Raw genomic sequence first — 56,462 nt, forward strand, 5'->3', positions numbered from 1 at the left:
TACAAGTAATTGTCGCGGTTCTTACAACCCTGAAAGGTCGGCATTATACGGATTGAGAGGTGAAAAGCGTGTGGCTTTTGTAGCGGGGAGTGTCGCGAAATTGTGAAGGGGTTGGGCTTCAAGCCAGTCGTCGGATCCAATGTGGGAGCTGGCTTGCCTGCGATAGCGGTGGGTCAGTATGAGAAATGCTCGCTGACACTCCGCCATCGCAGGCAAGCCAGCTCCCACAAGGATATTGCGGTGTCTGGCTGACTGGTTTTCAGTCTTCGTTGATCGGCAGCACGTAGTTTTTGAACTCGGTGTCTTCACGAAAACCTATGGACTCATAGGTCTTCTGCGCCACCTCGTTGTCGCTGCTGGTGGACACCCGCAGTCGTACGGCGTGGGTTTCCTTGGCCATCTTCTTCGCCGTGCGCATCAGGTTGTCGGCCACCAGCTGCCGGCGGGCATCCTCGGCCACGTAGATGTCGTTGAGGATCCACACGCGTTTGAGCGACAACGAAGAAAAGCTCGGATACAACTGGCAAAACCCCAGCAGCCGCTTGTCATCATCGTCGGCCAGGGCCAGGTAAATCACCGATTCCTTGCGTCGCAGGCGCTTTTCCAGGAAGGCCCGGGATGAATCCGGGAATGGCAGGGCCCCGTAGAACTCGCGGTATTTGACGAACAACGGGGTCAACAGGTCCAGGTGTTCCAGGGTCGCTTGAGTAATCCGCATGCCAGGCCTCAACTTCCAAATGGGGTATGACCACGCGAGCGGCCATGACTTGATGCTGCCTAATGCGGCAAAAAAGCGCAATCGTGCCGCTATTGGTCACCCGGTGGGCTGAGCAGGAAATTGCCCTTCATCAGGTCCGGGTCGTCGGATTCAAGGGTCTGAATCTGTGCCTCATCCTTGAGGTTGACTCCCGACAGTTGCCGACGACACGCCTCGCGCATCAAGTACAGCAAGCGATGGGCCGCCATGCCGTAGCTCAAGCCTTCGAGCCGAACATTGGAGATGCAGTTGCGATACGCATCGGTGAGGCCGACCTTGGGGTTGTAGGTGAAATACAGGCCCAGGCTGTCCGGCGAGCTGAGCCCCGGCCGTTCACCGATCAGGATCACCACCATTTTGGCGCCGAGTAATTGCCCGATTTCATCGGCCACCGCCACGCGGCCTTGCTCCACCAGTATGACCGGTGACAAGGACCAGCCTTCGGCGTGGGTTTGTTCTTCCAGGCGCGTCAGAAACGGCGCCGTGTGTTTATGTACCGCCAGCGCCGAAAGGCCATCGGCCACCACGATGGCCAAATCCACGCCGCCCGAATGCGCCAACGCGTAGTCGCGCAGGGTTTGGGCCGACTCATCGCTCAAGCGTCGCCCAAGGTCCGGGCGTTGCAGGTACATATGCCGGTCTGTGGCGGCGCTGCGCAGCAACAGGCTGTCTCGGCCACGTTCGGCCAATTGGCTGCTGAGCCCGGCATGGTCGAAGGGCAGGTGCACCGCATCCCGCGCCTGGGCGTGGGCAAACTGAAAGTCCAGCTGGGCGCTGGTCGGAATACTGGTGCCGGTGCGGCCCAGGGCAATACGTGCCGGGGTCAGGCGGCGCAGTTCCAGCCACGGGTTGTCAGGCAATTCTGGTTGCACGGTCGGCTCCTTCATCCCAATTGCGCCAGAGCGTGGCGAAACGCCGGTGGCAGGCTGTTGCCAAAATGCACCTTGCCGTCTGCCTGCGTGAAGATGCCCATTTTCGCCAGCCACTGTTCAAACTCCGGCGCCGGTTTTAAACCCAATGTTTGCCGGGCGTACAAGGCGTCGTGGAACGAGGTGGTCTGGTAGTTGAGCATGATGTCGTCGGAGCCGGGGATGCCCATGATGAAGTTGATGCCGGCCACGCCGAGCAGGGTCAGCAGGGTGTCCATGTCGTCCTGATCGGCTTCGGCGTGGTTGGTGTAGCAGATATCACAGCCCATGGGCACGCCGAGCAGCTTGCCGCAGAAGTGGTCTTCCAGGCCCGCGCGGATGATCTGCTTGCCGTTGTACAGGTACTCCGGGCCGATAAAACCGACCACGGTATTGACCAGGAACGGCTTGAAGTGCCGAGCCACGGCGTAGGCACGGGTTTCACAGGTTTGCTGGTCGACGCCAAAGTGCGCATTGGCCGACAGGGCACTGCCCTGGCCGGTTTCGAAGTACATCAGGTTCTGGCCCAGGGTGCCGCGATTGAGGCTCAACCCGGCGTCGTAACCTTCCTGCAGCACGTTCAGGTTGATGCCGAAACTGGCGTTGGCGGCCTCGGTGCCGGCGATCGACTGGAACACCAGGTCCAGCGGCACGCCACGGTTGATCGCCTCGATAGAGGTGGTGACGTGGGTGAGCACGCAGGCCTGGGTCGGGATTTCGTAGCGCTGGATGATCGCATCGAGCATCTCCAGCATGGCGCAGATCGAGGCGATGCTGTCGGTGGCCGGGTTGATGCCGATCATGGCGTCGCCGTTGCCGTAGAGCAGGCCGTCGAGAATGCTCGCGGCAATGCCCGCCGGTTCGTCGGTGGGGTGGTTGGGCTGCAAGCGTGTGGACAAGCGCCCGCGCAAGCCCATGGTGCCGCGAAACTGGGTGACCACGCGGATCTTTTGCGCCACCAGCACCAGGTCCTGCACGCGCATGATCTTGGACACGGCCGCCGCCATTTCCGGTGTCAGCCCCGGCGCCAGTGCGCGTAGGGATTGTTCATCCGCCGCGTCACTGAGCAGCCAGTCGCGCAGGCCACCGACGGTGAGGTGGCTCACCGTGGCAAAGGCCTGTTTGTCGTGGGTGTCGATGATCAGCCGGGTGACTTCGTCGCTTTCATAGGGAATCAGCACTTCTTCGAGGAAGTGCTTGAGCGGTGTATTGGCCAGCGCCATTTGGGCGGCGACCCGTTCGCCGTCATTCTGCGCCGCGACGCCAGCCAGGAAGTCGCCGGAGCGCGCCGGGCTGGCTTTGGCCATCAGATCCTTGAGGCTGTCGAAGCGGTAGGTGTGTGCACCCACCGCGTGGGAAAAACTTGCCATACAGTGTCTCCTTGGCGACGCAAGCAGGCGCCCGCGTCGAGGTTTGCGGCACTTAGTGCAGGGCGGCCTCTGCGGCCTGGATCGCCGCGAATTCTTCTTCCGGCGTGCCTGCTACCAAGTGATGCCGGCTGTAGAAAGCAAAGTAAGCAATTAATACTCCATAGATGACCGCCGCGCCAATCACCACCCGCGGGTCGACCAAAAAGCCTGCCACCACGGCCACGCAGGCCAGTATCAGCGCCACGCCCGAGGTGAAGATGCCACCTGGCGTGCGGTATGGGCGCTCCATTTTAGGGCGACGGATGCGCAGGGTGATGTGCGCGGCCATCATCAGCACGTACGAAATTGTCGCGCCAAACACCGCCACCAGAATCAACAAATCACCCTGGCCGGTCAGCGACAGGCCAAAACCGATGATGCCGGGAATGACCAACGCCAGTACCGGCGCCTTGCTCTTGTTGGTCTCGGACAATTTACGCGGCAGGTAGCCGGCGCGAGACAAGGCAAAGATCTGGCGCGAATAGGCGTAGATAATCGAGAAAAAGCTCGCGATCAAGCCAGCCAGGCCGACCAGGTTGACGAAGCTGCCCATCCAGGTCGAGCCGCCGTAAGACAGCGCCAGGGCTTCCACCAAGGGGTTACCGGATTTGATCAGCGCATACGTGCCCGCACCGCCCGGCGCGATCACCAGGATCAACAGGGCAAAACTGGTCAGCACCACAATCGCGCCGATCAGCCCGCGGGGCAGGTCGCGCTTGGGGTTCTTGGTTTCTTCAGCGGCCAGGGGCACGCCTTCGACCGCGAGGAAAAACCAGATCGCATAGGGGATAGCCGCCCACACACCGACGTAGCCGAACGGCAGGAAGCTGCTGGCGCCCTTGGCCTCGGTCACCGGAATATCCAGCAGGTTGGCAATGTTGAAGTGCGGCACCATCGACACCAGGAACACGCCCAGGGCGATTGCGGCGACGGCGGTGATCACGAACATCAGCTTCAGCGCTTCGCCGACACCAAAGATGTGGATGCCGATAAAGATGATGTAGAACGCCAGGTAAATCATCCAGCCGCCAATGCCGAACAGCGACTCGCAATAAGCGCCGATAAACACCGCAATAGCGGCGGGAGCGATGGCGTACTCGATCAGGATCGCGGTGCCGGTGAGGAAGCCGCCCCAGGGGCCAAAGGCGCTGCGGGCAAAACCGTAGCCACCGCCAGCGGTGGGGATCATGGACGACAACTCGGCCAGGGAAAAGCACATGCACAGGTACATGGTGGCCATCAGCAAGGTGGCGAGGAACATGCCGCCCCAGCCACCCTGGGCCAGGCCGAAGTTCCAGCCGGCGTAGTCGCCGGAGATCACGTAGGCGACGCCAAGGCCAACCAGCAACACCCAGCCGGCGGCGCCTTTTTTCAATTCGCGTTGTTGAAAGTAATCGGTGCCGACTTTTTCAAAGTCGACAGAAGAACCAGTGGGTTCGCTAGGCATGGGAAGTACCTTCCATTCTTATTGTTTTTGACTCGGCGTCTTTGTGCCGAACGAGGTAGCAATTGCTTGTGATATCAAATGTGGGAACTGGCTTGCCTGCGATAGCAGCCTGTCAGCTACCCGTTATTTGGCTGATACACCGTTATCGCAGGCAAGCCAGCTCCCACACTTGATTGCATTTCAAGTTGGGAGCGGGTTGCTTGCTACAAGGCTAAGTTAGAAAAAGCCCAACGGATTAATGTCGTAGCTCACCAGCAAGTTCTTGGTCTGCTGGTAGTGATCCAACATCATCTTGTGGGTTTCGCGCCCTACGCCGGACTTCTTGTAACCGCCAAACGCGGCATGCGCCGGGTACAGGTGGTAGCAGTTGGTCCACACGCGGCCAGCCTTGATCGCCCGGCCCATGCGGTAGGCGCGGTTGATGTCGCGGGTCCACAGGCCGGCGCCCAGGCCGAACTCGGTGTCGTTGGCAATCGCCAGGGCTTCGGCTTCATCCTTGAAGGTGGTGATGCTCACCACCGGGCCGAAGATTTCTTCCTGGAACACACGCATGTCGTTGGTGCCCTTGAGCAGGGTTGGCTGGATGTAATAGCCGGTCGCCAGATCGCCGGTGAGCTTTTCAACCTTGCCGCCGGTCAGCAGTTGCGCGCCTTCGCCCTTGGCAATTTCCAGGTAAGACAGGATCTTGTCGAACTGCTGCTCGGACGCCTGGGCGCCGACCATGGTGTCGGTGTCCAGCGGGTCGCCACGCTTGATCGACTCGACCTTTTTCATCACCACTTTCATGAAGTCGTCGTAGATCGACTCTTCCACCAGCGCGCGGGATGGGCAGGTGCACACTTCGCCCTGGTTGAAGAACGCCAGCACCAGGCCTTCAGCGGCTTTTTCGATAAATGCAGGTTCGGCTTTCATGATGTCGGCGAAGAAGATGTTCGGCGACTTGCCGCCCAGTTCAACCGTGGACGGAATGATGTTCTCGGCCGCCGCATGCATGATGTGCGAGCCCACCGGGGTGGAACCGGTAAAGGCGATCTTGGCGATGCGCTTGCTGGTCGCCAGGGCTTCGCCGGCTTCCTTGCCGAAACCGTGCACCACGTTCAGCACGCCTGGCGGCAGCAGGTCGCCGATCAGTTCCATCAGCACGCTGATGCCCAGTGGGGTTTGCTCGGCGGGCTTGAGCACCACGCAGTTACCGGCGGCCAGGGCTGGGGCGAGTTTCCAGGCGGCCATCAGCAGCGGGAAGTTCCACGGGATGATCTGGCCGACCACACCCAGCGGTTCATGGAAGTGATAGGCGGCCGTGAGTTCGTTGATTTCGGCGCTGCTGCCTTCCTGGGCGCGGATGCAGCCTGCGAAGTAGCGGAAATGGTCGGCGGCCAGCGGGATATCGGCGTTGAGGGTTTCACGCACGGCCTTGCCGTTGTCCCAGGTTTCGGTGATGGCCAGCAGTTCGAGGTTCTGCTCGATACGGTCGGCGATTTTCAGCAGTACCAGCGAACGGTCCTGGGCGCTGGTTTTGCCCCAGGCGTCTGCGGCTGCGTGGGCGGCGTCCAGTGCTTTGTCGATGTCTTTGGCAGTGGAGCGCGGGAAGTCGGCGATCGGTTTGCCGTTGACCGGCGAGGTGTTGGAGAAGTAGTTGCCATCGACCGGCGCAACGAATTCGCCGCCGATGTAGTTGCCGTATTTGGCCTTGAACGAAACGATGGCGCCTTCGGTACCGGGGTGTGCGTAACGCATGGTGGGCATCTCCTGCTTTTATGTTTATCGGAGTACAGCGCTGCGAGCGCGTTATAAAGCGTAGAGCAAAGGTCGGGCCACTGTGTGCGGGCCCGGTAAATCAAGGGTTTGGTTTTGTTTACAAGGCATGACTGTGACAGGGGAGATACAGGTGGGGTGACAGTTTGTGCCATAAACGGTACAGCCTGTGACCGGTGGGTCGGCCCGGGATTGCAATGGCCGGATGGCTGGTGGATGCTGGGCGTTCTCACGCAGGGAGAATAATAAGAACATGCACAACGATCATTTCAGTCGCCATGCGCAACAGGTGCTCACCGTCACCCGGGGGCAAGAGCCGCTCCAGGGGCCGGGCAGCGACCCTTCCATCGCCCGTTCCTGGCTGCGTTGCGTTGAGGACTACCACCTCGATCCTGCGCTTACCATTGCGCCCACGGTGCTTGAGCATGGTCGCCTGCTGGAAAGCCGCGAACGCCTGCGCCAGGTGCTGCACATCGCCGGCAACGAAATGAACAGCCTGCACCAGCAACTCTCGGGTGCCGGTCACGCGGTGCTGCTTACCGATGCTCGCGGGGTGATTCTCAACTGTGTCACCGCGCCGTCCGAGCGCAAGATTTTCGAACGCGCCGGGCTGTGGCTGGGCGCCGACTGGAGTGAAGCCTGCGAAGGCACCAACGGCATCGGCACCTGCCTGGTGGAGCGTCAATCCCTGACTATTCACCGTGACGAGCATTTTCGCGGTCGCCATACCGGGCTGACCTGTTCGGCCAGCCCGGTGTTCGATCCGCAGGGTGAGCTGCTGGCGGTGCTGGACGTGTCGTCGGCCCGCGAAGCCGTGTCGCGTCAGAGCCAATTCCATACGATGGCGCTGGTGAACCTGTCGGCGAAGATGATCGAGAGCTGCTACTTCCTGCGTCATTTCGAGCACCACTGGTTGCTGCGCTTTCATCTGCAAGCGGAGTCGGTGGGCTTGTTCAGCGAAGGGCTGTTGGCGTTCGATGGCGAAGGGCGCATTTGTGCGGTCAACCAAAGCGCCCTGAACCTGCTCGGGCAGCTTCGCGGCAGTTTGATGGGGCAATCGGTGGACGCGTTTTTCGACTGCTCCCTGGACCAGTTGCTCGGGCGCGCCAGCGCCAATGCCACCGCCAGTTGGCCATTGCTGACCCGCGATGGCCGACGTCTGTTCGCGGCGCTGCGTGGCCAGGCGCGCACTCCCTCGACCCCGGCGCCCAAGCCTGTAGCGCCACGTCCGTGCGACATCTGCCTGGACGACCCGGCGCTGCAAAACGAGATGCGCAAGGCGGTGCGCGTATTCGAGCGCGACGTGCCCCTGCTGATCAATGGTCAAACCGGCTCGGGCAAAGAGGCTTTCGCCAAGGCCGTGCACCAGGCCAGTCAGCGGGCCGATAAGCCTTTTGTGGCACTGAACTGCGCCGCCATTCCAGAAAACCTGATTGAAAGCGAACTGTTTGGTTATCGCGGTGGCAGTTTTACCGGTGCCCTTAAAGAGGGTGTGCGCGGCAAGTTGCAACAGGCGGAGGGCGGTACGCTGTTTTTGGATGAAATCGGCGACATGCCGCTGGCCTTGCAAACCCGCTTGTTAAGGGTGTTGGAAGACCGGCTGGTCGTCCCTATCGGCGGTGAGCCCCAAGCCTTGAATGTGCGCGTGATCAGTGCCACGCACCGTAATCTGCTTGAGTGCGTGCAGAGCGGCAGTTTTCGTGAAGACTTGTATTACCGCCTGAATGGCTTGGAAGTCGCGCTGCCGGCCTTGCGCGAGCGCAGCGACAAGTCGCAGCTGTTGGATTTTCTGTTGGCTCAGGAGGCAGGCAAGGACGTGGTGGTGCTTGATGATGAGGCGCGTCAGGCATTGTTGGCCTTTTCATGGCCGGGCAACGTGCGGCAGTTGCGCACGGTGCTGCGAACCCTGGTGGCGCTGTGTGAGGACGGGCGGGTAGGGCTGGAGGCGTTACCCATGCCCATTCGCCAGGCCATGGCGCAGGGGGGCGGCGTGGACGAGCCCCGCGCCTTGCCCCTTGAAAGTGCTGAACGCCAGGCTTTATTGGAGGCGCTGGCACAACAGTGTTGGCACATGAGCCGCGTGGCTGAACAACTGGGGGTTAGTCGCAATACGCTCTATCGCAAGTTGCGTAAACATGGGATTGCACGAGGTGCCCTGCCATAAGTCGTTCTTTGCTGTGTTGTTTGTCTCACACGCGCTACGGCGTTTTGTTGGGGCAATTGTGGACATCGTCCCGGAACGCAACGAGTTGTTTTTTGCACTGATTAAATAAGGGCGTAGTGCTCTGTCCTTATAAAAACAGTCGCTTAAAACTTATCGAGTCACAACACATGAATATTACAAATCCAACAAGTACTTATGTGCCATCACTCCTTGATCAACCGGCCGCTGCGTCGATGGATCAACCGCAACCGCAACCGTCAACCGTTGTAGATGCGTATGCTCAGCACGAAAATACCTCGCCACCGCAAGAAACTGCCGGGCAACAGCCGCTGGTACGGAACAAACGAGGTATTGCCTTTGGACGGCGGCTCTCGCTACCGACATTTATAAATGTGTCGGGTGCTCGGCTCGCCCCACCCATCCCTACGGCGCCTCCTGGCAGGGGGACGCCTGCCGCGTTCAATCCCACGGCGACCAGGTTTCAGGCTGCAATGGGCGCAGGGAAACCTTCGTTACCTGCGGACAGTGCTGTCCCGGGCACGCCCGTCGGTAGCTCAAACCAATCGCTGGTGGATAGGTTCAAAGCATTGGCGACCAAAAGTCCTCAGTCGTCCCCGGCGGATAAGCCTGTCATTGTAAAACCGTTGGACCCTCCGACAGTCAGCGTGGCGGACGTCACCCAGCGGCTGATGGATGCCGACAAGCTGGTCAAGGCAGGCGTTATTTCCACCTCGCCATCGACAGGCAAGGTGGTCAAGGATGCCTTCATCACCGCAGGCGTCAACGGTGTGGTCAGTGCGCCCATCAATGTGGGCGCTTATGCCGGGTCGGTGGCTGCTGGCGAGGCAATCAAGGGGCAATACGTGCCAGCGGCCTTGCCCCCTGCGCACCTGCCGGGCGCTGCAAAGCCCGAATCGTCGCCCACCACTGACACGGCTGCGCCACAGACGTCGGCCACGCCCCGTCTTGATCGAGTTGAACGCCTGGTGCTCCAGTATGCCGATGTCATGGCCACGCTGTCGTCGGCAAGCGACGAAGAAAGGCGCGCCATGGAAGAGACCGTGCCCAAGGAGCGCGGGGCTCGATTAAGTCATCTTGAGCGGCGCCTGAGCCTGTCCGAGCCGCACATGAAGCAAGTGGCAGAGAACCGCGGCATTATTTTCAAACCTTACGCACAATCCGAAGCGCCCCCTATAAAAGGTGGCCGCCTGGGGTCGATTGAACACCGTTATCACGCGCTGGAGCAGGCTGCCGAGAAAATCATTCTTTTGGATGGTGCTAAAACCAAAGATGCCGGGTCCGCAATTTAATAAAGCAATTCCTTTGCCCGCCGGATCCTACCGGCGGGCGTTTCGCCTTCAGCTAAAGCGTGCGAACTTTCCCACCCTACGCTAACCTGCCTCGATGTTTACGAGGTCAACTATGCACATTCATATTCTGGGTATCTGCGGCACGTTCATGGGTTCGATGGCGGTTCTGGCCAAAGAGCTGGGCCATCACGTTACGGGCTCCGATGCCAATGTCTATCCGCCCATGAGCACGCAGCTGCAGGCGCAAGGTATCGAGCTGACCCAAGGTTACGACCCCTCGCAATTCGACCCGGTGCCGGATCTGGTCGTGATCGGCAACGCTATGTCCCGCGGCAACCCGGCGGTCGAGTACGTGCTCAATAAAGGTTTGCCTTACGTCTCTGGCCCTCAATGGCTGGCTGATCACGTGTTGCAAGGTCGTTGGGTATTGGCGGTCGCCGGCACTCACGGCAAGACCACCACCAGCAGTATGCTCGCCTGGGTACTGGAACACGCGGGCATGAGCCCGGGCTTCCTGATCGGCGGTGTGCCGCAGAATTTCTCCGTTTCCGCGCGCCTGGGCGATACGCCGTTTTTTGTGATCGAGGCCGATGAATACGACAGCGCCTTTTTCGACAAGCGTTCCAAGTTTGTCCACTACCGCCCGCGCACCGCGATCCTGAACAATCTTGAGTTCGATCATGCGGACATCTTCCCGGACCTTCCGGCGATTGAGCGGCAGTTCCACCACTTGGTGCGTACCATCCCGAGTGAAGGTCTGGTCATCCACCCGACCACCGAGCCGGCTTTGCAGCGCGTGATCGACATGGGCTGCTGGACACCGGTGCAGACCACCGGTGTGGGCGGGCAATGGCAGGTCAAGTTGCTCAGCGAAGATGGCTCCCGATTTGAAGTGCTGTTCGATGGCCAGGCCCAAGGCATCGTGGAGTGGGATATGACCGGCCAGCACAATGTGGCTAACGCGCTGGTAACCCTGGCGGCTGCCCGGCATGTCGGTGTGGTGCCGGCCATGGGCATCGCTGCCTTGAGTGCGTTCAAAAGCGTTAAGCGGCGCATGGAAAAAGTCGCCGACGTGAACGGGATTACCATTTACGACGACTTTGCCCACCACCCAACAGCCATTGCCACTACGCTCGATGGCCTGCGCAAGCGCGTGGGTGATGCCCAAATCATTGCGATCGTCGAACCGCGCTCCAACTCCATGAAGCTGGGGGCGCACCGCGATGGCCTGCCGGAAAGCGTCAACGACGCCGACCAGGTGGTTTGGTATGCGCCTGCCAACCTTGGCTGGGACCTGCCGGGGATTGCTGCGTTGTGCACCGTGCCTTCGACTGTGTGTGATTCGCTGGAAGGCATCATTGAGCATGTGAAGCTCTTGGCCAAGCCCGGCACCCACGTGGTGGTGATGAGCAACGGCGGCTTCGGCGGCTTGCACGGCAAGCTGGCCGAGGCGCTGAAATGAGCGGCCCGGAACGTATCACCCTGGCAATGACCGGCGCATCCGGTGCGCCCTATGGATTGCGGCTGCTGGATTGCCTGGTGCGTGAAGACCGTGAAGTGCACTTCCTGATCTCCAAGGCCGCACAGTTGGTGTTGGCGACCGAGACGGACGTGCAGTTGCCGGCCAAGGTGCAGATGATGCAAGCGTTCCTCACCGAATACACCGGTGCGGCGGCGGGGCAGATCAAGGTCTATGGCAAAGAAGACTGGATGTCACCCGTGGCTTCGGGCTCCGGTGCGCCGGCAGCGATGGTGGTGGTGCCATGCTCCACCGGCACCCTGTCGGCGATTGCCACGGGCGCCTGCAACAACCTGATCGAACGGGCGGCGGACGTGACCTTGAAAGAGCGTCGCCAATTGATCCTGGTGCCGCGCGAAGCACCGTATTCGAGTATTCACCTGGAGCACATGCTCAAGTTGTCGAACATGGGCGTGACCATTTTGCCTGCGTCGCCGGGTTTCTATCACCAGCCGCAGACCATCGATGACCTGGTGGATTTTGTGGTGGCGCGCATTCTCAACTTGCTGAACATTCCCCAGGACATGCTGCCGCGTTGGGGCGAGCACCATCTGGGCGGCGATGAATAAAGCACTGCTGCTGTTGATGGCGCTGCAACTCACCGGCTGTGCCACCGCGCGTACTCTGGATGCTGCGCAACCGGGCGCCCCGGTGGTGTATGCCGGCACACGCCTGGATCTGTACGCGATCAATGGCGGCTGCTGCGCCAAGGACCGCTTTGGCGCCGAGGCCCCGAGCTCTCCCCATCTCGACCTGCCGGCCAGCGCGTTGCTCGATACCTTATTGTTGCCACTGTCGGTGTTGACGGTGCTGGGTGTGGGCTTCAACGCCACGGGCGGGCTGTAAGTTAGTGGCTGCCTGGGCCGGCCCCATCGCGGGCAAGCCCGGCTCCCACAGGGGATCGCATTCCAGATAGGAGGGCTGCAGATCATTCTTACTGGGGAATGCATTTCAAGTGTGGGAGCTGGCTTGCCTGCGATGAGGCCAGTACAAGCCCCGCAGCATTACTTGCCGAGCTTGCGCAACTCGTCCGATTCCACCACCCGTACGCCATCCTGCTCTTCCAGCGCCAGGCGCCACATGGCGCGGGCCAGTTCGCAGACTTCGATGCCGTGGTACTTGCCCGGAATCAGACGCGACAACGGCCCGGCCAGTTGTTCGGCCAGACGCGGTTCCAGCCGCTCCCCCAGCAGCAAGGAAGGCCGCACGATGGTCAGTTGCGGCCAGTCCTGGGCTTTCAGCGCCTGCTCCATTTCGCCCTTGACCCGGTTATAGAACACCGAGGATTTCGGGTCGGCGCCGATCGCACTGATCACGATCAAATGGCGCGCACCCAGTTCCCGCGCACGCTTGGCGAAGGCCACCACCATGTCCAGATCGACCGCACGGAACGCCGATTCCGAACCGGCTTTCTTGATTGTGGTGCCCAGGCAGCAGAAGGCAATATCCACTCGGCCGCTCAGTTGCGGCAGGAACACCGCCGGGTCGCCCACCGGGTTTTCCAGGCGTGGGTGTTCAGCCAGTGGCTTGCGGCTCGGCGCCAGTACGCGGGTCACGGTGGGTTCGTTGAGCAGGCGGTCGAGCAGGTGTTCGCCGGTGAGGCCAGAGGCCCCGGCCAACAAGATATGCTGAGGTGTCAGGTACATGATATTTCCCCCTTGTTACACGTTACAGCTTAGTTGCCTTTGGCTTCCTTGCTATTCATTGAGACGCTTTCGAGCGCCTTTCGTGCCTGCTGTTTACGTAATAATTGCCAATGGGCGATCACGCCTTTGGGCGCCCAGATCTGCGGTTCGGAGGCTTCGAAGTTGTCCGCCTGTTCGCGTTCGGCCACATGCCGTTGTGCCAGTTTGAACGCGTTTTGCAAATCGTCCGTCTGGTTGAAAGCTTGTGCGAAAAGGGCATCGCCAAAGTAGGTAAAGTCTGCTTCCTCTGAACAACCGAAGGATACGCGATCCGCACGGGAGGCAGTCATGATCAGCGTGCGCTCATCTTTGAGGGCTGGAATGAAACCGCCGGAGTAGCACGCGGAAATCACGATGATCTTGTCGCGGTTTTTCAAGGGGGCCAGCACGGCGGCCAGCTCATCGGCGGGCAGATCGGCCAGTTCCATACGCGGCTGGTCGAGCACCAGTTCGTGTTCGTGGGTGCCGTGGCTGGTCAGGTAGATGAACACCAGGTCTTCGGGGCCGGTACGCTCGGCCAGGGTTTGTACGGAACGCCGCAGGCTTTCACGGGTGGCCAGCGGACGGTCGGCGACATGGTCACGATGGTTGACCAGGCGGACCTGTCCACGTGCGCCGAAGCGGGTGGTGAGCAGGTTGCTGACGTAATCGGCTTCGCGCAGGAACACGCTTTGTTTGCCGTCGCCGGCCAACGCCAAGGTGTAAAGCTCGACGGCAGGTGTCGAGGGCGGAACAGCGGCGAGGGCTTCGTCCAACAAGCGGCCTTGGGCCAACAGGCCGGTTTCCAGTGGGTCAGGCAACAACTTGCCATCGGCATCGCGCACGCGCAGGCCATTGACCCAGGTGCCGGCCTGCACGGTGCCGTCGGTGAGCACGAGGGTGCCACGCCCCTGATAGTTATCACTGTCGAAGCCCCCGATATAGAAGCTGCCATCGGTGAGGTTCAGGCGCCCCTCACCGGTAAAGCGCCAGTCAGTGAATTGACCGACGTAGTGGCTGCCATCGGCGCCAATCAATTCGCCTTTGCCGCTGAGTGCGCCTTCCTTGAACTGACCGATCCAAACGTCGCCGTCGGCGTTTTCATAGCGGCCTTTGCCGTTGAGTTGGTTCTGCTTGAATTGGCCGACATAGATATCGCCCTCGGCGCTGTTGAAGGTGCCATTGCCTTCCAGTTGGCCGTCGACAAAGTGGCCGCTGAACTGATTGCCGCTGTCGTCATTGCGCTGGCCTTCGCCGTTGGGCTTGCCATGGGCAAATTGGCCCTGGTATTGGCTGCCATCGGCTAATTCCAGGCGACCGAGGCCCGCGTACTGGTCATCCTTGAACTCGCCGCGATAGGTCATCTGCCCCTCTTTGAGGGTGCCTTCGCCATTGCGTCGACCGTTCTTGAAGCTGCCGACATAGCTGCTGCCTGCAGTGGTCAGGCTGCCCTGGCCATCAAACAGGCCCTGCTGGAACTGGCCTTTATAGACTTCGCCATTGCTGCCATGCCATTCGCCCTGGCCGTGCCACTGGCCTTTATCGAACTGGCCGGCGTACCAACTGCCGTTGGGGTAGTCCACGCGGCCCTGGCCTTGCAGCAAACCGTTGACCACATCGCCACGGTAGCGGCCGCCATCGGGCAGGCGCGCATCGGGCGGCAACAGCGATTCGCCGTCTCCGCAAGCGGTGAGCAACAGGGCAAGGGCAAGGGGAGCGAGTGGGCGCATAGCGGGATCCGGATAATTGAGCGCCGAGTATGCCGCAGCCGGGGTGCCGAACCTAGTGGTCTATGCGCAGGATCTACCACCTGTAGGAGCGGGCTTGCCCGCGAAAAACTCACAGGCCCCGCATTTATTCAGCAAGCACGCGTCATCGTTGACGACCTTCGCGGGCAAGCTCGCTCTTACAGTGGGTGTGTGGTGGTTATACGAAACAGAGTGACAGCGACTCGGCAATGTAGGCAGGTTTCTCCTGGCCTTCGATTTCCAGGGTGGCGGTGGCCTTGAACAGCCATTGGCCCGGTTTTTTCTCGGTGACGTCGGTGAGCGTGACGTTCAGGCGCACTTTGGAGTTGACCTTCACCGGTTGGATGAAACGGACACTGTCCAGGCCGTAGTTGACGGCCATTTTCAAGCCTTCGGGCATGATCAGGATGTCTTCCATCAGCTTGGGCATCAGGGACAGCGACAAAAAACCGTGAGCGATGGTGCTGCCGAACGGGGTTTGCGCGGCCTTGACCGGGTCGACGTGGATGAACTGATGATCGCCGGTCGCCTCTGCGAACAGGTTGATGCGCGCCTGGTCGATGGTGAGCCATTCGGAACGTCCCAGTTCCTTGCCGACATAATCTTTGAGCTGCGCTACGGGTACATAGGGCATTGCGTCTCTCCTGGGTTCATCATTTTTATCCCCCCGTTGAGAAGGGGCTTTTTATGGCATACAGAGAACCAATGTAGATCATCATGGGCAAATGGCCCGGTCAACCCAACATGCTTTTGGCGAATGCCGGAGCATAGAGCGGTCATGCTTATAATGCGCACAAGCTTTGAGGGGAGAGAGCGGGATGCTGTTACGTGGCCTGACCTGGCTGGTGCTGTTTCAATTGATCGGCACGGCGATCAATCATTTGCTGTTGCCGGTACTGCCGGGGCCGATCATCGGCCTGCTGCTGATGCTGGGTTTTCTGGTCTGGCGCGGTGAAGTCGGCGAACCGCTGAGCCTGGCGGCCGGCAGCCTGTTGCGTTATCTGCCGTTGCTGTTGGTGCCCCCGGCGGTGGGAGTGATGGTCTACGCCAAGGACATTGTCGCGGACTTCTGGGCCATCGTCGGGGCGCTGGTGTTGTCGCTGGTGATCGCCATGGGCTTTGTCGGTGTGCTGATGCAGCAGATGGTCAGGCGCAAGGAGAAGGACCAATGATGCTTGACTGGCACGGCGCCTGGACGGCGGTCATTCATCATCCGTTGTTCGGCATCGGCATCACCCTGGGCGCCTATCAGTTGGTGCTGGCGGGGTACGAGAAAACCCGCTGGATCTTCCTGCAACCGGTGCTGGTGTCGATGTTACTGGTGATCGGCGTGCTGCTCACCTGCGGCCTGAGTTACGCCGAATACCGCGAGAGCACCCAGATCATGGGCATTCTGCTGGGGCCTGCGACGGTGGCCCTGGCGGTCCCGCTTTACCTCAACCTGCGCCGGATTCGCCAATTGTTCTGGCCGATTTTTACTACGCTGGTGATAGGCGGGGTGTTGGCTACCGGTTTGTGCGTGCTGTTGGGGTGGTGGTTTGGTGCCGAGCACCGGGTGTTGATGACCATGGCGCCCAAGTCGGTGACGTCGCCGATTGCCATGTTGGTCGCCGAACAGATCGGTGGCGTGGCAGCATTGGCGGCAGTGTTTGTATTGATCACCGGGGTGGTCGGCGCGATGATCGGCCCGGCGTTTCTGTCGCGCCTGGGCGTGCACAGCCCTGAAGCGCGCGGTATGGCGCTGGGCATGACGGCCCACGCGGTTGGCACCTCGGTGGCCCTGCAGGAAAGCGAAGAGTGCGGCGCCTTTGCGGCGCTGGCCATGAGCCTGATGGGCGTGGCGACGGCGGTGTTTCTGCCGTTGGCTGTGTCGGTAATTGTTTAACCCGGGTTTTAAGGAAACCGTTATGAGTCTGGCGCTGTTCCCACTCAACACTGTGCTGTTCCCTGGCTGCACCCTCGACCTGCAGATATTCGAGGCGCGCTACCTGGACATGATCAGCCGCTGTATGAAAAAGGGCGAAAGCTTCGGCGTGGTGTGCATCTTCAATGGTCAGGAAGTGGGCACGGCCCCGGACGGCTATGCGCTGATCGGCTGCGAAGCGTTTATTCGCGACTTCAAGCAGCAGGACAACGGCCTGCTGGGGATTCGTGTCGAGGGTGGCCGCCGTTTCCGCGTACTGGACGTGACGGTGCAGAAAGATCAATTGCTGGTGGCCGAGGTGCAATGGCTGGAGGAGATGCCGGACCGGTCTCTGGAAGAAGAGGATGCCGACTTGCTCGCGTTGCTGGAGGCTCTGGCCGAGCACCCCATGGTAGCTTCGCTGGAAATGAACGCCCATGCCGAAGGCCAGCAGGCCCTCGGCAACCAACTGGCGTATCTGCTGCCGTTCACTGACGCCGATAAGGTCGACTTGTTGCGAATTGATGATCCACAGCAGCGGCTCGATGCCATTCAGATGTTGCTGGATGAGTTGCAGGGTGAGTTGTTCACCTGAGAGAGGGAATTATCTGTAGCCACTTTCAGATTTTGCTTCGTCATTTCAGGCGCGGCGCCTGCAATATTTTCCGGTCACACCATAATGATCGGGAAGACCATGATTCGTCTGACACCATCGGAACAAGTCGCCTGGGACGCGTATTTTGTCAGCGTGACCACGCAATTACTCCAGCAGGACGCCACCCGGGGCGCGGAATTCATCGCCGAGCGCGCTGCCGACATTGCCGACGAGATGCTGTTGGAGCGACGCGAACGTTGCGTTGAGCGTCGCTCTGCTTCAGTGGACTGGATTGGCCCGGCCAAGGGTCAGTAGGCGTACCTGAGCAAGGCGTGGGAAGTGCCGGTGAAGGCGATGAAGCCGAGTACCGCCACCACCGCCGGCAATACCAGCCACCAGGCTTTTTGCGTCATTGCCGGTAATGGGCTGCGGTACTGGATCGCGGTCAGGCTGAACGCGCATACCGTCATGGCCAGTAGCGTGCCTGCGAGGATGTCGCTGGGCCAGTGAGCGCCCAGGTATACCCGCGACAGGGCAATAAATGCAGCGGGTATGCAGCCCAGCAGCATCCAGGTCAGGCGCAGCCTTGTGGGTTGGCCGCGACCGGCCAATACCGCGAGCGCCAGGAAGAAGGCAAAGGCACCGGAGGCATGGCCGCTGGGCATGCTGAAGTTGGTCAACGGGTCTGTGAGGATTTCCGGGCGGCCACGGGCGAAAAACAGCTTGGTGCCAGTGTTGATCACTGCCGCGCCAGCCAGGGTTGCCCCCACAAACAGCGCGTGACGCCATTGCCGTGCCACGAACAGCAGGCCGGTGAACACGGCGCTGGCGAAGAACATTTTCTTGAACTCGCCCAGTTGCGTGATACGCACCATCACCTCGTCCAGCCATGGGCTGCGATGCTCCTGTACCAGGGCGCTCAGGCCCTGGTCGAACTCATTGAGATGCGGGTAGCCGATAAACAGCGCGATCAGCAGGGTCAGGCTGGCACAACCGATCCACAACGTTGCGCGACGATGGGCGCGCAGGCTGCTGTTCAAGCTCAACCCCAACAGCGCCGCCAGGCACGCCGCGACAATTGCCGCTTGCGGCCAGAAACCTTCAGGCAAGGGCAGGCGGAACGCGGCTCCGGCTGCCCAGCCAGGCAATAGGTACGCCACCGACCAGCCTGCGGCGGCGATCACGCTGACGATCGCAAAGCGCGGGAACGGCATGTCGCACATACCGGCGACCATCGGCAGCATGGGGCGCAATGGCCCGATGAAGCGCCCGACCAGCAGGCTGGCGATGCCGTACTTGTGGAAGTAGGTTTCTGCGCCATCCATCCATTCCGGATGATGGCGCAGGCCCGGCAGGCGCCGAATGTTTTGATGGAAGTGTCGCCCCAGGTAGTAGGAAACCCCGTCGCCCAACAGGCCGCCAAGCAAGCCCAGCAGCAGGGTTTCGCTCAACGACAGCGCGCCGCTGCCGGCCAGCGCGGCAATCGCAAACAGCAATACGGTGCCCGGCACGATCAGCCCGGCAATCGCCAGGCACTCCACGCACGCGACGATAAACACCGCGGCTGCCAGCCATTGTGGGTTGAGGGTCAACCAGCCGGTGATGCTATCGAGCCATTGGCCCATACAATCCACTCCATAATGAGACGGTGAATTTCCACTGTGGGAGCTGGCTTGCCTGCGATGGCTGCGGCATGGCCAGCATGGAAGTTGCCTGGCCCACCGCTAAATCGCAGGCAAGCCAGCTCCCACATGGGATGTGTCGCCCGTTAGATCAAAAAATAATCCCGGCCTTCGACCTGCCCGCGGCGCAGCGGGTTCCGCGTGCAGTACGGCGCATAGCCAGCATCGACGAAGCGGTACATCAAGTGCTCATCGCGCCCGCTGGGAATGCCCAGGCGCGTGGTCTGGATAATCTGCGTGGGCACCTGGCCCACGTCTTCGACATACAGCAGTTCCTGATCGAAGCGCTTGGCGTCCCACATCGGCACTTTCAGGCCCAGTGCCTTGCACAGCAGCGTCTGGCCCGCACACAGTTTTTGCGAGGGGCGTGGGCTGCCATCGGGGTTGGGGTTGTTCAACAGCATCTGCGCCAGGCTCGCCGCGCCGGAAATGTCATCGACCCAGGGATAGGCCGACTTGATCAAGTCGGACGTATAATACCTGCAAGATCGGATCTTACAGGCGGCAGCAAATGGCACGTTTAATCTCCTACCTTCGTATGTCCACAAGCGAGCAATTGAAGGGCTTTTCGCTTGAACGTCAGCGAAAGCTGATCGCTGATTTTGCCCTAAGATATGGGCTTTCGCTCGATGAAAGTCATTCAATTGAAGACATTGGGCGTTCGTCGTTCTCCGACGATGCGGAGCAAAGGCAGCTTGCTCGGTTTTTCACTGACCTAGACGCCGGGAAGTTTTCGCCCGGTGATGTGTTCGCACTGGAAAACATCGACCGGCTGACCCGTCGCGGCCCCATTGATGCCATCTTGAAGGTCAATGCGATCATTTCAAAAGGGTTGAAGCTGGCGATCATCAGCAACAATGAACAAAAAATAATTGAAGATGTAAATGACGTTTTCACCATCATCAATTTGTCCATTGATGCAGCCCGTTCGCATGGTGAAAGTAAAAACAAAAGCGACAAAGGTCTGTCGAACTGGGAAGAAAAAAGAAAACTAGCCGCCAGTCATGGCGTAGCAATGACCGCACAGGCCCCGGCGTGGCTTGATACGGAAACCTTTTATCTAATGGACGAAACCAAGGGTAAACAGATTAAACGCCGTCGATACGTCCTAAATCCCGAAAAAGCTGAAACCGTCCGCCTAATTTTCGAACTTTTCCAAAATGGTAATGGTTCGCTGAAAATCAAAAACATCTTGAATGAGCGAAATATTCCGACCTTCAAAGGTGCGGAATACTGGGAACCTTCGATCATTTCAAAAATGTTGAGAAACCCGGCAACCTTCGGATTTTACCAACCACAAAAGCAAGGCACCGGGAAACGCGACCTGATCCCAGCGGGTGAACCTATTGAGAACTATTTCCCGGCAATTGTGAGCCGTGAAACATTTGAGCAATGCCAACGCATCACCGCTGCAAATTCGACCCGTAAAGGTCGCAAGGGGAAGCTATTCACAAACCTATTCACCGGCCTTTTGAAATGTGTCGATTGTGGTGGCCCTGTTCATCTACTCAATCCCGGTATTGATAAACGGGCGAAAGTTCCGAAGTCGGTCAATTATATTGTTTGTAAAAAAGGGAAGTTTACACGCGAATGTATTTTGAAGCGTTTGCGTTATGACGATTTCGAAGCTGTCATGTTGAACGCTATTCAAGAAATCAACCTCGCGGACGTTCTAAACGAAAATAACCCGCTTGAACAACTAATCAAGCAAATCCGGGCAATTGAAACCAAGATCGAGAAAAACCAAAAGCTTCTTGAAAATTTTCAAAAGTCATTTGTTGAAACCGGCGATCTTCCGGCTTTCATGATTGAAGCGGCCAAGAACGCAGAAACAGCCAATAAAGCCTTGGAAATTGAACGCACTGAGCTACACGCTCAAATCTCACAATTAAACGTCTATAACACCAACGTAGATAACGCCATTGAAGAACTTAAAGAGAATGGCACTTATGAAACCCGTGCAAAAATCAACCTTTTGCTACATGAAATTATAAAAAGCATCAATATTGATTTCGAGCTAGTAGATTTTGCCATAATCTTTAAAAATGGCGTGAAGCGGTTTATAAATGATGGAATTATTCAAAATGTATACATCGCCAAAAGCTTCAGCGAGCAGTCTTTTAGAGAATTTGAAGAAATCCTAAACTATAAGCCGCCCGAAAAAATCTAACCATCAAACGATTAAAAATAGGCTGTCATTAATTTGATGGCCTTTTTTTATGCAGTCTAAAAATCAAACGGCAAAAGAGTACATAAAAGGTCTAATCATCAAACGTTTTTTGTCGGACACTTTTAAAATTTGTCGGACACTTTTTTGTCATACAGATTTGTCGGACACTATTGAAAACATTAAAATATATGATACAACATTTATAGAAGTCTATTAAAGAACAGGCAAGCAATGGAAACGTCCGACATTTAACTTCGTTAAATTTGTCGGGCACAAAAAAACCTTCGGTCTTTTTTGTTCCGTTTCCTTCTTGATTTTCGCACTTCGTTTGAAAATGGTAAGGCAAAAGCAAGTCCCTGTAATGCCTTCGGACATTACAGAAAAATAAACTTAAACATGAGGAAAATTATGAAAGACAAAAAAGACACTAACGTATTCGACTTTGATGCACACAAATCTAAGAAGCCAAATAGCTCAGCAGGTGAAGATCTAGATCAACTATACAAACTAATTAAAGGACTTAATGAGGGATGCGTATTCAATTTGAAAGAAGGGATAGTAGAAGAAATATTATTAGGTAGTGACGACCATGAAAAAATCAAGTTTATCACTTATCTTCTTGGCGAGGTTTTTACACACGACCTGATAAAAGACGAAATCAAATTACAATGTATGGGTGCCTTCACCTATGGATTAAATGTAATTATTCATGGTGATCTTGAAGGTGATGACGTTTCGGAAAGCTAATGATCCACCAACGAACAACAGGCCCCGGCCTTTGTTCACCAAATTAAAAACACATCGATCAGGAGAAACATGGCACAAGATAAAGTATCAATAAGAATTTCAAAAGAAGACATGCAAAAATTCAACGAACTCGCTTTTAGTCTTTCAATGACTAAAACAGCAGTAATCAAAAAAATCGTTAACGATGGCTTTGCTCAAACTGTCGAAATCACCAACGACGATCTTCTCGCTTCTTTTTCAAAAATCGAAAAAATGCTCGAAAGCATTGGGAACAATGTTAACCAGATGGCGAGGAAGGTGAACGCTGGCGGCAGGTTCACAGAGCAAGACAGTAAAACACTTGAACAAGTATCTGACCGCTTTGAAAAGCTCTATGACTTCGTTGCAACTAAAACAAAAAAAGCAGTAATCAAAAAAAGAGGTTCAAAATGATCAGGGACGTAAAAAGCAAACTCCCTGACAATGCTGCGACCACTCGCACAATGAATTATATTTTAGAAAAAGCTGAGTTGGTTGGCGGTAGTGAAGAAAAATTTAACAACACCAGCATGGAAGAATATGCGGAATTCGGGGCGAAGAAATTCAGGCAGGTTAACAACAAGTATCAATCTAAAACTGGTCGAACTCAGGAAATAGAAGCAGTACATGAAATCATCAGCTTTCACACTGATGATAAAGTTTCGCCTGAAATGGCCCGTTATTTGGCTTTAACCGTTTGGCGTAACGTTCTTGACTTAGATAATCGAAAACACCGTTGGGCAGTTCATACTGACACCGATGAAATTCACGTTCATCTTGTATGGAATAAAAGAGACAACAAAGGAAACCTTTACACTAAGCATAATGATTTTGCTTTATTTGAAAAAGCTTGTCAGGAAATCGAAGAAGAATACGGCTTAAAAGTCGTTGAAAACAGAAAGTCTTTAAATCCCGGAATGCCTACAAGTCCAAAACCATCGAACGAATATAGGCTTGAAAATCGCGGCATTAAATCCGAGAAGAAAAAATTTAAAGAGGCTGTAAACGCTGTGACTGAAATGGCCATGACAGCCGGTGAGTTCCTTGAGTTCCTCCATGCTGACGGCTTCACCTTGATCACCAACGGCAACAATGCGTACTCAATGGAGAAAGACGGCCAGATCTTCAAAGCCTCTGAGGTTGGAGCTTCTTACAAAGCTCTTAAAGCCCGTTTTGGCGACGATCCCCTGTTCTCCGACACGCTTGCACGTCTTGGAGTAAAAACGGCTCCTATACGTGAAATGGGCAGCATTGGCGGCGATTTTCATGATGAGCAATCAAGCATCACCGAAAAAAGGATCAAGAAATCTAATCGCGTCCTAGATACTCGCTTCGATACCCCTGATGGTCATGATTTCTATTATAAAGGGACGAACAAGAAAGCTTTTGAATACAGCGATGGCACGGCCACTTTCAACACCACCAGCCCAATGGCGATTAAAGCGGGCTTGCAGAAGCTCACAGAGAGCGGCAAACCCCAAACCCTGCACTTAACAGGAACGCACGATTTTAAGCGTAATGCGTGGCTACAATTCCAAATGATGGGACTAGACCAAAAAGGGTATTCATTAAGTGGTTTTACACCTAACGCCAACGACAAAGCAGAGCTTGAAAAATTGAAGCTTGAAAATCCAGCGTTTAAGAAGCCGATTGAAGCGATTAGCGTTACATCTTCACCGACTAATAAGCCAGCTAAAAAGCCACATCCTACAACACCTGTTAAAAAAGCGGTGGATCATCTTGAAGATCCTAAATCAAAAAGCTTTATACCTCCTGTAAATGCTGACGATGATACGAAAGCCAAAAGGCTTGGAAAAACCGGGGCCGTTGGTATAGCCGATGGATTTGTTAAGACTGCTGATGTATTCGCAGTGCATGATGCCGCAGGTTCGATGAATGAAAAACTTTCTGAGATGCGTGTTCTTGCTGCACAAGCTAAAAACAGTCAAAGCAGTTCCGAAAACGAAGCTTATCAAAACGAAAAAAGAAGAAGGCAGCAGTTAAGACCAGATTAAAAAAACGCCTTATGGCGTTTGTTTTTTCTTAGATTTCATCATGAACATTCACCAACTGGGATCGTTGCTTATTTCAAATCAATTTCAAGTAAAGCAACTCTAATTTTAACGGCCTAATGCGGTGATAGCGGTCGAACATTGCGGCTTTTCTTTCATCGCTTGGGATAATCTGGTCATTCTTGTAAGCGTCGAATTCTTTTTGTAATGAATATATTCTAATGCTGAAATGTTCAAGCATTGCTCTGCAATATTCTTCGTTCATATTATCCCCCCGTTGATTTATTTTGTTTGTCGAAATCAAAAGCACATACATTGTTTTTTTCGTCGTATGTTTCATATACATTAAATGACTGTTTTGCTTCACCCATAAACGTCGAATTTTTGCATAGTTCCGGCTTTCCAATATTGAGATAACATTGGCCTTTATAGGCCATCATTCCGAAATCTCGACCATACTTAATAGGGACGGTTATAACTCCATCGTTACTCATCATTTCAATTTCATGATTATCCGCAAGTGACTGAACTGCGACCCTCGTTTCATCGCCCGACGAACAAACACAAATTTTGAATTGTTCATCTATCTTTTTAATAGCATCGTGAGATTTAAAACCGTGCAACATTAGCGAAGCGTAATCCTTGTTTCTTTGCTCTCTGCATTTGCTATCGCTCCACCATGCAGGGTCATCAGCTAAAGAAGCGTTGACTGATAATAAAAGCGTTAAAGCGGTGATTAAATTTCTTACATTCATTTACCCTCTGATCGATGTTAAACCGTTGGCGGTTTTGGGTTCATTTTTGGTGCTGGATTGTTAACAACTCCTTTCATCATTTCGATCATATCTTCCATGGCGTAGTGGTAATCAAGCTCACTTATTAACTCACCAGTAAACGGATTGAAAACTAGACCCCCCTTGATCTTATTTTCGATCAGTTCACTATTTTCAATAGATGTTTGTGCTAGCGATAACAATTGATACAAAGCTTTAATGTCCTTTATTTCGCCCAATTTTGCAGATATAGACGATCTAATCACGTCGCTTTTTATTAGGTGAATAAGTGCCTCAATTCTCATTATCAAAGCTTCTACTATTAAGCCGGGCAATTGCGGTTTCTGTTCTTCTTTTTTCATCTCCATTCTTCGTCTCCATCATCTGTTAATTCATTTGGTGCTTTTGGCTCTTCAATTTCTTCGTAAAAATCTTCACTCAACTCACGATCAAAATCGTCTGAATTCGACCCTTTAACGGCTTTCTTTTCGATGCTTGCCGCTTTCTTTTTTTCAGCAATTGCCTTTTTTTCTTTAAAATCTTTGTAGAGCGACTTATAACTGTAGTCGACTAAAAATCTTGTAGTTACTCGATTAGTTTTATCTTCTTTAAAACCTTCAATTAGGCCCATTTCTTGGAGTGCCTCATTGGCCTTTCTTATTTTCATTATGAACGTTTTACAAGGCATTTTATTGCTGATGCGGAAACGTTCTTTTAACATGTCAACGCTGAAATAGTTTGTTTTGTTGCGTCTATTACAAACGTACAATACATAAAGAATTCGCTGATATTCATTAGTTAACAAGCTCAGCATCTTCGTGTCGATCTCGTACAACTCTTTTAGGCTACCAAAAAAATCAATAAAACGTTTTGATACTTCAATCTTTCCGCCTTTTTTAGTCAGCTCGCCGGTAATGAAGTTTAGAAAAACAGTTTTCGTTCCATCTTCTGTTTCTTCTTCATATTCAATATTGATCTTATTGAGCTTTCTAATTGACTGCTTGAAGATCGAAAAATACATTGTTCTATGTGATATTTTAACATCAAAGTCATTCATTATTTCATCAAGAGTAAATTCAAATTCATTGCTTTTGCTGCTGTATACTTTTCGCAAAATAAAAAGAAATACTTCAAAGTCATTGAATATAGTCAGCGACGTTGAAGCAATATGAATGTTTTTAGCATTGTGGTTTTTAGCTATCTCAAAGCCTCTCGGCTCTTTGTGAGCGTTTATTGTGTTGAACAATGGAAGAGCTAGGAAAACGCGTGGAACTGATACATAACCTTTGAGTTTGAACACCTCTTTTTCTTTACCGCTTTCCTTTAAAATGTATTTCATGGTTATTTTTCACCCTTGTTATACCTATAATTAACCACAAAAAAAACTAATTACAAGATTAAGGCAGTAAAAAAATAACAAATGCTGTTAACCGTATTATCATGCTTTGAGATTATCCATATTTTAAAAGATAAACCGCTTTTAAAAATAAGGAGCGTTAACCGAAAGGGGGTGAATAAATAAGGAGCGTTAACCGGGGTTTTTGAGATTTCCTTATCCTTGCGGGCTTATTCGAACGTTTTCACAAAAGAAAAGATATTTACTTCGTAAATCTATATATAAGATGTAGGGCACAACGTCAAAAGCTCATCTGGTGGATCTAAAATCAAAAACCTTTCTCGTAAGAGCTCAGGCCCTTTATTTTGACATTTTCAAGGATTGATTTTAAAATCCATTTTCCATAACCATGTGCAATGGACAATATTTTGAAAATTGGTGAGATTTTTGTAAATACACAACTTATCCATAGTGCTTTAAGTGATGAGTGGTGGAGAGGATCGAAGGCCGACAAGCCATCAGACTGTCTTTATTTTGATCGATATTGCATCGACATATTGGAGATTAAGAAGCCGGTTGATCTTGGCTTATTCGGCGTTGAAGCAGCTTTGAAGGCAGCATTAAAGCCCTATGTCCTTTATGTCATTCTTTACACCCTTCAACTTGAAGCGTCTGAAATTGAAGATCAAGAAAACCTTGAACATGGTCGTAGTTCCATCGCTGAATTGGTTGATGCCAATTGGCAAGAATTTTACGAGCGTATCAATATAGAGTTCAGCCGTTTTCTGGTTTATTTGTCCTCCGATGATCAATCTTATTCTTGAAGGAAAAAAGAAAAATGTCGAAATTGCTTGATCTACTCGCACAGCAAAAACAGCTTGAAGAACAAATCAAGAACCTAAGAGAAAATGAAGAAGAAGCAAAAGTCATCGAATTTGTTGAAGAGCTTGAAACCCTTCGCGACAAATACGGCTATTCAGTGGCTGAATTTGTTGATGTGGTGCATTCCCTTCACCAAATCAAAACCCCCGCTAAAACACCTAAAAGCGTGAGCGAGGACGTACAAAAGGCACCCAAGGAGCCTAGCGATAAGTGGAAAGTGCAGATTGACGGCGTTGAATTTATCTTGAAGAAGGCGAAGCAAGGCATTGCCAGTCAAGCCATGAAAGATAAAGGATTTAAAACCTACGCTTTGTTTTTGGCTGACCTGATGCAGAAAAACGAGGTTGATACGTTCGAAGCTTTGATCGACAAACTCAAAGCCGAAAAGATCTAAAATCTAGCGACACCATGAAGCCCCCTAACCGGGGCTTTTTTGTGCCTGATGATGTTAGGCCCTTTATTTTGACAATTTATTTTTCAATAAAATATCGACAATTTTATTTTGGAATATCTTGCAAATTTTTGAGTTTTGTCATTTTTGTGATGGTTGTATTTTGGCTTAGACAAGCCATTAATTGCGTGTCAATAGTAAGTTGAAAATATATTTAAGGTCGAATATTATTTAAAAATAGGGTTAGACAATAAAGCCCATTCATGAAAATAGTGCGGCCCTTTAATTTGACATTATCTTTTTCTGTGTTCTAATTTTAAGTAACAAAACAGAAAGGAGATTTATGAATAATACTAAATTTAATCCGGTCGAATTAGGTAGCCAAGCTTTTTGCATGAATGCGACTTTTGGTAAAGATAAAACGTTTCAACACGGTCATGCAAAAGCGGTTATTGGTGTTCATGTAGTTGATATAAGCACAAAACACCTATTGATCACAGATAACAAATCTACGTTGTCTAATGTGCAATATTTATTGAAAGACTATTTCGCATCTTCTCAATATCAAGACGCTACCCATAAGAAATTTCACATCATTGATCTTGATCAGTATGATTACGATGCGGCATCTATAAAGCTCACTAGGACACATAAATTTAAACCGGTTTCATCTTTGTCCAAATGCCAGAAGCTTACGAGAATAATAACCCGTAAAACACCGTCATCAAACGGCATAGAGATTGATCCAGTATTGAGAATGGCTTTTGAAGGAATGTTAGAGCCTGACGACTTTTTCAAATTTCAAGAAGTCCGCACAGAGTTTAGGGTTTCGATTTCACTTGTAAAAAATAGAAAGCTGATCAAAAAAATGACTGTCAATATTGGCTATTTCACGTTGATCGTTGGTTCAAAGCCATATGACTATCAAGAAGAAGACAGCAAGCAGAAAAAGGCCACTAGGCCATCATTATCTAATCCGGTTTATAAAGATGATGGTATTGAGTTTATGGCTACATTTAACGACCGTAAAAAGGACTATCGAGATATGGTTGATATCATGAAAATTTAAAAAACTTGATTTAAAGGGAAAAAACAAAAAAAGGCTCATTCATGGGCTTTTTACGTTTTCCGTGGTCCGTTTTAAGAGATCATTGATCTTGATCAAATCGGCTTTTTAAATTTCAAATGTCAATAACCCGTTATTGGGAAATAACACGGCAATAGATTATTGAAATTCCCCATTTTTACGGCATTTACTTTATTAGGTGTTAGGCCCTTTATTTTGACTTTCCAAGCAAAGCGACCACCAGAATAGGCGAGCCGCTGCACGCCTTGTTTTAGTATCGATTGCAAATAGTCTGTGTGCCTATTTGATTGCAATAAGTGGTTTTATTCTGTTCCTGTTGATTTTGCAGGTTTTGCCACGCTTGTGCTTCCTGTGCGGCCTGCTGATTTTGTGCCTCGATCTGATTTTTTCTTTGCATGATATTCATCGCCAATGTGTTGCAATCACCTTGCGACGGGTTGACCGAATCCGCTATCTGCTTAGCTCGGCTCATGAAATAATTTTGGTCGAATTGCCAAGTGTTAAGATTTGCCATCGAATATTGCTGACCACGGGCACCTGTATCTGGTGGCATGTTTCCGCTGGCAACGCATTTATGGATGCCTATCAATTGAGTAGCAAATGCAGTGTATTGGCTATCAGAAAGCGGTGGCTTTTGCGTTACGCAGCCAGTCAGTAGTGATCCAGCAACCAGCACAAAAATTATTTTTTTCATTCGCCATCCTTAGAGATCGTTGAGTAGTGGCCCTGCACTGGCACCTTGCGTTGATTCTACCCAACCCTACGGATGCCGTGCCACACATCGCGTATCCCGGCGATTTTCTGCACGGGTACAAGTCCCCGCACATCAAACCACCCTGATCGAAGCCTAGGAGCTTTTAACGCATCATTGGCCGGGCGTTCGCAACCGGGCCAATACCCACGGAGTGAGAAATGCCGGGGGGTTAGGTATGATCCCAGTGATGAAACGACACCCAGAAAATCACAGGTTAAACGCTACCGTCTTGACTGCAAACGCTATTGCAGTGGACCGCCAACGTTCAACTGTCCGCGTCTATTCAAATCATTGACTAGCCAGATCCCCGCTTTTGTCATCAAGGCATAGGTTGCCGCCGTAAATCCGGCTTGGAAGTTATCGGTGGCTTTTGTGATTTTCCCATCGCCGTGGATTTGAAAGTCTTTTACGTTGCCTTCAAACCCATGGGGCGTCCCAACGTCAACTGTGAATAAGTCTACTAGTTCAAAATATTTATTCATGTCCACATCCTTGATTTCATAATCAAGATTGTGTGCGAAATTATTTCTTATTTTGTTCAGATGTTTCAGCGGTCGGGCCAGTTCGGCGGGTAGCCCAGATGCGACAGCAGTTGTAAGTCTTTCGTTAAAATGTCGGAGGATTTCAGCTCCCTTGCCTTGCCCACTGGTGAAGAATTCAATATTTTCGGGTGCAATCCGCTCTTTTAAATATACGTTTAAAAATCGCTCGCAAATCAGTTGAAGTCGAAGAACACAATCTCCATCGTCTTTTTTATCCAAAACACTTGCGTATAATTCCGGATCAATGAACTTTGTAAAGTCGTGATTTAGCTGAACGTAAGCCATACTATTCTCCCTATGATTAAAGCCCATCCACACATGATCAGTCGCATAGACGGGCCGTTTCCCTATTACTTGATTTCCAGATTTAGTTTTTTGCCCAGCAGTTCGTAGAAATCCTCACGATTACGGGGGTTTTTCAGTTCTGAGCAACACTCTTCCAAGGCGATAAGGGCTTGCGTTTCGGTGATTTTGAACCTGTTGACCAGCGGTTTTAGCTTAGTGTCGTATATGTATTGAAGCTCATTGTAATCACCACATTGACCGCACGAGACGAGGGAAGCGTCTCGCTTACCTCCACCCTTTGCATCCTCGTAATCGTATTGGTCATTGATATCTTTGATAGACGTAGGGTTCGCCTTCAGTAACTTGGCGAGAATTTCGTCAATTCTACTAGACATGCTGGTCGTATCCCTTGACTGAGTGATCAAGCCTACATGGTGGCATAGTGCCCGACTTTCAAGCCCTGTTTCCATGTCTTGCCGCGATTACTCCCGGTATGATGCCAGTGATGAAACGACACCCAAAAAATCACAGGTTAAACGCTACCGTCTTGATCAGCACGGCATTCCCCGGGCCATGGGCGCTGAAGTTCAGCGAATCGCCGCCACGGGCGTAGTACATATAGATATGGCCGCCATCCAGAAACAAAGCCTTACGCTTTTCTGTGTAACCCAGGGACGCATGGCTGCCTTTTTCGGCCACGTAATAGGCTTCGGTTTCAATAATGCGCGCTGAAAGCCAAAGATCACCGACACGATGGCGAATGACTTTTCCGAGCAGTTCTTGCGCAAGCAGCTGTGCATCGCGGTCGAAGAAGCCGTCGGGCAGGGCGCTTGCGGGGAGTTGGGCAGTAAGACCGGGCATGGCGTTCAGGGTTATTACGGCTAAATGTGACGGAATAATAACAACTCTCACCTTAATTACCGCTGAACCCCGGGTTTTTACAGTTCATTTCGACCATCCGCCCCTCACCGCTGTCAGTCGAGCGGCGTCACAGCTATAATCTGCCGCTTTCCTCTTTGCCAAGACTCCCTGACCATGACTGAGTCCGTTCTTGACTACATGACCCGCCTGGGTCGCGCTGCCCGTCAGGCCTCGCGGTTGATCGCCCGTGCGAGCACTGCGCAGAAGAACCGTGCGCTGCTGGCGGCTGCCGATGCTCTGGATGCTTCGCGCTCCGAGTTGACCGCTGCCAATGAACTGGATTTGGCCAACGGTCGCGCCAATGGCCTGGAACCGGCCTTGCTGGATCGCCTGGCACTCACCCCAGCACGTATCGACGACATGATCGAGGGCCTGCGTCAGGTGGCCAAGCTGCCTGACCCCATCGGTGAAATCCGCGATATGCGCTACCTGCCGTCCGGTATCCAGGTGGGCAAGATGCGCGTGCCCCTGGGCGTGATCGGCATCATCTATGAATCGCGTCCGAACGTGACCATCGACGCCGCGAGCCTGTGCCTGAAGTCGGGCAACGCCACTATCCTGCGTGGTGGTTCCGAGGCGATCAACTCCAACCGTGCTATCGCCGCCTGCATCCAGCAGGGCCTGGCCGTGGCCGAGTTGCCCGCCGAAGTGGTGCAAGTGGTGGAAACCACCGACCGCGCTGCCGTGGGGGCGTTGATCACCATGCCGGAATTCGTCGACGTGATTGTGCCTCGTGGTGGCAAGAGCCTGATTGAGCGGGTCAGCCGCGATGCCAAGGTGCCCGTTATCAAGCACCTGGACGGTGTGTGCCACGTTTTTATCGACATCGCCGCCGACCTCGACAAGGCGATCCGCATTGCCGACAACGCCAAAACTCACCGCTACGCGCCGTGCAACACCATGGAAACCCTGCTGGTGCACGTCGGCATTGCCGAGCGCGTGCTGCCGCCGCTGGCTGCCATCTACCGTGACAAGGGTGTGGAGTTGCGCGGTTGTGAGCGTACCCGTGCGCAGCTCGGCAGCGACGTGATCGAAGCGACTGAACAAGACTGGTACACCGAATACACGGCGCCGATCCTGTCGATTCGCATCGTCGACGACCTGGACCAGGCCATCGAACACATCAACAAATACGGTTCCAGGCACACCGACGCCATCGTGTCCGAGCATTTCAGCGATGCCCGGCGTTTCCTCAATGAAGTGGATTCCGCTTCAGTGATGATCAACGCTTCGACACGCTTTGCCGACGGCTTCGAGTATGGTCTGGGGGCGGAGATCGGTATCTCCACCGACAAGCTTCATGCACGCGGCCCGGTTGGCCTTGAAGGGCTGACCAGCGAGAAGTACGTGGTGTTCGGCGATGGTCATGTGCGCACTTGATGGCTAAACGCATCGGGCTGCTCGGCGGTACTTTCGACCCCGTGCACATTGGCCATTTGCGCAGCGCCCTGGAAGTCGCCGACGCCCTGGCGCTGGACGAGGTGCGGCTGCTGCCCAATTTTCGGCCGCCGCATCGCGATACGCCACAGGTGTCAGCGCAGCAGCGCCTGGAAATGGTGCAAGTTGCCGTAGAGGGCATACAGCCGTTGAGAGTGGACGACCGCGAGCTCAAGCGCGATAAACCGTCCTACACTGTCGACACCCTGGAACTGATGCGCGCCGAGATGGCCGCAGATGACCAGTTGTTTCTGCTTTTGGGCTGGGACGCATTTTGCGGCCTGCCCTCTTGGCACCGCTGGGAGGAGCTCCTCCAGCATTGCCACATCCTGGTTTTGCAACGCCCGGATGCCGACAGCGAACCGCCGGATGCCTTGCGCAACCTGCTGGCCGCGCGGTCGGTAAGTGACCCCTTGGCCCTGACCGGGCCGAACGGGAATATTGCATTCGTCTGGCAGACCCCGCTTGCGGTGTCCGCCACCCAGATCCGTCAACTGCTGGCCAGCGGTAAGTCGGTACGTTTCCTGGTGCCTGACGCGGTCCTGGCCTACATCGATGCGCACGGGCTTTACCGTGCGTCGAACTGAAAAGGCGCGCTTGAACGCACGAACCGTGCAGCAAGCGCCCGAACATACGAGCAAAACGAGTTTTATATGACGAACAAAGACGTAAGCAAAGTTAAGCGCAAAGGCACCTTCAAAAGCGCACCGCTGCCGGTTGAAGCCCACGTGGGCCCTGAACTGGCTGGCGAAGAGCTGGTGAAAGTGGCCGTGGCCGCTCTGGAAGACGTTAAGGCCCAGGACATTCAGGTGCTGGACGTACGCGACAAGCAAAGCATCACCGACTTCATGATCATCGCCACCGGTACCTCCAACCGCCAGATCGGCGCGATGCTGGACAAGGTTCGCGAAGCCGTCAAAGCCCAGGGCGTGAAACCTTTGGGTGAAGAAGGCAAGGGCGACAGCGACTGGGTACTGCTGGACATGGACGATGTGATCGTTCACATGATGACCTCCAACGCTCGCCAGTTCTACGACCTGGAACGTCTGTGGAAAGGCGCCGAGCAGAGCCGCGCCGCCGATGGCAAGCACCACAGCCCGGAAGTGGGCCACGCGCACTTCGACAAGCTCAACAAAGACCAGGAATAAGGAACGGCTGTGCGCCTGCGTCTGATCGCTGTCGGTTCACGCATGCCCAAGTGGGTGGAAGAAGGCTGGCACGAGTATGCCAAGCGTCTGCCCGCTGAGCTGTCGCTTGAGCTGGTGGAAATACCGCTCAATACCCGGGGCAAGAATGCCGATGTGGCACGCTTTATCCGTCAGGAAGGCGAAGCCATGCTGGCCAAGGTCGGCCCCAACGAGCGCATCGTCACTCTCGAAGTGCACGGCAAGCCCTGGAGCACCGAGCAATTGGCGGTGGAACTGGATCGCTGGCGCCTGGATTCGCGCACGGTCAACTTCATGGTCGGTGGCCCCGAGGGGCTGGCGCCGGAAGTCTGCGCGCGAGCCGATCAGCGCTGGTCGCTGTCGGCGCTGACATTGCCGCACCCGTTGGTAAGGATTCTGATCGGTGAACAGCTGTATCGCGCCTGGACAGTCCTGTCCGGGCACCCTTACCACAAATAGTCTGCGCCGCCCCCGATGACCCAGCCGATCCGCATCAAGGACCACGAGAAAGACGCACGTCTTGTACGCGCGCGGGTGGTGTTCGGTGCGATTTTGGTGGCGGTGTTGATGGGCGTGCTGATTGCGCGCCTTTATTTCCTGCAGGTGATCCAGTACGACTATCACTCCACGTTGTCGGAAAACAACCGGGTGCATGTGCAGCCGATTCCGCCGACCCGTGGGCTGATCTTCGACCGCAACGGTGTGGTGGTTGCGGATAACCGCCCAAGCTTCAGCCTGAGTATGACCCGTGAGCGTTCCGGCGACTGGCAGCAGGTGCTCGATGTGATTGTCGAGGTGCTGCAACTGACGCCGGAAGACCGGGTGATCTTCGAAAAACGCATGAAGCAGGGGCGCCGGCCGTTCGAGCCGGTACCGATCCTGTTCGAGCTGACCGAAGAGCAGATCGCCCGAATCGCCGTCAACCAGTTCCGTCTGCCGGGTGTGGAAGTGGTGGCGCAGTTGGTGCGCCACTATCCGCAAGGGGCGCACTTTGCCCACTCGGTCGGCTATATGGGGCGGATTAACGAGAAAGAGCTTAAAACCCTCGATCCGGTCAATTACAGCGGCACCCATCATATCGGCAAGACCGGCATCGAGCGTTTCTACGAGCCCGAGCTGCACGGCCAGGTGGGTTACGAAGAAGTCGAGACCAACGCCCGTGGCCGCGTGTTGCGGGTGCTCAAGCGCACCGACCCGATACCGGGCAAGGACATTGTGCTGAGCCTGGACATCAAGTTGCAGGAAGCGGCCGAGATGGCCCTGGGTGGCCGACGTGGCGCTGTGGTGGCGCTGGACCCGAAAACCGGCGAAGTGCTGGCGATGGTCAGCCAGCCGAGTTTCGATCCTAACCTGTTTGTTACCGGCATCAGCTTCAAGGCCTACGCCGAGCTGCGCGATTCGATCGATCGGCCGCTGTTCAACCGCGTATTGCGTGGCCTGTACCCGCCGGGTTCGACCATCAAGCCGGCGGTGGCAATTGCCGGCCTGGATTCGGGCGTGGTCACGGCCTCCAGCCGGGTCTATGACCCCGGCTACTACATGCTGCCCAACTATGATCACAAATACCGTAACTGGAACCGCTCCGGTGACGGCTATGTCGACCTGGACACCGCAATCATGCGCTCCAACGACACCTATTTTTACGATCTGGCCCACAAGCTGGGGATTGATCGACTGTCTGCCTACATGGGCAAGTTCGGCCTCGGTCAGAAAGTCTCCCTGGACATGTTCGAAGAATCCCCCGGCCTGATGCCGTCGCGGGAATGGAAGCGTGCGACTCGCCGTCAGGCGTGGTTCCCGGGTGAAACCCTGATTCTGGGGATCGGCCAGGGCTATATGCAGGCCACGCCGCTGCAACTGGCCCAGGCCACGGCGCTGGTAGCCAACAAGGGCGTCTGGAACCGGCCGCACCTGGCCAAGACCATCGAAGGCGAAAAGCCGGTGGATGAGAACCCGATTCCCGACATCGTGCTGCGCGACCCGTCTGACTGGGCCAAGGTCAACCACGGCATGCAGCAGGTGATGCACGGCGCACGGGGTACCGCACGCAAGGCGGCTGCCGGCGCGCAATACCGCATCGCCGGCAAGAGTGGTACGGCCCAGGTGGTCGCGATCAAGCAGGGCGAAAAATATGACCGTTCCAAGGTTCAGGAGCGTCACCGCGACCACGCCTTGTTTGTCGGCTTCGCCCCGGCCGACGACCCGAAAATCGTGGTGTCGGTGATGGTCGAGAACGGTGAGTCCGGTTCCGGCGTCGCGGCGCCCGTGGTGCGGCAGATCATGGATGCCTGGCTGTTGGCCGAGGATGGCAAGCTCAAGCCCGAATATGGCGGCCCCCCATCAAGCCCCGAGGTTACGGCCCGTGAAGAGTAATTTTGACCGCATCCTCTCCAGCGAGGATGTGATGCGTCGCCGTGCGACGTTGCTGCAACGCATGCACATTGATGGGCCGCTGCTGATCCTGCTGCTGACCTTGGCGGCCGGCAGCCTGTTCGTGCTGTATTCGGCCAGCGGCAAAAACTGGGACCTGCTGATCAAGCAAGCGTCCTCGTTCGGCCTTGGCCTGTTGTCGATGGTGGTGATCGCCCAGCTTGAGCCGCGCTTTATGGCGCGCTGGGTGCCCCTGGGGTATGTCGCCGGCGTGTTGCTGCTGGTGGTGGTGGATGTGATGGGTCACAACGCCATGGGGGCCACGCGCTGGATCAACATTCCGGGGGTGATTCGCTTCCAGCCGTCGGAATTCATGAAGATCCTGATGCCGGCCACCATCGCCTGGTACCTGTCCAAGCGCACCTTGCCGCCACAGCTCAAGCACGTGGGCATCAGCCTGATCCTGATTGGCGTGCCGTTTATTCTGATCGTGCGCCAGCCTGACCTGGGCACCTCGTTGCTGATTCTGGCCGGCGGCGCGTTCGTGCTGTTTATGGGCGGCTTGCGCTGGCGCTGGATTCTCAGCGTGCTGGCTGCCGCCATCCCCGTGGCCGTGGCCATGTGGTTCTTCTTTATGCATGACTACCAGAAGCAGCGGATCCTGACCTTTCTCGACCCGGAGAGCGACCCGTTGGGCACCGGCTGGAACATCATCCAGTCCAAGGCGGCCATCGGTTCCGGCGGTGTATTCGGCAAGGGCTGGTTGCTGGGCACCCAATCCCATCTGGACTTCTTGCCCGAGAGCCATACCGACTTCATCATCGCGGTGATGGGCGAAGAGTTCGGCCTGGTGGGCATTTGCGCACTGTTGTTGATCTATCTGCTGTTGATTGGTCGCGGCCTGGTGATCACGGCTCAGGCGCAGACGCTGTTCGGTAAATTGCTTGCCGGCAGCCTGACCATGACTTTTTTTGTTTACGTTTTCGTCAACATCGGTATGGTCAGTGGCCTGCTGCCGGTGGTTGGGGTGCCGTTGCCATTCATTAGCTACGGCGGAACTTCGCTGGTGACATTGCTGTCAGCGTTTGGGGTTTTGATGTCGATTCATACGCATCGCAAGTGGATCGCACAGGTTTGAATAAGGTGAAGATGTCAATGCAAGTAATGCGCGGCTGGGCGACTCGGCATGCGACCTGGATGGGCCTGATTGGGCTGCTGGGGGCAACGCAAGAGGCGCGGGCCGGTGACTACGATGGTTCACCCCAGGTCGCCGAATTTGTCGGTGAAATGACCCGCGACTACGGTTTTGCCGGTGAGCAACTGATGGGCGTGTTCCGCGAAGCCCAGAAAAAGCAGGCGATCCTCGACGCCATCTCCCGACCTGCCGAACGTGTGAAACAGTGGAAGGAATATCGCCCGATGTTCCTCACTGACGCACGTATTGCCCGCGGCGTGGACTTCTGGCGCCAGCATGAAGCCGTACTGGCCCGCGCCGAACAGGAATACGGTGTGCCGGCCCAGGTCATCGTCTCGATCATCGGCATTGAAACCTTCTACGGCCGCAATACCGGCAGCTACCGGGTGATCGACGCCTTGTCGACCCTGGGCTTCGATTACCCGCCGCGTGCCGAATTCTTCCGCAAGGAACTGCGCGAGTTCCTGTTGCTGGCCCGTGAAGAACAGGTCGACCCAATGACGCTCAAGGGCTCGTACGCCGGTGCAATGGGCTTGCCGCAGTTCATGCCCAGCAGCTTTCGCGCCTATGCAGTGGACTTTGACGGCGACGGCCATATCAATATCTGGAGCAACCCCGACGATGCCATCGGCAGCGTTGCCAGCTACTTCAAGCGTCACGGCTGGGTTGGCGGCGAACCGGTGGTTATCCGCGCCGATGTCACAGGTGAGCGCGCCGATGAAGGCTTGACCCAGGGCATCGAGCCGGTCAAGACCGTCGGGGAGTTGCGAGCGCTGGGCTGGTCGAGTCAGAATGCGCCACGCGACGACATGCCGGTGACGGCATTCCGCCTGGAAGGCGCAAATGGCCCTGAATACTGGATGGGCCTGAAGAATTTCTACGCAATCACGCGTTATAACCGCAGTGTGATGTACGCCATGGCCGTGCATCAGCTGTCAGATGAGCTGGTTCAAGCACGGGGCAACAAGTAATGCGGGTATCGCCGTTCAAAAAACCGCTCAAGCTGGTGGCGTTCGCCGCGTTGTCCTTGTTGGTAGCCAGTTGCTCCACCACCCCTAACCGTGCGCCGGCCAAGAAGGCCGGCGGCGCGGTGGTGCGCGCCCAGCCGGGCCTGGACATCAACCGTGCGCACAAAGATGGCGCGCCGTGGTGGGATGTGGATGTCTCGAAAATTCCGGACGCCACGCCGACGCTGCACACCGGGCCCTACAAGGCCAACCCCTACACCGTGCTGGGCAAGAATTACTTCCCGCTGCAGGAATCCAAGACCTACGTGCAGTCTGGCACTGCGTCCTGGTACGGCACCAAGTTTCATGGTCAGAACACCGCCAACGGCGAAGTGTATGACCTGTACGGCATGAGCGCGGCGCACAAGACCCTGCCACTGCCCAGCTATGTTCGCGTCACCAACCTGGACAACAACCGCACGGTGATCCTGCGGGTCAATGACCGTGGGCCGTTCTATTCCGACCGGATCATCGACTTGTCTTACGCCGCCGCCAAGAAACTCGGGTATGCCGAAACCGGCACCGCTCGGGTGAAAGTCGAAGGCATCGACCCGGCGCAGTACTGGGCCCAGCGCGGCAAACCGGCGCCGTTGATGCTCAACGAACCGGCTACCCCGCAACCGCAAGTGACGGCCTCGACCGGCAAGATCGAGCAGTGGACGCCGCCGCCGGCGCAACATGCTCCGGATACTGTCGTCGTGCCGCACGCGGCACCGGGCGCCTCGATGGCGGGCGGGCAATACCTGCAGGTCGGCGCTTTCGCCAACCCGGATGCGGCAGAACTGTTAAGGTCCAAGCTCAGCGGTATGGTCAGCGCGCCGGTTTTCATCAGCTCCATCGTGCGTAACCAGCAAACGTTGCACCGTGTACGCATGGGCCCGATCGGCTCGCCAAGCGAAGTGGCGCAAGTGCAGAACAGCGTACGCCTGGCCAACCTGGGGCAGCCCAGCGTGGTCACCGCAGAATAAGTAATGGATTGATGGCTCAGGTGCGTCTGCGTGCTTGAGCCCAGGTTGTTGGCTCGTTGAACAATAAAAACCCAGGGGCAAGGGGTGAGCGGGCAACCGAAAACGTGACAGTCTGGAAGCGGGCTGTCTGAATAGTTTTGCCCGCGAGGGCAAGTTTCCATAAGCAATTTCGAGAGACGGATGAACATCACCACCTTAGCCAAACGCACGTGCCTGCTTATCTCGCTGATCATCACCCCGGCCGCCTGGGCGGTTGAAATGGTGCCGGCCTCCCCGCAACTGGCCGCCAAGTCGTGGGTCCTCATGGACGCCGCCAGTGGCAACGTGCTGGTCGAAAACGGCGGTGATGTACGCCTGCCGCCTGCCAGCCTGACCAAGCTGATGACCGCCTACATCGCGACCCTGGAAATCCGTCGCGGCCAGATCGGCGAGAACGACCCGGTCACCGTCAGTGAAAACGCCTGGCGTACCGGCGGTTCGCGGATGTTTATCAAGGTCGGCTCGCAAGTCACCGTCAGTGACCTGTTGCACGGCATCATCATTCAGTCCGGCAACGACGCCAGCGTCGCCCTGGCCGAGCACATCGCCGGCAGCGAAGACGCCTTCGCCGACATGATGAACAAAACCGCCGGTGAGCTGGGTATGACCAACAGCCACTTCATGAACCCGACCGGCCTGCCGAACCCGGAGCACTACTCGTCGGCTCATGACATGGCGATCCTGGCGCGCGCGATCATCCGCGTTGACCCGGTGCACTACGCGATCTACTCCCAGAAGGAATTCTTCTGGAACAACATCAAACAGCCTAACCGCAACCTGCTGCTGTGGCGCGACAAGACCGTTGACGGCCTGAAAACCGGCCACACCGACGAAGCCGGCTACTGCATGGTGTCGTCCGCCGTGCGTGATGGCCAGCGCCTGATCGCCGTGGTATTCGGCACCAACAGCGAACAGGCCCGTGCGGCCGAGACGCAAAAGCTGCTGACTTACGGCTTCCGCTTCTTCGAAACCCAAACCTTCTACCAGAAGGGTACCGAGCTTGCGACTGCACCGGTTTGGAAGGGCGCAACCTCGCAAGTCAAGGCCGGCCTGGCCGACGACCTGACCCTGACCATGCCTAAAGGCCAGCTGAAAAAGCTCGCTGCCAGCATGACGCTGAACCCGCAATTGGTTGCCCCAATCGCCAAGGGCGACGTGATCGGTAAAGTCGAAGTCAAGCTGGACGACAAGGTGGTGCACAGCGCCGACCTGATCGCGCTGGACGCTGTCGAGGAAGGTGGAATCTTGCGCCGCGTATGGGATAGCATCCGTCTATTCTTCTACGGCTTGTTCAACTGATTGTGTGCACCTGCAAAGCCCCGCGCTGATCCAGCGCGGGGCTTTGCCCGTCGCCACGGCTTAGCGCTTACGAGGCTGTTCTGCCATGACCGATAAAGACGTAGAAGTAAAGGCGCCAAAGATCGAATTCCCAGTGACGGATTATCCCGTCAAGGTGATCAGCGATACCGGTGTCGGCCGCAAGGACAAGATTCTCGAAATCGTGCGCAAGCACGCGACGATCAACGACAACCGCGTGGACGAGCGTCAAAGCTCCACCGGCAAGTACACCACGATTCAGTTGCACATCGTTGCGACCGATCAGGACCAGCTCTACAACATCAACAGCGAACTGCGGGCCACCGGTTTCGTGCATATGGTGCTGTGATGTCGCACGTTCTGGGCTTTCGCGAGCTCGGCCAGATGGCCTACGAGCCGGTCTGGCATGCCATGCAGCGCTTTACCAACGAGCGCGGCACCTCGGCCCCGGATGAAATCTGGCTGGTGGAACACCCACCGGTATTCACCCAGGGCCAGGCCGGCAAGGCCGAACACTTGCTGCTGCCGGGTGATATTCCGGTGGTGCAGGTCGACCGAGGGGGGCAAGTGACTTACCATGGGCCCGGTCAACTGGTGGCTTACCTGCTGCTGGACGTGCGCAAGCTGGGGTTTGGCGTGCGCGACCTGGTCAGCCGCATGGAGACGTGCCTGATCGAGCTGTTGGCCAGTTACGGCGTGACCGCCGTGGCCAAGCCCGATGCACCGGGTGTATACGTGGATGGCGCGAAAATCGCCTCCCTGGGGCTGCGCATTCGCCACGGTTGTTCCTTTCATGGCCTGGCCTTGAATGTGGACATGGACCTGGCGCCGTTCCGACGGATCAACCCGTGCGGTTACGCCGGGCTTGCGATGACCCAGTTGAGTGACCATGCAACATCCATAGAATTTGCCGAGGTAAGTGCCCGGCTGCGCGCGCAGCTCGTCAAACACCTCGACTATGCAGAGCAGACGACCCTGACGGGCGGAATCGATTGATATGACTACTGATGTTGTGCAAACCATGATCCCGACGCTGGACATCACTGAGCGTCCAGCCCCGGCCCCGCGTGCCAAGGTGGAAGCCGGCGTCAAGCTGCGCGGCGCCGAGAAGGTTGCACGCATCCCGGTCAAGATCATCCCGACCACCGAACTGCCGAAGAAACCCGACTGGATCCGCGTGCGCATCCCGGTTTCGCCGGAAGTCGACCGTATCAAGTCCCTGCTGCGCAAACACAAGTTGCACAGCGTATGCGAAGAAGCCTCCTGCCCGAACCTGGGCGAGTGCTTCTCCGGCGGCACCGCCACGTTCATGATCATGGGTGACATCTGCACCCGTCGCTGCCCGTTCTGCGACGTCGGCCATGGCCGTCCGAAGCCGTTGGACGTCAACGAGCCAGAAAGCCTGGCCATCGCCATCGCCGACCTGAAGCTCAAGTATGTGGTAATCACCTCGGTCGACCGTGACGACCTGCGTGACGGTGGTGCTCAGCACTTCGCTGACTGCATCCGCGAGATCCGCAAGTTGTCACCCAACGTGATGCTCGAAACCCTGGTGCCGGACTACCGTGGCCGTATGGACGTGGCGCTGGAAATCACCGCCGCCGAGCCGCCGGATGTGTTCAACCACAACCTGGAAACCGTGCCGCGCCTGTACAAGGCCGCGCGTCCGGGTTCGGACTACCAGTGGTCGCTGACCCTGCTGCAGAAATTCAAGCAGATGATGCCGCACATTCCGACCAAGTCCGGCTTGATGCTGGGCCTGGGCGAGACTGACGAAGAAGTTATCGAAGTCATGAAGCGCATGCGCGAACACGACATCGACATGCTGACCCTGGGCCAGTACCTGCAGCCGTCCCGCAGCCACTTGCCGGTGCAGCGTTTTGTGCACCCGGACACCTTCGCCTGGTTCGCCGAGGAAGGTTACAAGATGGGCTTCAAGAACGTGGCGTCGGGCCCGTTGGTGCGTTCTTCGTACCACGCCGATGAGCAGGCCAAGCTGGTCAAGGCGAGCCTGGTTTCGTAATAAGGTCTGCGCAACACCGCAGATTCAATGTGGGAGGGGGCTTGCCCCCGATTGCGGTGTATCAGTCACTCATGTATTGACTGCCACACTGTCATCGGGGGCAAGCCCCCTCCCACATTTCGTTTCGCGTTGACTAGGGAGAGTTGTATATGACGGCAGCCGTTCCAGCCCTTCGTTCTGAAGGCACCATCGGCCTGATCGCCCCCGCCGGCCCTGCCGCGCTGGAGGTTGAAAAAGCCGGGCAATGGATGCGTGCCCGCGGCTACGACCTGCGTATTTATCCCGGTGTGTACGAGCGCGACGGCTACCTCGCCGGCAGCGATGAAGTGCGCCTGCGCGACCTGCACGCCGCCTTCGCCAACCCTGATGTCGATGCCATCTTCTGTTTGCGCGGCGGCTACGGTACGCCACGCTTGCTCGACGCGTTGGACTTTGACCTGCTGCGCGCCAACCCCAAGCCGTTCGTGGGTTACAGCGATATCACCGCCTTGCACCTGGCGATAAACCGTTACGCTGGCTTTGTGACATTTCACGGGCCGATGCTCAATGCCGACCTGCTGGGCGACAAGCAACAGCCAACCGAATCCTCGCTGTTCAGCCTGCTGCGTGGCCAGCTGGGTACTGGCAGTGTGCTTGCGCACCCGGTGGCCTACCCGTTGACCACAATCGAGCCAGGCATCGCCTGCGGGCGTTTGCTGGGCGGTAACTTGTCGATGATTGCGGCGGTGATGGGTACGCCGTACGAAATAGACGCCGAAGGCATCATCCTGTTTATCGAAGACGTCAACGAGCCGATTTATCGCATCGACCGTCTGCTGACGCATCTGCGCCTGGCCGGCAAGCTGGCCCAGGTCGCCGGTGTGCTGGTAGGGGACGTAGCAGGTGTGGAGAGCGGGGCGCTGGAGCGGTTGCTGAAGCAGACCTTCGAGCCACTGTGCGTTCCGGTGCTGGCGGGCTGGCGCAGTGGGCATTGCGACCCCAACCTGACGTTGCCAATGGGCGCTTTGGTGCGCCTGGATGCGGGGGAGCAGCGGGTGGTGTTGGAGCAGGATGTAGTGTTCAAGGCCTGAGATAGTTGTCGCTTATCAGGACCTATCGGGAGCAAGCCCCCTCCCACATTTTGAAATGCATTCCAAGTGTAGGAGCTGGCTTGCCTGCGATGGCGGTTGTCGCGGTTTACTGACCCTGCAGCGATTCGAGCAACTTCACCGTCGGATACCCATCCGCCGGCCAGCCCAACGCCTGCTGCGCCGCACGAATCGCCTTGCGCGTATTGGCGCCGATAATCCCGTCCGGGTTACCGGCGTCATAGCCTTTGGCACTAAGTGCCGTTTGCAGGTCGATACGCTGGGAGCGGCTCAGCGGCAGCTCATCTTTGGGCCAACTGCCCCGAATCACACCACCGCCACCAAACCGCTCCGACAGCAAACCAACCGCCAGTGCATAAGACGACGAATTGTTGTACTTGAGGATCGCGCGGAAGTTATCCAGCACCAGGAACGCCGGGCCACGGTAGCCGGCCGGCAGCAGCAGGGCGGCGGACAACTGGTCGACATTGGCCGGCAGGCTCACGCCAGGGGGGAGTTGGATGCCCAGTTGCAGCCATTGCGCCACGGTTTTGCGCACGCCGCCATCGGCCAGGCTGTAGTCGAAGCCTGACGGCAGCGGCTGCACTTCAACGCCCCATGGCTGGCCTTTCTGCCACCCGGAGCTTTGCAGGTAATGCGCCGTGGAGGCGAGGGCGTCGGACGGGCTGTTCCAGATATCGCGGCGACCGTCACCGTCAAAGTCCACCGCATGGGTGTTGTAGGTAGTCGGGATAAATTGCGTCTGGCCCATCGCACCAGCCCAGGAACCTTTCATCTGGTCGGCCTGAATATCACCATGCTGGATGATCTGCAGCGCTGCCAGCAACTGCGCCTGGGCAAAGGCCGGGCGCCGGCCTTCATAGGCCAGGGTGGCCAGGGAGCGGATCACCGAATTATTGCCCTGGAACGCGCCGAAGTTGCTCTCCATGCCCCACACCGAGACCAGTGCCTGGCGGTCGACGCCATAGCGCTGTTCGATGCTTTGCAGAATATCGGCGTACTTGACCAGCAGTGCCTGGCCATTGCGCACGCGCACCGGCGACAGGGCGCCGTCGAGGTATTCCCACACCGGGCGGGAAAATTCCGGTTGGCTGCGGTCGGCGCGAATCACCGCCATATCAGGGGTGACGCCGGCAAATGCGTTATCGAACACGGCCGCAGTGATCCCGGCTTGCAGCGCTTGCGCACGGAAGCCAGCTTGCCATTCGGCAAAGGTCTGGGTCGGTTGGATATCAAGATTATCCACTGCCAGGGGGGCAACCACAGCGGGTGCGATAGCCGGTGCCGTCTGGAGCTTGGGCAGAGGCTGAGCGTCCGCAGCGGTAGGTTTTTCCGCGCAGGCGACGAGCAGAATGAGGCTGGAGGCAGCGATCAATTGGCGTAGGTGCCAACGACGAGAAAGACTAGAGGGCATGCACAGGTCCAGGGGGTTACAAATCAGGTACAGACCTTATCATGCCAGAGGGGCGCTTGCCTTCAGGCAGCCAGAAAGTAAGAAGCCTCCCAGCTATTAGACTGGAAGGCTTCGCGGCGGTAGCTGCCTTTGCCCTTGCCGGCGCGTTCCTGACGGCTGCGGAACAGTGGCTGGGCGATGATGGATTTGGCCTTGTTGGGGCCATGCTTGGATGGCTTTTTGCTCATGGTGGATTCTCTCGCTTGAGTGTGGAATGCAGCGGTGCAAATCATCTGCCGAAGTGGGCCCGCTGTAAAGCCCGTCGATAGGCGGGAAATGTCGCAAATAGGCATTTGGCAGAGTCAATGTGGGAGCTGGCTTGCCTGCGATGGCGGTGGGTCTGTTGGCACAAAGGCACTGATACACCGCCATCGCAGGCAAGCCAGCTCCCACAGGGTTTTGTGCTGTTGTACAGAGGTGGTTATTCGGCGGGCAGAGACAGGCGCTGGCCGGCCATCAACAGCGACAAACGGCTCAGGCTCATCCACGGCGAGCCGGCTGCCTGGCCCTTGATCTGTGCGTCGATGCGCTGCGCTTCCAGCAACAGTTGCGCCCAGCGTTGCGCCGAGTGCCGTTGCAGGGCTTTGCTCATCAGGGGTTTGCGCTTGTCCCACACAGGTGGCCTGGCCTGGCTGAAGCATTTGTCCAGCGGTGTGCCCTGGCTGTATTGCAATGCGATATTCGCCAGCACTCGCAGCTCCCGGGCCAGCGCCCACAGAATCACCGGCGGTTCTACCCCTTCGCCACGCAAGCCTTCGAGCATACGCAGCGCGTGGGCGGGCTCACCGTTGAGGATCGCATCGACCAGGCCGAACACATCAAAGCGAGCGCTATCGGCCACTGCGCCTTGTACGGTTTCGACAGTGATTTGCCCATCCTCGGCCATCAACTTGAGCTTTTCGATCTCCTGGGCGGCGGCAAGCAGGTTGCCCTCGACCCGGGCGGCGATCAGCTCTACGGCATCTTGCGTCGCTGAAAGCCCCGACTGTGACAGGCGCTGACGAATCCACTGCGGCAACTGGCTGCTGTCCACAGGCCAGATCTGGATGAACTGGGTTTGCGCACCTTCTACCAGTGCCTTGCCCCACTTGGTTTTCTGCGCGCTGCCGTCGAGCTTGGGCAGGCTGATCAGCAGCACGGTGTCTTCGGCAGGGCGCGAGCAGTATTCCATCAACGCCGCGGCGCCTTTGTCACCCGGTTTGCCCGAGGGCAGGCGCAATTCCAGCAGGCGCTTTTCGGCGAACAGCGACATGCTTGCGCCGGCTTGCAGCAGGGTACCCCAGTCGAAACTGGCGTCAGCGCTGAACACCTGGCGTTCATCGAAACCTTGCTGGCGCGCGGCGGTACGGATAGCGTCGGCGGCTTCCTGGCACAGCAGCGGGTCATCACCGCTGACGATATACACAGGCGCAAGACCACCTTGCAGGTGTTTGGCGAGTTGGGCAGGGGCGAGTTTCATAGGCGGGGCGAACGGGGCGCCAGCGGCGCCCCGTCTGGCTTACTCGACAGGGACTTCAACAGGCGATTGTTTCGGCGTGTTGTCTTCGTACTCTTGCGCGGCTTTCAGGGCATCGGCGTCAGCCTTGGCCTTGTTGTCGGCGGTTTGCTGCAGGGCGGCAAGCTTTTCCGGAGTCAGCATTTGCAGGCGAGTCATCATGCGCTGGATCAGCTCACGACGCATTTCCTTGCGCACTTGCAGGGTCTCGGAGTCCGAACCCACCAGGTTGTTACCATCGTGGCTCACGACTTTCTGCACCTGGATCTTGTCACCCATCAGCGGCAACTGATCGCGACCCTGCACTTCGAAGTAGAGCGCAGTGTTCAACTCCACATCGGACGCACGGCCGGCACTGGCGTAGCTGATATTGCGCTGGGTTTCTCGCTCATCCGTCAGGATCAGTTTGTAGGTCGCGCCGTTGTACACGTGCACACCGCTGTTTTCCAGGGTCTGGCGCAGTTGGGTGACGGTTTCGCCGTAAGCGTTGCGGGCGCTGACGTCGAGTTCCTTGATCGACAGCTCATTGGTGCCGGTGCCGCGCAGCTGGAAGCCGCAAGCGCTCAACAGCACGGCAAGGCCCATAACCAGCAGATTGCGTTTGATCATTTTGTTGCTCCCCTTGAAACCAGGTGGGCCTTATCGGGCCCTAAAGGTTTAGTTCGGCGCGGAGCCCAAGCCCCGCGCCCGATCCGATTTAGCTGGCGACGATGTTGACCAGTTTACCGGGCACCACGATCACCTTGCGGATGGTCAGGCCTTCGGTAAAGCGCAGCACGTTCTCATTGATACGTGCAGCTGCTTCGACTTCTTCACGGCTGGCGCTGGCCGGCATGTCGATCTGGCCACGCAGTTTACCGTTAACCTGGATGACCAGTTGCAGCGTGTCCTGAACCAGGGCGCTGTCATCCTGTACCGGCCAGGCGGCATCGATGACGGCGCCGCTGTGGCCCAGACGGTTCCACAGGTCGTGGCTGATGTGCGGCGTGATCGGCGCGAGCAACAGGGTAACTGTTTCCAGGCCTTCCTGGATCAGCGCACGGTCTTGTTCGGTCGTTTGCGAGGCTTTTTCCAGTACGTTCATCAGCGTCATCACCTGGGCGATGGCGGTGTTGAATTTGTGGTTCTGCCCGACGTCCTGGCTGGCCTGGCGGATAGCCAGGTGGATGCTGCGGCGAACGGCTTTCTGCTCGTCGTTCAACGCGCCGATATCCAGCTTGCCCGGCAAGCCCTGGCTGACGTGGGCATGGGCAAGGCGCCAGACGCGCTTGAGGAAGCGGTGCGAACCTTCAACGCCAGAGTCGGACCATTCGGCGCTCATGTCAGGCGGCGAGGCGAACATCATGAACAGGCGGCAGGTATCGGCGCCGAACTGGTCGATCATCGACTGTGGGTCGACGCCGTTGTTCTTGGACTTGGCCATCTTCTCGGTGCCGCCGATTTCCACCGGCAGGCCGTCGGCTTTCAACTTGGCGCTGATGACTTTGGCCTTGCTGTCACGCTCAAGCTCGACATCCGCCGGGTTGAACCAGGTGTAGGCGCCATTGGCTTCGCGACGATAGTAAGTGTCGGCGATCACCATGCCCTGGGTCAGCAGGTTCTTGAACGGCTCATCGGAGCTCACCAGGCCTTCGTCACGCATCAGCTTGTGGAAGAAGCGCGCATACAGCAGGTGGAGAATGGCGTGTTCGATACCGCCGATGTACTGATCCACCGGCAACCAATGGTCGGCTGCGGATTTCTCCACCAGGCCACCTTCATAGTGCGGCGAGGCATAGCGGGCGTAGTACCACGAGGACTCCACGAAGGTGTCCATGGTGTCGGTTTCACGCTTGGCCGGCGCGCCGCATTTAGGGCAGCTGCACTCATAGAACTCAGGCATGCGTGCCAATGGCGAGCCAGCGCCGTCCGGCACTACATCTTCAGGCAGTACAACAGGCAGTTGATCTTCCGGTACCGGTACATCACCGCAGGTTTGGCAGTGGATGATCGGGATCGGGCAGCCCCAGTAGCGCTGGCGGCTGATGCCCCAGTCGCGCAGGCGGAACTGGGTGCGCGAGGCGCCGAGGTTCTTCTTGATCAGCGCGACTTCCATGGCATCGAAAGCGCCCTGGAAGTCCAGGCCGTCAAACTCGCCGGAGTTGATCAAGGTGCCGTGCTCGCCGTAGGCGTCTTGCCACGGGGCCGGGTTAGTGTCGCCCGAGCTGGTGCGCACCACCGACTTGATCGGCAGGCTGTACTTGGTGGCGAATTCGAAGTCGCGCTCGTCGTGGGCCGGTACGGCCATGACGGCGCCGTCGCCGTAGTGCATCAATACGTAGTTGGCGACCCATACCGGCAGCTTTTCGCCAGTCAACGGGTGCTCGACGAACAGGCCGGTCGGCAGGCCTTTTTTCTCCTGGGTGGCGACGTCGGCTTCCGCCACGCTGCCGCCCTTGCATTCAGCGATGAACGCCTGCAGCTCAGGGTTGTTCTGTGCGGCCTGGGTGGCCAGCGGGTGTTCGGCGGCCACGGCGACGTAGGTCGCGCCCATCAGGGTGTCGGGGCGGGTGGTGAACACCTTGAGTGCGCCCGCTTCGCCGATGGAGTCGACGTTGTACGGGAACTGCACTTCCATGCCCTTGGATTTGCCGATCCAGTTGCGCTGCATGGTCTTGACCTGTTCAGGCCAGCCCGGCAAGTCGTCGAGGCTCGACAACAGCTCATCCGCGTAGGCGGTGATCTTGAAGTAGTACATCGGGATTTCGCGCTTTTCGATCAGCGCGCCGGAACGCCAGCCGCGACCGTCGATAACCTGTTCGTTGGCCAGTACGGTCTGGTCGATCGGGTCCCAGTTCACGGTGCCGCTTTTTTTGTAGATCACACCTTTTTCGAACAGGCGCGTGAACAGCCATTGTTCCCAACGGTAGTAATCCGGCTTGCAGGTGGTGACCTCGCGGGACCAGTCCACCGCCAGGCCCAGGCTGCGCAGCTGGGTCTTCATGTAGGCGATGTTTTCGTAGGTCCACTTGGCGGGCGCCACGTTGTTTTTCATCGCGGCGTTTTCCGCCGGCATACCAAAGGCGTCCCAACCCATAGGTTGCAGGACGTTTTTGCCGAGCATGCGCTGGTAGCGGGAAATCACGTCGCCGATGGTGTAGTTACGCACGTGCCCCATGTGTAGCTTGCCGCTGGGGTAAGGGAACATCGATAGGCAGTAGTAAGTCTCCTTGCCTGGCTGTTCGCTGACTTCAAAGGACTTTTGCTCGTCCCAGAAGGTTTGTGCGGCATTTTCTATTTCACGGGGCTGATATTGTTCGTGCATGGCTACTTTTGAACTGAATAGGGGTGGCCTAATCCTCTTCGGTGCATAGTCCGGGTTGTTCGACACCAGAAAGTGGCGCGTCCGTGCCCAAACCCTGCGGGAAGTGGAGTTACAGGAAGCGCCGTAGCATACATGACCCCACTCTATCGAGGGAAACCCTGATTGCGCGGCAAGGGCCGTCTGTCGCGGCACCGGGCAGGCGCAGCCACGGGGGCTACGCTGTTTATTGGGGAGCAAGTATTTCTTCAATGAGGTGAGGGGATGGTTGAATCGCAGCGAACTTTAACGAAACCGCAATTGTATGAAGGACTGATCGACCGTTTGGGTCGGGCATTGGATGCTGCAAGAACCGCAGGCCGATTGCGTGATGAGCGGCCTCTGGAGCTGGAGTTGCGAGGCTTGAGCCAGGCAGAGCTTGAATTGATCAGGACTTACCTGGAGTTGAATCAACACCGCGCCTCTCATGGGCAGGCCTCCCCGCCAGCCCAGGAGCCTCCTCGTTCAGCCAAGGTCATTTGGCTCAAAGACCTGGCGGCCGGTCGCGACCCGGAAAATTCCCGGTCCGTACGGTGCAAGTGACGCACAGGGCTGTCCATTAACGTTGTTGAAACAGGCTGGTAAAGATTGTCGCTTAACCCCGTTGCATTTAGGCTTCGGGCATCTTTGGAGATGCCCGATGCCTTTTCGTTATTTCATTAAACAATTGCTGTTGCCGCCCGGTATTTTTTTGCTGTTGTTGGCGTGTGCCTGGTGGTTTCGCCGCAGCCGTCCGCGCCTGGCGGGCTTGTGCTTTGCCCTCGGTCTGGGCGGGATGTGGTTGATCAGCCTGCCAGTGATGGTGCAATGGGGTGCCCGTGCGCTTGAGACAACACCGCCACTGGCTCGCGAAGACTGGGCCACGCTGGCTCAGCGCGCCGATGCGATTGTGGTGCTGGGCTCCGGGCGCGAGCGTGGGGACATCGCCTGGGGCAGCGACCAGCCCACCGGTATTGGCCTGGAGCGTGAGCGTTTTGCCGCGCGGCTGGCCAAGGCATCCGGTTTGCCAGTGCTGACCAGCGGTGGCTTGCACTACGGCACGCCGCCCAGTGAGGCCGAGCTGATGGCCGTGTCGATGCAGGATGACTTCGGTGTGATCGTGCGCTGGAAAGAAGAGCGCAGCCGCACCACCTGGGAAAACGCCCAGATGAGCGCCGAGATTTTGTTGCCGCAAGGCATCAAGCGTGTAGTGGTAGTGACCCAGGCCTGGCACATGCCGCGTTCGGTGTGGAGTTTTGAAAAGGCCGGCTTCACCGTGGTGCCGGGGCCGGTGGGCTTTCTGGGGGTGGACCATGGCCGACCGCTGGGTGGCTGGATGCCGGAGGTCAAGGCGGTGTGGCAAAGCGGGCAGTTGATCAATGAAGCGGTGGGGCAGGTGGGGTATCGGTTGTTCTACCGGTAGGTGCAACACAGGAGATCAATTGTGGGGTGGCTTGCCTGCGATGGCGGTGGGTCAGTGAGCACTCAGGGCACGGATACACCGCCATCGCAGCATAGGTATCTACACAATTTCGGCGCGACGCTGGACCTGTGGCGAGGGAGCTTGCTCCCGTGACGGCCTGACAGCCGACGCTGCTCTAGCTGACGCACCGCGATCCAAATGTGGGAGCTGGCTTGCCTGCGAAGACGGCCTGAAAGCCGACCAGGATCTTGGATCAGACCGCGTACATATCCGTTCCTGCGGTAATGGCTGCTATTGGTTCCGCTTTTACAGCGGGTCACTTTTGAAAAGCCCAAAAGTAACCAAAAGGCTCTTGCCCCACCACTCGGCACCTCGCTTGGGCTCGGTGTGCCCGTAATCCGCCAGTGATTTGGGGGGCCGCCGCCACGCGCCATCCATGGCGCGGGGCGGCTAAACCGGCATCCCTGCCGGTTTACCCCCCAAATCCCTGTCGAATTCCGGCCAGCGTGGTTTGACGGGGCGCCTAAGATCAAAAGCAGATCAAGAGCGGCTCGCTTCGCATCGTGGTTACCGTCGGCGGCTACAGCCTAAAAGTTGTGTAGATACCTATGGCCATCGCAGGCAAGCCAGTTCCCTCAGGTCAGACTGTTTTGGACATCCTGCCAGCTAGCAATGCCCAGCCAAAGAGCAGCACGCACACAATGATCAACGGCCACGAACGCCATTGCAGGTACGGCGTGAGGTTGTGCATCGGCACCACTTCGCCGTAAAGAATGCCGCGTTCAAACTGCGGGATCTGTGCGGTGATCTGCCCAAACGGGTTGATCAGCCCGGTCACGCCATTGTTCGTGGCGCGGATCATCCATCGCCCGGCTTCCAGTGCACGCATCTGCGCCATTTGCAGGTGCTGCAGCGGGCCGATGGAGCGGCCGAACCAGGTGTCGTTGCTGATGGTCAGCAGCAAATCGCTTTGGGCCGACAGGCCGGCAGCGAATTCCGGGTAGACCACTTCATAGCAAATGAACGGCGCAATCTGATAGCCCTTGGCCTGCAGCATGGGCTGGTCTGAAGGGCCGCGGGCAAAGTCCGACATCGGCAGGTCGAAGAACGCAATCAGCCCGCGCAGCATGTCCTGCAATGGCACGTATTCACCAAACGGCACCAGCTTTTGCTTGAGGTAGGTGCCGTCACCCTCGCCGACGACGGTAATGCCATTGAAGTAGCGCTTTTCATGGTGCACTTCCTGACGAATCGGTACCCCGGTAATCAGCGCGGTGTTTCGGTCGGCGGCAAACTTGCCCATCATGCCCAGGTAGCCTTCGACCGACTCCTTGAGCACCGGTACTGCGGTTTCCGGCCATACCAGCAGGTCGACACGCTTGGAGCTCAGGCTCATGTCGCGGTACAGCGCCAACTGAGCATTGAGCTGCTCGGGGTCCCACTTCATGCTCTGTTCGACGTTGCCCTGGAGGGCGGCGACGCTCAGCGGTTCGCCGGAGGGCGAGGTCCAGGCGTGGTGCTTGAGCGCCAGGCCGATGGCCCAGGGGGCGACCAGCAGCACCAGGCCCGCACCGATGAAGGCATTGCGCTTGCTCGCCAGCAGGCGCGGCAGGTTGCACAAAAGGGCCGCCGTAAGTGCCAGCGCGAAGGAAATCAGCCACATCCCGCCCAACGGCGCGAGGCCGGTCAGCGGGCCGTCGAGTTGGCTGTAACCGGAGTACAACCAGGGGAAACCGGTGAGGAACCAACCCCGAAAGGCTTCCTGGCCGACCCACAACGCGGCAAAGGTCAGGGCATCTGCCAACGGCGCTTCATTGCGGCGCAGCCAGCGCGCCCATAGCCAGGCGGGCAGGGCAAAGAACCAGGCGATGGCGGCGGTGAACAGCAGCATCAAAAAGCCCGCCAGCAACACCGAAGCGCCGCCGAAGTGGTGAATGCTGTAGTAGATCCAACTGGTGCCGGCGCCAAACAGGCCAAAACCGAAACACCAGCCACGGCCCAGGGCCTGGCGGGGTGTCAGCTCCCGCAGGCCGATATAGAACAGGCCGACCGCTACCAGCGCCAACGGCCAGATATCGAACGGCGCCAGCGCCAGGGTAGTGATGGCGCCGGCCACCACGGCCAGCAGGTTACCGGGCCAGCCGGGTGCGGTGAGACGGCGCATGTCAGTCCTTAGCGGGCAATAGGTGTCAAACGGATCAGATGGATACGACGGCTATCGGCATTCAAAATGCGGAAGCGATAGGCGCCGATCTCGGTGGTTTCGTTACGCTTGGGCAGGTGCCCGAACGCACTCATCACCAGGCCGCCGACCGTGTCGAACTCATCGTCCGAGAACTCGCTGTCGAAGAACTCGTTGAAGTTCTCGATGGGCGTCAGCGCCTTGATCAGGAAGTCACCGCTGGGCAGCGGCTTGATGTAGCTGTCTTCTTCGACGTCGTGCTCGTCTTCGATGTCGCCGACGATCTGCTCCAGCACGTCCTCGATGGTCACCAGGCCGGCCACGCCGCCGTATTCGTCAATCACAATAGCCATGTGATTGTGGTTGGCGCGGAACTCGCGCAGCAGCACATTCAGGCGCTTGGATTCAGGGACGAAGGTGGCCGGGCGCAGCAGGTCCTTGATGTTGAAGCTGTCGCCATTCTCCTTGAGGATCAGCGGCAACAGGTCCTTGGCCAGCAAAACACCCATGACGTCGTCATGGCTTTCACCGATCACCGGGTAGCGCGAGTGCGCCGAGTCGATTACGGCCGGGAGGAATTCCCGTGGGGTCTGGGTCGCCTTGATGCTGATCATCTGCGAGCGCGGGACCATGATGTCACGTACTTGCAGGTCAGCCACCTGGATGGCGCCTTCGACGATGGCCAGCGCTTCGCTGTCCAGCAACTTGTTTTGGTGGGCCTCGCGCAGCAGCTCCAAGAGCTCCTGGCGGTTTTTCGGCTCGTGGGCAAAAGCCTGGGTCAGTTTACCCAGCCATGACTTCTGCCCGTTGCTCGATCGGTCTTCGCTCATAGCGATTACTCTAAATCCTTTGATATGACAGTTGAGTGTTGATCAGCTTTCGTCGTCTGCATACGGGTCGCGGTGACCCAGTTCTGCAAGCAACGTTCGTTCCAGTGCTTCCATTTCCTCGGCTTCGTCATCGTCTATATGGTCGTAACCCAAGAGATGCAAGCAGCCGTGGATGACTAGATGGGCCCAATGGGCCTCAAGTTCCTTGCCTTGTTCCGCCGCTTCGCGTTCGACCACCGCGACGCAGATCACCAGATCGCCCAGCAGCGGGATATCCAGCAATTCGTCGGGCACGTCGGCGGGGAAGGACAGCACGTTGGTCGCGTAGTCTTTCTGGCGCCAGGTGTGGTTCAGCTCACGGCCTTCGGCCTCGTCCACCAGACGAATGGTCAGCTCCGAGTCGGCGGTGCGCTGGCGCAAAGCCAGTTCACACCATTGGCGGAACTGGGCTTCGCTGGGGGCGGATGCGTCAGTGGCCAGTTGCAGGTCTAGCTCAAGCATCGTGGCGAGCGTCCTTGGCGGGCGCGTCGTCGCGGTGTTCGAAACGCTCATAGGCTTCGACAATGCGCTGCACCAGCGGGTGGCGTACCACGTCCTTGGGCATGAAATGCGTGAAGCTGATACCCGGCACGTCCTTGAGCACCTCGATCACCTGGCCCAGTCCCGACTTGGTGCCCTTGGGCAGGTCGACCTGGGTGATGTCGCCCGTGATCACGGCAGTGGAGCCGAAACCGATACGGGTGAGGAACATCTTCATCTGCTCAACGGTGGTGTTCTGGCTTTCGTCGAGGATGATGAAGCTGTTGTTCAAGGTGCGGCCACGCATGTAGGCCAGCGGGGCGATTTCGATCACCTGGCGCTCGATCAGCTTGGCCACGTACTCAAAGCCGAGCATCTCGTACAGCGCGTCGTAGAGCGGGCGCAGGTACGGGTCGATCTTCTGGGCCAGGTCGCCGGGCAGGAAGCCGAGCTTTTCGCCCGCTTCAACCGCCGGGCGCACCAGCAGGATGCGCCGCACTTGCTCGCGCTCCAGGGCGTCGACGGCGCAGGCCACCGCCAGGTAGGTCTTGCCGGTACCGGCCGGGCCGATGCCGAAGTTGATGTCGTTGCCGAGGATTTCCTTGACGTACTTCTGCTGATTCAAGCCACGTGGGCGAATCATGCCTTTTTTGGTACGCAGGGCCACGCTGGCTTCGGCCACCGGGTTGTTGGCCAGGTCCTCCACGGCAGATTCCTGCAGGTACAGGTGTACCGTCTCCGGCGACAGCTCACTACCCTTGGTCTCGCGGTAGAGGCGACGCAGCAGGTTTTCTGCAGACGTGGTGTGTTGGGGTTCACCAATGAGCTCGAACTGATTGCCGCGGTTGCGGATCTCGATGCTCAGGCGTTGTTCGATCAGGCGCAGGTGCTCGTCGAACTGTCCGCACAGGTTGGCGAAACGGCGAGCCTCAAACGGCTCGAGGATAAAACGATGTGGTTCTGCTATGGGTGCGTTCAAGGTTGCTTTTAGCCGCCCTTTGGCTGATGAGGTGAGAGAGAGAATAACGCCAGGCGCCGGTGTGCGAAAGCACTTAAATAGCCTGGCCCCACTCTCGATAACCATGAAGAACTCCTGTGGGAGCTGGCTTGCCTGCTGTAGGAGCGAGCTTGCTCGCGAAAAACGTCAACGATAATGCGTGTTTGCTGAATGAGCGCGGCGCCGGTGAGTTTTTCGCGAGCAAGCTCGCTCCTACAAAAAAGCCTTAACTGACTGGCATTAAGGCAAGCCAGCTCCCACATTCTGATCTTCATCCGGTCCGCGAGATCAGGTGATCAACGAGCCACGCAACGAGTGTGGCTGCGCCGCATCGATGTGCACATCGGCAAACTGGCCGATCAGCGTAGGATTATCGCAGCGGAAGTTGACGATGCGGTTGTTCTCGGTGCGCCCCTGCAATTCGCCCGGGTCTTTCTTCGAGTAATCGGTCACCAGAATGCGCTGGATCGAGCCGACCATTTGTCGGCTGATTTCGAAGCCCTGTTGATTCAGACGATGTTGCAGCACGTTCAGCCGCTCCTTTTTCAACGCCTCCGGGGTTTCGTCCAGCAGGTCGGCCGCCGGTGTGCCCGGGCGTTGGCTGTAGACGAACGAGTAGGAGAAGTCGAAACCGACGTCTTCAATCAGCTTCATGGTCTGCTGGAAATCTTTCTCGGTTTCGCCCGGGAAGCCGACGATAAAGTCTGAACTGATGCAGATGCCCGGTACCGCAGCGCGCAGTTTGCGCAGCTTGGATTTGTATTCCAGCGCGGTGTGGTTGCGCTTCATCGCTGACAGAATGCGGTCCGAGCCCGATTGCACCGGCAAGTGCAGATGTTTGACCAGCTCCGGCAC

Annotated in this window: 56 protein-coding genes and 2 pseudogenes (1 of these 58 running past the window's edge); 31 read left to right on the forward strand and 27 right to left on the reverse strand. The window is 56.7% G+C overall.

Annotated features, from left to right (window positions below):
- Positions 1-259: 259 nt before the first annotated feature.
- From JFT63_RS15240 to exaC, 5 genes are all read right to left on the reverse strand, one after another.
- Complete coding sequence (locus JFT63_RS15240; RefSeq protein WP_057703190.1) at positions 260-718, reverse strand: GNAT family N-acetyltransferase; 459 nt, start codon at positions 716-718, stop codon at positions 260-262.
- A gap of 89 nt (positions 719-807) precedes the next feature.
- The gene (gene eutC, locus JFT63_RS15245) at positions 808-1,644 is read right to left on the reverse strand and encodes an ethanolamine ammonia-lyase subunit EutC (RefSeq protein WP_198844241.1); all 837 of its coding nucleotides are present in this window, start codon (positions 1,642-1,644) and stop codon (positions 808-810) included.
- Complete coding sequence (locus JFT63_RS15250) at positions 1,641-3,035, reverse strand: ethanolamine ammonia-lyase subunit EutB (RefSeq protein ID WP_057703192.1); 1,395 nt, start codon at positions 3,033-3,035, stop codon at positions 1,641-1,643. The genes eutC and JFT63_RS15250 overlap by 4 nt, the downstream gene beginning before the upstream one ends.
- A gap of 52 nt (positions 3,036-3,087) precedes the next feature.
- Positions 3,088-4,521: an ethanolamine permease gene (eat, locus tag JFT63_RS15255; protein ID WP_057703193.1), complete on the reverse strand. Its 1,434-nt coding sequence runs from the start codon at positions 4,519-4,521 to the stop codon at positions 3,088-3,090.
- A gap of 216 nt (positions 4,522-4,737) precedes the next feature.
- Entirely contained in the window at positions 4,738-6,258 is a 1,521-nt protein-coding gene (gene exaC, locus JFT63_RS15260; RefSeq protein ID WP_005791797.1) for an acetaldehyde dehydrogenase ExaC, read from the reverse strand.
- Between the two features lie 271 nt (positions 6,259-6,529).
- Between exaC and JFT63_RS15265 the strand changes: the two genes are divergently transcribed.
- From JFT63_RS15265 to JFT63_RS15285, 5 genes are all read left to right on the forward strand, one after another.
- Positions 6,530-8,440: a sigma-54-dependent Fis family transcriptional regulator gene (locus tag JFT63_RS15265; RefSeq protein ID WP_198844242.1), complete on the forward strand. Its 1,911-nt coding sequence runs from the start codon at positions 6,530-6,532 to the stop codon at positions 8,438-8,440.
- A gap of 644 nt (positions 8,441-9,084) precedes the next feature.
- The gene (locus tag JFT63_RS29620) at positions 9,085-9,750 is read left to right on the forward strand and encodes a hypothetical protein (protein WP_233102320.1); all 666 of its coding nucleotides are present in this window, start codon (positions 9,085-9,087) and stop codon (positions 9,748-9,750) included.
- Positions 9,751-9,862: 112 nt separating this feature from the next.
- Positions 9,863-11,212: a UDP-N-acetylmuramate:L-alanyl-gamma-D-glutamyl-meso-diaminopimelate ligase gene (gene mpl, locus JFT63_RS15275; RefSeq protein WP_186559416.1), complete on the forward strand. Its 1,350-nt coding sequence runs from the start codon at positions 9,863-9,865 to the stop codon at positions 11,210-11,212.
- Entirely contained in the window at positions 11,209-11,838 is a 630-nt protein-coding gene (gene ubiX / locus JFT63_RS15280; protein WP_005791790.1) for a flavin prenyltransferase UbiX, read from the forward strand. Before mpl ends, ubiX begins: the two co-directional genes overlap by 4 nt.
- Positions 11,831-12,115: a YceK/YidQ family lipoprotein gene (locus JFT63_RS15285; RefSeq protein ID WP_122301361.1), complete on the forward strand. Its 285-nt coding sequence runs from the start codon at positions 11,831-11,833 to the stop codon at positions 12,113-12,115. The genes ubiX and JFT63_RS15285 overlap by 8 nt, the downstream gene beginning before the upstream one ends.
- Before the next feature lie 158 nt (positions 12,116-12,273).
- Here the strand turns inward: JFT63_RS15285 and JFT63_RS15290 are convergent, their stop codons facing one another.
- The 3 genes from JFT63_RS15290 to JFT63_RS15300 form a co-directional block, all read right to left on the reverse strand.
- The gene (locus JFT63_RS15290; protein ID WP_057703199.1) at positions 12,274-12,915 is read right to left on the reverse strand and encodes an oxidoreductase; all 642 of its coding nucleotides are present in this window, start codon (positions 12,913-12,915) and stop codon (positions 12,274-12,276) included.
- A gap of 29 nt (positions 12,916-12,944) precedes the next feature.
- Complete coding sequence (locus JFT63_RS15295) at positions 12,945-14,663, reverse strand: C13 family peptidase (RefSeq protein WP_198844244.1); 1,719 nt, start codon at positions 14,661-14,663, stop codon at positions 12,945-12,947.
- Between the two features lie 196 nt (positions 14,664-14,859).
- Positions 14,860-15,315, reverse strand: a complete 456-nt coding sequence (locus JFT63_RS15300) for a MaoC family dehydratase (RefSeq protein WP_003194496.1) — start codon at positions 15,313-15,315, stop codon at positions 14,860-14,862.
- A gap of 184 nt (positions 15,316-15,499) precedes the next feature.
- On the opposite strand from JFT63_RS15300, the gene JFT63_RS15305 reads away from it, so the two are divergent.
- The 4 genes from JFT63_RS15305 to JFT63_RS15320 all read left to right on the forward strand — a co-directional run bounded on the left by JFT63_RS15305 (position 15,500) and on the right by JFT63_RS15320 (position 17,494).
- The gene (locus JFT63_RS15305; protein WP_005791782.1) at positions 15,500-15,853 is read left to right on the forward strand and encodes a CidA/LrgA family protein; all 354 of its coding nucleotides are present in this window, start codon (positions 15,500-15,502) and stop codon (positions 15,851-15,853) included.
- Positions 15,850-16,566 (forward strand): LrgB family protein, encoded by a 717-nt coding sequence (locus JFT63_RS15310; RefSeq protein ID WP_057703201.1) that lies wholly within the window; start codon positions 15,850-15,852, stop codon positions 16,564-16,566. Before JFT63_RS15305 ends, JFT63_RS15310 begins: the two co-directional genes overlap by 4 nt.
- A gap of 22 nt (positions 16,567-16,588) precedes the next feature.
- Entirely contained in the window at positions 16,589-17,179 is a 591-nt protein-coding gene (locus tag JFT63_RS15315; protein ID WP_186559420.1) for an LON peptidase substrate-binding domain-containing protein, read from the forward strand.
- A 99-nt stretch (positions 17,180-17,278) separates the two neighbouring features.
- Complete coding sequence (locus tag JFT63_RS15320) at positions 17,279-17,494, forward strand: hypothetical protein (protein ID WP_057703347.1); 216 nt, start codon at positions 17,279-17,281, stop codon at positions 17,492-17,494.
- On the opposite strand, the gene JFT63_RS15325 is transcribed toward JFT63_RS15320, so the two are convergent.
- The gene (locus JFT63_RS15325; RefSeq protein WP_198844245.1) at positions 17,488-18,804 is read right to left on the reverse strand and encodes a bifunctional DedA family/phosphatase PAP2 family protein; all 1,317 of its coding nucleotides are present in this window, start codon (positions 18,802-18,804) and stop codon (positions 17,488-17,490) included. The two genes, JFT63_RS15320 and JFT63_RS15325, sit on opposite strands and share 7 nt — an antisense overlap.
- A 143-nt stretch (positions 18,805-18,947) precedes the next feature.
- A pseudogene (locus JFT63_RS15330) lies at positions 18,948-19,325 on the reverse strand (DNA-3-methyladenine glycosylase); the annotation flags it as partial.
- Positions 19,326-19,372: 47 nt separating this feature from the next.
- On the opposite strand from JFT63_RS15330, the gene JFT63_RS15335 reads away from it, so the two are divergent.
- The 4 genes from JFT63_RS15335 to JFT63_RS15350 all read left to right on the forward strand — a co-directional run bounded on the left by JFT63_RS15335 (position 19,373) and on the right by JFT63_RS15350 (position 23,811).
- Positions 19,373-21,031 (forward strand): recombinase family protein, encoded by a 1,659-nt coding sequence (locus tag JFT63_RS15335; RefSeq protein WP_138726050.1) that lies wholly within the window; start codon positions 19,373-19,375, stop codon positions 21,029-21,031.
- 408 nt (positions 21,032-21,439) lie between these two features.
- Complete coding sequence (locus JFT63_RS15340) at positions 21,440-21,778, forward strand: hypothetical protein (protein WP_020301959.1); 339 nt, start codon at positions 21,440-21,442, stop codon at positions 21,776-21,778.
- Between the two features lie 69 nt (positions 21,779-21,847).
- Positions 21,848-22,210, forward strand: coding sequence for a plasmid mobilization relaxosome protein MobC (gene mobC / locus JFT63_RS15345; protein ID WP_096143412.1), 363 nt, complete (start codon positions 21,848-21,850; stop codon positions 22,208-22,210).
- Positions 22,207-23,811 carry a relaxase/mobilization nuclease domain-containing protein gene (locus tag JFT63_RS15350; protein ID WP_138726053.1) on the forward strand — a complete coding sequence of 535 codons (1,605 nt, stop codon included), beginning with the start codon at positions 22,207-22,209 and terminating at the stop codon, positions 23,809-23,811. Before mobC ends, JFT63_RS15350 begins: the two co-directional genes overlap by 4 nt.
- 263 nt (positions 23,812-24,074) lie before the next feature.
- Here JFT63_RS15350 and JFT63_RS15355 read toward each other — a convergent pair whose 3' ends face one another.
- The 3 genes from JFT63_RS15355 to JFT63_RS15365 are packed head-to-tail and all read right to left on the reverse strand — an operon-like array spanning position 24,075 to position 25,920.
- Positions 24,075-24,563 carry a hypothetical protein gene (locus JFT63_RS15355; RefSeq protein ID WP_198844246.1) on the reverse strand — a complete coding sequence of 163 codons (489 nt, stop codon included), beginning with the start codon at positions 24,561-24,563 and terminating at the stop codon, positions 24,075-24,077.
- A 17-nt stretch (positions 24,564-24,580) separates the two neighbouring features.
- Positions 24,581-24,949 carry a hypothetical protein gene (locus JFT63_RS15360; RefSeq protein WP_073452777.1) on the reverse strand — a complete coding sequence of 123 codons (369 nt, stop codon included), beginning with the start codon at positions 24,947-24,949 and terminating at the stop codon, positions 24,581-24,583.
- Positions 24,940-25,920: a RepB family plasmid replication initiator protein gene (locus tag JFT63_RS15365; protein WP_138726056.1), complete on the reverse strand. Its 981-nt coding sequence runs from the start codon at positions 25,918-25,920 to the stop codon at positions 24,940-24,942. Before JFT63_RS15365 ends, JFT63_RS15360 begins: the two co-directional genes overlap by 10 nt.
- A 425-nt stretch (positions 25,921-26,345) precedes the next feature.
- Here JFT63_RS15365 and JFT63_RS15370 point away from each other — a divergent pair, with 425 nt between their 5' ends.
- The 3 genes from JFT63_RS15370 to JFT63_RS15380 all read left to right on the forward strand — a co-directional run bounded on the left by JFT63_RS15370 (position 26,346) and on the right by JFT63_RS15380 (position 28,259).
- Positions 26,346-26,741, forward strand: a complete 396-nt coding sequence (locus JFT63_RS15370; protein ID WP_130898288.1) for a hypothetical protein — start codon at positions 26,346-26,348, stop codon at positions 26,739-26,741.
- A gap of 14 nt (positions 26,742-26,755) precedes the next feature.
- Positions 26,756-27,193 (forward strand): hypothetical protein, encoded by a 438-nt coding sequence (locus JFT63_RS15375; RefSeq protein ID WP_138726057.1) that lies wholly within the window; start codon positions 26,756-26,758, stop codon positions 27,191-27,193.
- A gap of 340 nt (positions 27,194-27,533) precedes the next feature.
- Positions 27,534-28,259 (forward strand): hypothetical protein, encoded by a 726-nt coding sequence (locus JFT63_RS15380; RefSeq protein ID WP_138726167.1) that lies wholly within the window; start codon positions 27,534-27,536, stop codon positions 28,257-28,259.
- Positions 28,260-28,527: 268 nt separating this feature from the next.
- Here JFT63_RS15380 and JFT63_RS15385 read toward each other — a convergent pair whose 3' ends face one another.
- From JFT63_RS15385 to JFT63_RS15400, 4 genes and pseudogenes are all read right to left on the reverse strand, one after another.
- On the reverse strand, positions 28,528-28,971 hold the full coding sequence (locus tag JFT63_RS15385; RefSeq protein WP_073452766.1) for a hypothetical protein: 444 nt from the start codon (positions 28,969-28,971) through the stop codon (positions 28,528-28,530).
- Positions 28,972-29,273: 302 nt separating this feature from the next.
- On the reverse strand, positions 29,274-29,858 hold the full coding sequence (locus tag JFT63_RS15390) for a hypothetical protein (protein ID WP_020301969.1): 585 nt from the start codon (positions 29,856-29,858) through the stop codon (positions 29,274-29,276).
- A gap of 65 nt (positions 29,859-29,923) precedes the next feature.
- The gene (locus JFT63_RS15395; RefSeq protein WP_020301970.1) at positions 29,924-30,253 is read right to left on the reverse strand and encodes a hypothetical protein; all 330 of its coding nucleotides are present in this window, start codon (positions 30,251-30,253) and stop codon (positions 29,924-29,926) included.
- A gap of 148 nt (positions 30,254-30,401) precedes the next feature.
- Positions 30,402-30,719 (reverse strand): annotated as a pseudogene (locus JFT63_RS15400) (DNA-3-methyladenine glycosylase); the annotation flags it as partial.
- Positions 30,720-30,893: 174 nt separating this feature from the next.
- Between JFT63_RS15400 and JFT63_RS15405 the strand changes: the two are divergent.
- From JFT63_RS15405 to JFT63_RS15465, 13 genes are all read left to right on the forward strand, one after another.
- On the forward strand, positions 30,894-32,159 hold the full coding sequence (locus tag JFT63_RS15405) for a glutamate-5-semialdehyde dehydrogenase (protein WP_198844247.1): 1,266 nt from the start codon (positions 30,894-30,896) through the stop codon (positions 32,157-32,159).
- Positions 32,159-32,803 (forward strand): nicotinate-nucleotide adenylyltransferase, encoded by a 645-nt coding sequence (nadD, locus tag JFT63_RS15410; protein WP_198708194.1) that lies wholly within the window; start codon positions 32,159-32,161, stop codon positions 32,801-32,803. Before JFT63_RS15405 ends, nadD begins: the two co-directional genes overlap by 1 nt.
- A 66-nt stretch (positions 32,804-32,869) precedes the next feature.
- Positions 32,870-33,364, forward strand: coding sequence for a ribosome silencing factor (rsfS, locus tag JFT63_RS15415; protein ID WP_003176298.1), 495 nt, complete (start codon positions 32,870-32,872; stop codon positions 33,362-33,364).
- A 9-nt stretch (positions 33,365-33,373) separates the two neighbouring features.
- Entirely contained in the window at positions 33,374-33,841 is a 468-nt protein-coding gene (gene rlmH, locus JFT63_RS15420; protein WP_003176297.1) for a 23S rRNA (pseudouridine(1915)-N(3))-methyltransferase RlmH, read from the forward strand.
- Positions 33,842-33,856: 15 nt separating this feature from the next.
- Positions 33,857-35,755 carry a penicillin-binding protein 2 gene (gene mrdA / locus JFT63_RS15425; protein ID WP_198844248.1) on the forward strand — a complete coding sequence of 633 codons (1,899 nt, stop codon included), beginning with the start codon at positions 33,857-33,859 and terminating at the stop codon, positions 35,753-35,755.
- 31 nt (positions 35,756-35,786) lie between these two features.
- Complete coding sequence (gene rodA / locus JFT63_RS15430) at positions 35,787-36,890, forward strand: rod shape-determining protein RodA (RefSeq protein WP_057703348.1); 1,104 nt, start codon at positions 35,787-35,789, stop codon at positions 36,888-36,890.
- A gap of 17 nt (positions 36,891-36,907) precedes the next feature.
- Entirely contained in the window at positions 36,908-37,918 is a 1,011-nt protein-coding gene (gene mltB / locus JFT63_RS15435; protein ID WP_198844249.1) for a lytic murein transglycosylase B, read from the forward strand.
- Complete coding sequence (locus JFT63_RS15440; protein ID WP_014720084.1) at positions 37,918-38,922, forward strand: septal ring lytic transglycosylase RlpA family protein; 1,005 nt, start codon at positions 37,918-37,920, stop codon at positions 38,920-38,922. Before mltB ends, JFT63_RS15440 begins: the two co-directional genes overlap by 1 nt.
- Positions 38,923-39,102: 180 nt before the next feature.
- Positions 39,103-40,260, forward strand: coding sequence for a D-alanyl-D-alanine carboxypeptidase family protein (locus JFT63_RS15445; RefSeq protein ID WP_057703209.1), 1,158 nt, complete (start codon positions 39,103-39,105; stop codon positions 40,258-40,260).
- A gap of 85 nt (positions 40,261-40,345) precedes the next feature.
- The gene (locus JFT63_RS15450) at positions 40,346-40,627 is read left to right on the forward strand and encodes a DUF493 domain-containing protein (protein ID WP_005791752.1); all 282 of its coding nucleotides are present in this window, start codon (positions 40,346-40,348) and stop codon (positions 40,625-40,627) included.
- Positions 40,627-41,274 (forward strand): lipoyl(octanoyl) transferase LipB, encoded by a 648-nt coding sequence (gene lipB, locus JFT63_RS15455; protein ID WP_003194464.1) that lies wholly within the window; start codon positions 40,627-40,629, stop codon positions 41,272-41,274. Before JFT63_RS15450 ends, lipB begins: the two co-directional genes overlap by 1 nt.
- 25 nt (positions 41,275-41,299) lie before the next feature.
- Entirely contained in the window at positions 41,300-42,301 is a 1,002-nt protein-coding gene (gene lipA, locus JFT63_RS15460; protein ID WP_161794304.1) for a lipoyl synthase, read from the forward strand.
- 149 nt (positions 42,302-42,450) lie between these two features.
- The gene (locus tag JFT63_RS15465) at positions 42,451-43,371 is read left to right on the forward strand and encodes a S66 peptidase family protein (RefSeq protein ID WP_198844250.1); all 921 of its coding nucleotides are present in this window, start codon (positions 42,451-42,453) and stop codon (positions 43,369-43,371) included.
- 106 nt (positions 43,372-43,477) lie between these two features.
- Here the strand turns inward: JFT63_RS15465 and JFT63_RS15470 are convergent, their stop codons facing one another.
- The 5 genes from JFT63_RS15470 to leuS all read right to left on the reverse strand — a co-directional run bounded on the left by JFT63_RS15470 (position 43,478) and on the right by leuS (position 49,641).
- Positions 43,478-44,803: a lytic murein transglycosylase gene (locus JFT63_RS15470; protein WP_186559425.1), complete on the reverse strand. Its 1,326-nt coding sequence runs from the start codon at positions 44,801-44,803 to the stop codon at positions 43,478-43,480.
- A gap of 62 nt (positions 44,804-44,865) precedes the next feature.
- Positions 44,866-45,030 carry an alternative ribosome rescue factor ArfA gene (gene arfA, locus JFT63_RS15475; protein WP_003176285.1) on the reverse strand — a complete coding sequence of 55 codons (165 nt, stop codon included), beginning with the start codon at positions 45,028-45,030 and terminating at the stop codon, positions 44,866-44,868.
- A gap of 233 nt (positions 45,031-45,263) precedes the next feature.
- Positions 45,264-46,301: a DNA polymerase III subunit delta gene (gene holA / locus JFT63_RS15480; RefSeq protein ID WP_186559427.1), complete on the reverse strand. Its 1,038-nt coding sequence runs from the start codon at positions 46,299-46,301 to the stop codon at positions 45,264-45,266.
- A gap of 39 nt (positions 46,302-46,340) precedes the next feature.
- Entirely contained in the window at positions 46,341-46,946 is a 606-nt protein-coding gene (locus JFT63_RS15485; RefSeq protein WP_057703214.1) for an LPS-assembly lipoprotein LptE, read from the reverse strand.
- An 88-nt stretch (positions 46,947-47,034) separates the two neighbouring features.
- Positions 47,035-49,641 (reverse strand): leucine--tRNA ligase, encoded by a 2,607-nt coding sequence (leuS, locus tag JFT63_RS15490; protein WP_198844251.1) that lies wholly within the window; start codon positions 49,639-49,641, stop codon positions 47,035-47,037.
- Positions 49,642-49,902: 261 nt separating this feature from the next.
- On the opposite strand from leuS, the gene JFT63_RS29625 reads away from it, so the two are divergent.
- Both JFT63_RS29625 and JFT63_RS15495 read left to right on the forward strand, forming a co-directional pair.
- Positions 49,903-50,220, forward strand: a complete 318-nt coding sequence (locus tag JFT63_RS29625) for a hypothetical protein (protein WP_057703216.1) — start codon at positions 49,903-49,905, stop codon at positions 50,218-50,220.
- Positions 50,221-50,317: 97 nt separating this feature from the next.
- Complete coding sequence (locus JFT63_RS15495) at positions 50,318-51,079, forward strand: YdcF family protein (RefSeq protein ID WP_198844252.1); 762 nt, start codon at positions 50,318-50,320, stop codon at positions 51,077-51,079.
- Positions 51,080-51,719: 640 nt separating this feature from the next.
- On the opposite strand, the gene lnt is transcribed toward JFT63_RS15495, so the two are convergent.
- From lnt to miaB, 5 genes are all read right to left on the reverse strand, one after another.
- Complete coding sequence (gene lnt / locus JFT63_RS15500) at positions 51,720-53,243, reverse strand: apolipoprotein N-acyltransferase (RefSeq protein ID WP_198844253.1); 1,524 nt, start codon at positions 53,241-53,243, stop codon at positions 51,720-51,722.
- A gap of 8 nt (positions 53,244-53,251) precedes the next feature.
- On the reverse strand, positions 53,252-54,091 hold the full coding sequence (locus tag JFT63_RS15505; RefSeq protein WP_010206772.1) for an HlyC/CorC family transporter: 840 nt from the start codon (positions 54,089-54,091) through the stop codon (positions 53,252-53,254).
- A 42-nt stretch (positions 54,092-54,133) separates the two neighbouring features.
- Positions 54,134-54,592, reverse strand: a complete 459-nt coding sequence (ybeY, locus tag JFT63_RS15510) for an rRNA maturation RNase YbeY (protein WP_057703219.1) — start codon at positions 54,590-54,592, stop codon at positions 54,134-54,136.
- Positions 54,585-55,589, reverse strand: a complete 1,005-nt coding sequence (locus JFT63_RS15515) for a PhoH family protein (protein WP_019818064.1) — start codon at positions 55,587-55,589, stop codon at positions 54,585-54,587. Before JFT63_RS15515 ends, ybeY begins: the two co-directional genes overlap by 8 nt.
- 306 nt (positions 55,590-55,895) lie before the next feature.
- Positions 55,896-56,462, reverse strand: the end of a protein-coding gene (miaB, locus tag JFT63_RS15520; protein WP_057703220.1) for a tRNA (N6-isopentenyl adenosine(37)-C2)-methylthiotransferase MiaB. It continues 762 nt past the right edge of the window; 567 of the gene's 1,329 nt are visible here — the last part of the coding sequence; its start codon lies off the right edge, out of view; its stop codon occupies positions 55,896-55,898.

Origin of the sequence: Pseudomonas sp. MF7453, from assembly GCF_016405455.1 — a bacterium.
Lineage (GTDB): Bacteria > Pseudomonadota > Gammaproteobacteria > Pseudomonadales > Pseudomonadaceae > Aquipseudomonas > Aquipseudomonas paralactis.

Coding starts and splice junctions, on each gene's coding strand:
- JFT63_RS15335 (WP_138726050.1), top strand. CDS start 19,373: ATGGCACGTTTAATCTCCTACCTTCGTATGTCCACAAGCGAGCAATTG.
- eat (WP_057703193.1), bottom strand. CDS start 4,521: ATGCCTAGCGAACCCACTGGTTCTTCTGTCGACTTTGAAAAAGTCGGC.
- JFT63_RS15310 (WP_057703201.1), top strand. CDS start 15,850: ATGATGCTTGACTGGCACGGCGCCTGGACGGCGGTCATTCATCATCCG.
- JFT63_RS15375 (WP_138726057.1), top strand. CDS start 26,756: ATGTCGAAATTGCTTGATCTACTCGCACAGCAAAAACAGCTTGAAGAA.
- JFT63_RS15405 (WP_198844247.1), top strand. CDS start 30,894: ATGACTGAGTCCGTTCTTGACTACATGACCCGCCTGGGTCGCGCTGCC.
- JFT63_RS15265 (WP_198844242.1), top strand. CDS start 6,530: ATGCACAACGATCATTTCAGTCGCCATGCGCAACAGGTGCTCACCGTC.
- JFT63_RS15470 (WP_186559425.1), bottom strand. CDS start 44,803: ATGCCCTCTAGTCTTTCTCGTCGTTGGCACCTACGCCAATTGATCGCT.
- JFT63_RS15325 (WP_198844245.1), bottom strand. CDS start 18,804: ATGGGCCAATGGCTCGATAGCATCACCGGCTGGTTGACCCTCAACCCA.
- JFT63_RS15300 (WP_003194496.1), bottom strand. CDS start 15,315: ATGCCCTATGTACCCGTAGCGCAGCTCAAAGATTATGTCGGCAAGGAA.
- JFT63_RS15340 (WP_020301959.1), top strand. CDS start 21,440: ATGAAAGACAAAAAAGACACTAACGTATTCGACTTTGATGCACACAAA.
- JFT63_RS29625 (WP_057703216.1), top strand. CDS start 49,903: ATGGTTGAATCGCAGCGAACTTTAACGAAACCGCAATTGTATGAAGGA.
- JFT63_RS15445 (WP_057703209.1), top strand. CDS start 39,103: ATGAACATCACCACCTTAGCCAAACGCACGTGCCTGCTTATCTCGCTG.
- lipB (WP_003194464.1), top strand. CDS start 40,627: ATGTCGCACGTTCTGGGCTTTCGCGAGCTCGGCCAGATGGCCTACGAG.
- mobC (WP_096143412.1), top strand. CDS start 21,848: ATGGCACAAGATAAAGTATCAATAAGAATTTCAAAAGAAGACATGCAA.
- JFT63_RS15505 (WP_010206772.1), bottom strand. CDS start 54,091: ATGAGCGAAGACCGATCGAGCAACGGGCAGAAGTCATGGCTGGGTAAA.
- JFT63_RS15465 (WP_198844250.1), top strand. CDS start 42,451: ATGACGGCAGCCGTTCCAGCCCTTCGTTCTGAAGGCACCATCGGCCTG.
- JFT63_RS15305 (WP_005791782.1), top strand. CDS start 15,500: ATGCTGTTACGTGGCCTGACCTGGCTGGTGCTGTTTCAATTGATCGGC.
- JFT63_RS15350 (WP_138726053.1), top strand. CDS start 22,207: ATGATCAGGGACGTAAAAAGCAAACTCCCTGACAATGCTGCGACCACT.
- JFT63_RS15250 (WP_057703192.1), bottom strand. CDS start 3,035: ATGGCAAGTTTTTCCCACGCGGTGGGTGCACACACCTACCGCTTCGAC.
- JFT63_RS15355 (WP_198844246.1), bottom strand. CDS start 24,563: ATGAATGTAAGAAATTTAATCACCGCTTTAACGCTTTTATTATCAGTC.
- eutC (WP_198844241.1), bottom strand. CDS start 1,644: ATGAAGGAGCCGACCGTGCAACCAGAATTGCCTGACAACCCGTGGCTG.
- JFT63_RS15390 (WP_020301969.1), bottom strand. CDS start 29,858: ATGGCTTACGTTCAGCTAAATCACGACTTTACAAAGTTCATTGATCCG.
- ybeY (WP_057703219.1), bottom strand. CDS start 54,592: ATGCTTGAGCTAGACCTGCAACTGGCCACTGACGCATCCGCCCCCAGC.
- holA (WP_186559427.1), bottom strand. CDS start 46,301: ATGAAACTCGCCCCTGCCCAACTCGCCAAACACCTGCAAGGTGGTCTT.
- JFT63_RS15365 (WP_138726056.1), bottom strand. CDS start 25,920: ATGAAATACATTTTAAAGGAAAGCGGTAAAGAAAAAGAGGTGTTCAAA.
- JFT63_RS15240 (WP_057703190.1), bottom strand. CDS start 718: ATGCGGATTACTCAAGCGACCCTGGAACACCTGGACCTGTTGACCCCG.
- JFT63_RS15315 (WP_186559420.1), top strand. CDS start 16,589: ATGAGTCTGGCGCTGTTCCCACTCAACACTGTGCTGTTCCCTGGCTGC.
- rsfS (WP_003176298.1), top strand. CDS start 32,870: ATGACGAACAAAGACGTAAGCAAAGTTAAGCGCAAAGGCACCTTCAAA.
- JFT63_RS15380 (WP_138726167.1), top strand. CDS start 27,534: ATGAATAATACTAAATTTAATCCGGTCGAATTAGGTAGCCAAGCTTTT.
- JFT63_RS15485 (WP_057703214.1), bottom strand. CDS start 46,946: ATGATCAAACGCAATCTGCTGGTTATGGGCCTTGCCGTGCTGTTGAGC.
- JFT63_RS15360 (WP_073452777.1), bottom strand. CDS start 24,949: ATGGAGATGAAAAAAGAAGAACAGAAACCGCAATTGCCCGGCTTAATA.
- ubiX (WP_005791790.1), top strand. CDS start 11,209: ATGAGCGGCCCGGAACGTATCACCCTGGCAATGACCGGCGCATCCGGT.
- JFT63_RS15440 (WP_014720084.1), top strand. CDS start 37,918: ATGCGGGTATCGCCGTTCAAAAAACCGCTCAAGCTGGTGGCGTTCGCC.
- arfA (WP_003176285.1), bottom strand. CDS start 45,030: ATGAGCAAAAAGCCATCCAAGCATGGCCCCAACAAGGCCAAATCCATC.
- JFT63_RS15285 (WP_122301361.1), top strand. CDS start 11,831: ATGAATAAAGCACTGCTGCTGTTGATGGCGCTGCAACTCACCGGCTGT.
- lipA (WP_161794304.1), top strand. CDS start 41,300: ATGATCCCGACGCTGGACATCACTGAGCGTCCAGCCCCGGCCCCGCGT.
- nadD (WP_198708194.1), top strand. CDS start 32,159: ATGGCTAAACGCATCGGGCTGCTCGGCGGTACTTTCGACCCCGTGCAC.
- mpl (WP_186559416.1), top strand. CDS start 9,863: ATGCACATTCATATTCTGGGTATCTGCGGCACGTTCATGGGTTCGATG.
- JFT63_RS15450 (WP_005791752.1), top strand. CDS start 40,346: ATGACCGATAAAGACGTAGAAGTAAAGGCGCCAAAGATCGAATTCCCA.
- exaC (WP_005791797.1), bottom strand. CDS start 6,258: ATGCGTTACGCACACCCCGGTACCGAAGGCGCCATCGTTTCGTTCAAG.
- JFT63_RS15385 (WP_073452766.1), bottom strand. CDS start 28,971: ATGAAAAAAATAATTTTTGTGCTGGTTGCTGGATCACTACTGACTGGC.
- JFT63_RS15395 (WP_020301970.1), bottom strand. CDS start 30,253: ATGTCTAGTAGAATTGACGAAATTCTCGCCAAGTTACTGAAGGCGAAC.
- mltB (WP_198844249.1), top strand. CDS start 36,908: ATGCAAGTAATGCGCGGCTGGGCGACTCGGCATGCGACCTGGATGGGC.
- JFT63_RS15320 (WP_057703347.1), top strand. CDS start 17,279: ATGATTCGTCTGACACCATCGGAACAAGTCGCCTGGGACGCGTATTTT.
- leuS (WP_198844251.1), bottom strand. CDS start 49,641: ATGCACGAACAATATCAGCCCCGTGAAATAGAAAATGCCGCACAAACC.
- JFT63_RS15495 (WP_198844252.1), top strand. CDS start 50,318: ATGCCTTTTCGTTATTTCATTAAACAATTGCTGTTGCCGCCCGGTATT.
- lnt (WP_198844253.1), bottom strand. CDS start 53,243: ATGCGCCGTCTCACCGCACCCGGCTGGCCCGGTAACCTGCTGGCCGTG.
- rodA (WP_057703348.1), top strand. CDS start 35,787: ATGCGTCGCCGTGCGACGTTGCTGCAACGCATGCACATTGATGGGCCG.
- JFT63_RS15290 (WP_057703199.1), bottom strand. CDS start 12,915: ATGTACCTGACACCTCAGCATATCTTGTTGGCCGGGGCCTCTGGCCTC.
- JFT63_RS15295 (WP_198844244.1), bottom strand. CDS start 14,663: ATGCGCCCACTCGCTCCCCTTGCCCTTGCCCTGTTGCTCACCGCTTGC.
- mrdA (WP_198844248.1), top strand. CDS start 33,857: ATGACCCAGCCGATCCGCATCAAGGACCACGAGAAAGACGCACGTCTT.